This is a genomic window from Anaerolineae bacterium (assembly GCA_016931895.1).
Taxonomy (GTDB): domain Bacteria; phylum Chloroflexota; class Anaerolineae; order 4572-78; family J111; genus JAFGNV01.
Genome location: JAFGDY010000208.1, coordinates 1 through 57671 on the forward strand (window position 1 = coordinate 1; position 57671 = coordinate 57671).

41 protein-coding genes (1 of these 41 running past the window's edge) are annotated in these 57671 nt (G+C 54.3%); 21 read left to right on the forward strand and 20 right to left on the reverse strand.

Annotated features, from left to right (window positions below; genetic code table 11):
- On the reverse strand, nucleotides 1–1316 hold a 1316-nt coding region (locus tag JW953_15185), incomplete at its 3' end, for an extracellular solute-binding protein (GenBank protein ID MBN1994039.1).
- Between the two features lie 327 nt (nucleotides 1317–1643).
- On the opposite strand from JW953_15185, the gene JW953_15190 reads away from it, so the two are divergent.
- Nucleotides 1644–2888 (forward strand): response regulator, encoded by a 1245-nt coding sequence (locus JW953_15190; protein MBN1994040.1) that lies wholly within the window; start codon nucleotides 1644–1646, stop codon nucleotides 2886–2888.
- On the opposite strand, the gene JW953_15195 is transcribed toward JW953_15190, so the two are convergent.
- The 7 genes from JW953_15195 to JW953_15225 form a co-directional block, all read right to left on the reverse strand.
- Nucleotides 2806–5079, reverse strand: a complete 2274-nt coding sequence (locus JW953_15195) for a hybrid sensor histidine kinase/response regulator (protein ID MBN1994041.1) — start codon at nucleotides 5077–5079, stop codon at nucleotides 2806–2808. The genes JW953_15190 and JW953_15195 overlap by 83 nt on opposite strands.
- Before the next feature lie 63 nt (nucleotides 5080–5142).
- Nucleotides 5143–6384, reverse strand: a complete 1242-nt coding sequence (locus tag JW953_15200) for a DUF2088 domain-containing protein (protein MBN1994042.1) — start codon at nucleotides 6382–6384, stop codon at nucleotides 5143–5145.
- Nucleotides 6385–7527, reverse strand: coding sequence for an AmmeMemoRadiSam system radical SAM enzyme (gene amrS / locus JW953_15205; protein ID MBN1994043.1), 1143 nt, complete (start codon nucleotides 7525–7527; stop codon nucleotides 6385–6387). It abuts the gene before it with no gap.
- Between the two features lie 177 nt (nucleotides 7528–7704).
- Nucleotides 7705–8397: a metal-dependent hydrolase gene (locus JW953_15210; GenBank protein ID MBN1994044.1), complete on the reverse strand. Its 693-nt coding sequence runs from the start codon at nucleotides 8395–8397 to the stop codon at nucleotides 7705–7707.
- A gap of 105 nt (nucleotides 8398–8502) precedes the next feature.
- Entirely contained in the window at nucleotides 8503–11958 is a 3456-nt protein-coding gene (locus JW953_15215; protein MBN1994045.1) for a UvrD-helicase domain-containing protein, read from the reverse strand.
- Between the two features lie 3 nt (nucleotides 11959–11961).
- Nucleotides 11962–15192 carry a PD-(D/E)XK nuclease family protein gene (locus JW953_15220; GenBank protein MBN1994046.1) on the reverse strand — a complete coding sequence of 1077 codons (3231 nt, stop codon included), beginning with the start codon at nucleotides 15190–15192 and terminating at the stop codon, nucleotides 11962–11964.
- 181 nt (nucleotides 15193–15373) lie between these two features.
- A complete protein-coding gene (locus JW953_15225; protein ID MBN1994047.1) occupies nucleotides 15374–18226 on the reverse strand; it encodes a DEAD/DEAH box helicase family protein in 2853 nt (950 codons plus the stop codon).
- A 289-nt stretch (nucleotides 18227–18515) separates the two neighbouring features.
- Here JW953_15225 and JW953_15230 point away from each other — a divergent pair, with 289 nt between their 5' ends.
- From JW953_15230 to JW953_15240, 3 genes are all read left to right on the forward strand, one after another.
- A complete protein-coding gene (locus JW953_15230) occupies nucleotides 18516–19265 on the forward strand; it encodes a DUF364 domain-containing protein (protein ID MBN1994048.1) in 750 nt (249 codons plus the stop codon).
- Between the two features lie 332 nt (nucleotides 19266–19597).
- Nucleotides 19598–20161, forward strand: a complete 564-nt coding sequence (gene def, locus JW953_15235) for a peptide deformylase (GenBank protein MBN1994049.1) — start codon at nucleotides 19598–19600, stop codon at nucleotides 20159–20161.
- The gene (locus JW953_15240; protein ID MBN1994050.1) at nucleotides 20151–20717 is read left to right on the forward strand and encodes a class I SAM-dependent methyltransferase; all 567 of its coding nucleotides are present in this window, start codon (nucleotides 20151–20153) and stop codon (nucleotides 20715–20717) included. Before def ends, JW953_15240 begins: the two co-directional genes overlap by 11 nt.
- 9 nt (nucleotides 20718–20726) lie before the next feature.
- On the opposite strand, the gene JW953_15245 is transcribed toward JW953_15240, so the two are convergent.
- The 3 genes from JW953_15245 to JW953_15255 all read right to left on the reverse strand — a co-directional run bounded on the left by JW953_15245 (nucleotide 20727) and on the right by JW953_15255 (nucleotide 24908).
- Entirely contained in the window at nucleotides 20727–21644 is a 918-nt protein-coding gene (locus JW953_15245; protein MBN1994051.1) for an EamA family transporter, read from the reverse strand.
- Nucleotides 21645–21799: 155 nt separating this feature from the next.
- Nucleotides 21800–22279 (reverse strand): Lrp/AsnC family transcriptional regulator, encoded by a 480-nt coding sequence (locus JW953_15250; protein ID MBN1994052.1) that lies wholly within the window; start codon nucleotides 22277–22279, stop codon nucleotides 21800–21802.
- A gap of 325 nt (nucleotides 22280–22604) precedes the next feature.
- On the reverse strand, nucleotides 22605–24908 hold the full coding sequence (locus JW953_15255) for an N-acetylmuramoyl-L-alanine amidase (GenBank protein ID MBN1994053.1): 2304 nt from the start codon (nucleotides 24906–24908) through the stop codon (nucleotides 22605–22607).
- Nucleotides 24909–25097: 189 nt separating this feature from the next.
- Between JW953_15255 and JW953_15260 the strand changes: the two genes are divergently transcribed.
- Nucleotides 25098–25985 carry a pentapeptide repeat-containing protein gene (locus JW953_15260; GenBank protein MBN1994054.1) on the forward strand — a complete coding sequence of 296 codons (888 nt, stop codon included), beginning with the start codon at nucleotides 25098–25100 and terminating at the stop codon, nucleotides 25983–25985.
- A gap of 10 nt (nucleotides 25986–25995) precedes the next feature.
- Here JW953_15260 and JW953_15265 read toward each other — a convergent pair whose 3' ends face one another.
- On the reverse strand, nucleotides 25996–27309 hold the full coding sequence (locus tag JW953_15265; protein MBN1994055.1) for a PD40 domain-containing protein: 1314 nt from the start codon (nucleotides 27307–27309) through the stop codon (nucleotides 25996–25998).
- Nucleotides 27310–27323: 14 nt separating this feature from the next.
- Nucleotides 27324–27923 carry a hypothetical protein gene (locus JW953_15270; protein MBN1994056.1) on the reverse strand — a complete coding sequence of 200 codons (600 nt, stop codon included), beginning with the start codon at nucleotides 27921–27923 and terminating at the stop codon, nucleotides 27324–27326.
- 180 nt (nucleotides 27924–28103) lie between these two features.
- Here JW953_15270 and JW953_15275 point away from each other — a divergent pair, with 180 nt between their 5' ends.
- Both JW953_15275 and JW953_15280 read left to right on the forward strand, forming a co-directional pair.
- The gene (locus JW953_15275; protein ID MBN1994057.1) at nucleotides 28104–29165 is read left to right on the forward strand and encodes a galactose mutarotase; all 1062 of its coding nucleotides are present in this window, start codon (nucleotides 28104–28106) and stop codon (nucleotides 29163–29165) included.
- Nucleotides 29166–29264: 99 nt separating this feature from the next.
- Nucleotides 29265–32162 carry an ABC transporter permease gene (locus JW953_15280; GenBank protein ID MBN1994058.1) on the forward strand — a complete coding sequence of 966 codons (2898 nt, stop codon included), beginning with the start codon at nucleotides 29265–29267 and terminating at the stop codon, nucleotides 32160–32162.
- Here JW953_15280 and JW953_15285 read toward each other — a convergent pair.
- The 4 genes from JW953_15285 to JW953_15300 form a co-directional block, all read right to left on the reverse strand.
- Nucleotides 32149–32727, reverse strand: a complete 579-nt coding sequence (locus JW953_15285) for a metal-dependent hydrolase (GenBank protein ID MBN1994059.1) — start codon at nucleotides 32725–32727, stop codon at nucleotides 32149–32151. The two genes, JW953_15280 and JW953_15285, sit on opposite strands and share 14 nt — an antisense overlap.
- A gap of 40 nt (nucleotides 32728–32767) precedes the next feature.
- Complete coding sequence (otsB, locus tag JW953_15290) at nucleotides 32768–33553, reverse strand: trehalose-phosphatase (GenBank protein ID MBN1994060.1); 786 nt, start codon at nucleotides 33551–33553, stop codon at nucleotides 32768–32770.
- Entirely contained in the window at nucleotides 33543–34817 is a 1275-nt protein-coding gene (locus tag JW953_15295) for a glycosyltransferase family 4 protein (GenBank protein ID MBN1994061.1), read from the reverse strand. The genes otsB and JW953_15295 overlap by 11 nt, the downstream gene beginning before the upstream one ends.
- 1533 nt (nucleotides 34818–36350) lie before the next feature.
- Nucleotides 36351–38036, reverse strand: coding sequence for a glycogen debranching protein (locus tag JW953_15300; protein MBN1994062.1), 1686 nt, complete (start codon nucleotides 38034–38036; stop codon nucleotides 36351–36353).
- Between the two features lie 625 nt (nucleotides 38037–38661).
- Between JW953_15300 and sdhA the strand changes: the two genes are divergently transcribed.
- The 12 genes from sdhA to JW953_15360 all read left to right on the forward strand — a co-directional run bounded on the left by sdhA (nucleotide 38662) and on the right by JW953_15360 (nucleotide 52711).
- Complete coding sequence (gene sdhA / locus JW953_15305) at nucleotides 38662–40476, forward strand: succinate dehydrogenase flavoprotein subunit (protein MBN1994063.1); 1815 nt, start codon at nucleotides 38662–38664, stop codon at nucleotides 40474–40476.
- A 10-nt stretch (nucleotides 40477–40486) separates the two neighbouring features.
- Nucleotides 40487–41275, forward strand: coding sequence for a succinate dehydrogenase iron-sulfur subunit (locus tag JW953_15310; GenBank protein MBN1994064.1), 789 nt, complete (start codon nucleotides 40487–40489; stop codon nucleotides 41273–41275).
- A 66-nt stretch (nucleotides 41276–41341) separates the two neighbouring features.
- Nucleotides 41342–41689 carry a succinate dehydrogenase, cytochrome b556 subunit gene (gene sdhC, locus JW953_15315; protein MBN1994065.1) on the forward strand — a complete coding sequence of 116 codons (348 nt, stop codon included), beginning with the start codon at nucleotides 41342–41344 and terminating at the stop codon, nucleotides 41687–41689.
- A gap of 12 nt (nucleotides 41690–41701) precedes the next feature.
- Nucleotides 41702–42028 carry a hypothetical protein gene (locus JW953_15320; protein ID MBN1994066.1) on the forward strand — a complete coding sequence of 109 codons (327 nt, stop codon included), beginning with the start codon at nucleotides 41702–41704 and terminating at the stop codon, nucleotides 42026–42028.
- A gap of 737 nt (nucleotides 42029–42765) precedes the next feature.
- Complete coding sequence (locus JW953_15325) at nucleotides 42766–45069, forward strand: hypothetical protein (GenBank protein MBN1994067.1); 2304 nt, start codon at nucleotides 42766–42768, stop codon at nucleotides 45067–45069.
- 164 nt (nucleotides 45070–45233) lie between these two features.
- Complete coding sequence (locus tag JW953_15330; GenBank protein MBN1994068.1) at nucleotides 45234–47048, forward strand: protein kinase; 1815 nt, start codon at nucleotides 45234–45236, stop codon at nucleotides 47046–47048.
- Between the two features lie 50 nt (nucleotides 47049–47098).
- Nucleotides 47099–48235 carry a Stp1/IreP family PP2C-type Ser/Thr phosphatase gene (locus JW953_15335; protein MBN1994069.1) on the forward strand — a complete coding sequence of 379 codons (1137 nt, stop codon included), beginning with the start codon at nucleotides 47099–47101 and terminating at the stop codon, nucleotides 48233–48235.
- Between the two features lie 15 nt (nucleotides 48236–48250).
- Nucleotides 48251–48814, forward strand: coding sequence for a Uma2 family endonuclease (locus JW953_15340; GenBank protein MBN1994070.1), 564 nt, complete (start codon nucleotides 48251–48253; stop codon nucleotides 48812–48814).
- Nucleotides 48815–48821: 7 nt separating this feature from the next.
- A complete protein-coding gene (locus JW953_15345) occupies nucleotides 48822–50399 on the forward strand; it encodes a glycosyltransferase family 39 protein (GenBank protein MBN1994071.1) in 1578 nt (525 codons plus the stop codon).
- Nucleotides 50400–50485: 86 nt separating this feature from the next.
- Nucleotides 50486–51139: an NADPH-dependent F420 reductase gene (gene npdG / locus JW953_15350; GenBank protein MBN1994072.1), complete on the forward strand. Its 654-nt coding sequence runs from the start codon at nucleotides 50486–50488 to the stop codon at nucleotides 51137–51139.
- Nucleotides 51140–51148: 9 nt separating this feature from the next.
- Nucleotides 51149–51910, forward strand: a complete 762-nt coding sequence (gene cofE / locus JW953_15355) for a coenzyme F420-0:L-glutamate ligase (GenBank protein ID MBN1994073.1) — start codon at nucleotides 51149–51151, stop codon at nucleotides 51908–51910.
- A 9-nt stretch (nucleotides 51911–51919) separates the two neighbouring features.
- A complete protein-coding gene (locus JW953_15360) occupies nucleotides 51920–52711 on the forward strand; it encodes a methyltransferase domain-containing protein (GenBank protein MBN1994074.1) in 792 nt (263 codons plus the stop codon).
- 328 nt (nucleotides 52712–53039) lie between these two features.
- Here the strand turns inward: JW953_15360 and JW953_15365 are convergent, their stop codons facing one another.
- Nucleotides 53040–53537 (reverse strand): biotin transporter BioY, encoded by a 498-nt coding sequence (locus tag JW953_15365; protein MBN1994075.1) that lies wholly within the window; start codon nucleotides 53535–53537, stop codon nucleotides 53040–53042.
- Nucleotides 53538–53627: 90 nt separating this feature from the next.
- Nucleotides 53628–55835 (reverse strand): ATP-dependent Clp protease ATP-binding subunit, encoded by a 2208-nt coding sequence (locus tag JW953_15370; GenBank protein MBN1994076.1) that lies wholly within the window; start codon nucleotides 55833–55835, stop codon nucleotides 53628–53630.
- Nucleotides 55836–55994: 159 nt separating this feature from the next.
- Between JW953_15370 and JW953_15375 the strand changes: the two genes are divergently transcribed.
- Together JW953_15375 and JW953_15380 are read left to right on the forward strand one after the other, a co-directional pair.
- A complete protein-coding gene (locus JW953_15375; GenBank protein MBN1994077.1) occupies nucleotides 55995–56510 on the forward strand; it encodes a hypothetical protein in 516 nt (171 codons plus the stop codon).
- A 3-nt stretch (nucleotides 56511–56513) separates the two neighbouring features.
- Nucleotides 56514–57248 (forward strand): HAD family hydrolase, encoded by a 735-nt coding sequence (locus tag JW953_15380; GenBank protein ID MBN1994078.1) that lies wholly within the window; start codon nucleotides 56514–56516, stop codon nucleotides 57246–57248.
- A 41-nt stretch (nucleotides 57249–57289) separates the two neighbouring features.
- Here JW953_15380 and JW953_15385 read toward each other — a convergent pair whose 3' ends face one another.
- A protein-coding gene (locus JW953_15385) for a glycoside hydrolase family 43 protein (protein MBN1994079.1) crosses the window boundary here: on the reverse strand, nucleotides 57290–57671 show its 3' portion. 1214 nt of this gene lie beyond the right edge of the window; only the last 382 of its 1596 coding nucleotides appear in the window; its start codon lies beyond the right edge, outside the window; its stop codon occupies nucleotides 57290–57292.

Genomic DNA, 57671 nt, shown 5'->3' on the forward strand with positions numbered 1-57671 from the left:
CCGCCAATCCAGAGGGTCGCCTGCTCGCTCCAGGCATTGCCGACCAGATTAGTCTTCCAGTTCTCAGTGTAGCTGGGCAGAGCCTTGGCCGCGTCAATAAAGATCTTGCCGGCTTGCTGACCGCCAACGTAGGGCACTGCTTCTTCATAGATGGGATTTTCCCAGTTGCCAGGCACTGGAGGCAAGATGCCAGTATCCACAAAGCGTTGGGCCAGTTGGCCTTCGCCATCTTCAAAGTAGACATAGAGCAGAACTTCGATGGACTTGTCAATATTGTTGGATTGCTTGACCACCGAACCGGACGCGCCACCCCAACTCCCTGCTTTGGGCCCATCAGGCACAAATTTGAGCCGCATGGGCGAATCGGCCACAAAGGCAGCGTCATCGGCGGTACCCTGTTTATGAATACCATACAGCCAGTCCGGCACAAACTGGGAGAGGAATTGGCCATCTTTGAACATGGCTACCTGGTTGCCCCAATCAATGTCAACCCGGTAAGGATTCATGCGGATCCAGGTTTCGTAAGCAGCTTTAAAACCGGGAGCGGTGATCATGGGTTCCCCATCCTCGCCGGTATACCAAACGCCATTTTGCAGCCTGAGGGTGGCGGCGCCGGCCGAGTAGATGCTTTCCATAACGGCGTAGCGAGGCCGGCCATCGGCCATCGTCGTCCCTGCGCCCACCGCTTCGCAGGCAGCAATGTAATCGTCCCACGTCTTCACGGTTTCCAGGTCAACCCCGTATTCTTTCCAGCCCGCATCGTGGTAGAGCAACAAGACCGGGTGAACATCATGAGGCGCGCCATAAACATTGCCGTCTTTGGTGTAGCGGTCAAAGCGGCTCTGTAGAACTTTTCCATCGTAGGGGCTGGCGGCAATGGCATCATTCAACTTCACAAAAGGAATTTCAGCATCTGTGCCTTTCATGAACTTGTTGATGTCTTCATTATTCTGTTCGATGATGTCGGGGAAGCCGCTGCCGGCCATGAGGGTAGTGGGGAATTTTTTGGTCATGGCATCGCGGTCTAAGATTTCCCAGGTCAGACTAAGGCCAAACTTGTCTTCAAGTTCTGACGTGCGCCGGTCATACTCAGGTTTGTGGTTTTCAGCCTGATACCAATACAACAACGAAACAGCTTCTGCTGGGGGGGCTTCTTCTTGGGGCTGCTCTTCGGCGGGTTCAGCAGCAGCCGGCTGTTGCTCTGCCGGAGCGGGTGCCGCTGGTTGGGCGCCACCACAAGCGGTAGCCACCACCCCGGCGGTGGTCAAAGCGCTGATGCGCAAAAAATCACGACGACTCAATTTTTGCTTTTGCATTGTTGTTATCTCCTCTTCATTGATTTAATAGATTTAGGTTAGTTATTATTGATATTGAAAACCGGGTGACTTTATTTTATCTGCTATCTTCCTCCTTTCTTTTGCTATAAAAACGGATATATTAAAACGCCAAGGGGGGCGAGTGAGGCACACCAAAACGGTTTGACAATACTTAAAAAGACTGGCTTAGTCAGCGACATTGTTTTCAAAGTTTGGGGAAAATAAATAGTTGCCAGTGGTTAAGGTACAATATATAATACAATAAAATGTACCTATTGTCAGGTACTTTAGGACTGGATTAGGCCAAAAAGAGGCCAAAAAAAGGACATGCTCTCCAGAAAAGAATTTTTAAAACACTTAAGAGAAGCTTTAAATCATCTTTATGACCCCAAATTTTTACGGCAAAGCCCGTTAGCCGACCTATTTGGGCTGGCAGAACGGTTTGATACCTCTTCCCAATTACAAAGTATTTTGATCGAAGCCATCGAAACCCTGCAGACAGAGGCCGAGGCATCATCGCTCTCACCCAACCGGCGAATTTATGAACTTCTCTTGTATCGGTATGTAGAGCATTTTAGCCAGAAAGAAGTAGCCGATCAATTTGACGTCAGCGTCCGCCACTTGCGTCGCGAACAGGATGCCGCCCTGGAAGTACTGGCTTACCGCTTGTGGGAACAATTCCACCTGGAAACAGAAATTGGCAAAAAACCAAAATCGCAAACTGACCCTATCCAAACACCAACAGCCGATGCCGCCGTTAATGATGAGTTGGCCTGGTTAAAAAACGTTCCCCCCGAAAGTACAACAGACTTGCAACAAACCCTGCCAGTGGTCTTAGATCTAGTTCGACCGTTAGCTACTCAGCATGGGGTCCGCCTGGAAGTTTCTATTGCCAATGACCTTCCCGCTTTAGTTATCCATCTGGTTGCCTTACGCCAGATTTTGCTTAACTTACTCACCGTAGCTATAGACCGATCGCCGGGAGGTAAAATTATCATCTCGGCCCAATTTAATCGTTGGGAAGTTCAAATTCAATTGCAATGCAGTTCTTGTGCCTCTCCGGCCACTCCTTTCTCGGATCAACAAAAAACCAGCCTGGAGATGACCCAACAAATGGTCAGCCTCAGCGGTGGCCAATTGACCCTTTCCAAAGACAACGTTCCCTTCAAGACAACCCTTACTCTACCTGCGGTGGAGCAAACGCCAGTGCTGGCCATTGACGATAATGCAGACACATTACAACTGCTGCAACGTTACACCACAGGCAGCCGATACCGGCTGGTGAGTACGCAAGATCCGGAACAAGCGTTAAACCTGGTTGAACAGTTGCAGCCGCAAATCATTGTGTTAGATGTAATGATGCCTCAAATTGATGGCTGGGAACTGTTGGGACGGCTGCGACAACACCCGGCGGCAGAGCACACGCCCATCATCGTTTGCACCATCTTGGCTCAAGAAGAATTGGCCCTCTCTCTGGGAGCCGATGCGTTTATTCCCAAGCCGGTTCAGCGGCAGGCTTTTCTGGCTGCGCTTGAGCGCCAAATCGAAATGAAGGGGACAGAACCTCGCTGATAGCCTGAATACAGGCCAGTAATCTTCGCACCGACAGCCCGCCACTTCGGGTGATGGTCAGCCGGTCGCTCACAATGGCCTCGCCGGTGGGATCTCTGGAAGAAATCACTATCACCGGAATGTCATAAATGGTTGGATCTTGACTTTTCTCCTCTAACACCTCCAAACCGTCCATACCCGGCATAATCAAATCCAGGAGCATCACATCGGGCCGTCTTTTACGTAACAATTCAAGGGCCTGTTGTCCATCCGTGGCTCGCAAAACGCGGTAGCTATGGTCTGTTGCAGAAAACATCCGGGCAAAGAGCTGGAGCACCTCGCGGGAGTCATCTACCAGCAACACATCCTTGATCTCGTCACTCAGGTCTGCTAACGTTGAGAACAATATCTCGCGGGTGACTGGTTTAACCAGGTAGCGCACTACCCCCAATCGTTGCGCCACTTCATCTTCACCGGGTACCCAACAAGCCAGGATAGGGGTGCCAAAAGGAAGGTTATTCAACTGATCCAGGGGGATTGGTCCTTGCTTGAGCGAAGGCGTATTCACAATAAGTGCCTGCGCCGGGGAATGGGTTATCTCCTTAATGGCCTCTTCCAGATCTCTCACCGGACAAATTTCAACGTCATCCAGATATCGAGTAAACAAACGTTGCAGTGTATTCCCCGTATCCAAGAGCACAAACCGGGGAATTAACTTGGGTACAGGCACCTTGGGCCACCAGTCACGGGCTTCATATTGCTCGTAAGGATTGAACCAACGTTTTGCATCCGTGCTGGTCTGAAGGGGAGGACGCGCTTCCAGGGGAAGGCTGAAAGTGATAGTGGTGCCCCGACCCACTTCACTCTCTAACCACATCTTGCCCTTGTGCATTTCTACAAATCGTTTACTGATACTCAATCCCAAACCACTGCCGCCATGCCGGCGCCGAAGAGAGCCATCAAGCTGCTGAAAAGGTTCAAAAAGTTTTTGCTGGTCCTCGGGAGCAATGCCGGGGCCTGTATCAATTACACTCATCAAAATATCATTTGTCTCTCGCCAAACCTTTACCCGCACTCCGCCTTGATCGGTGAAACGCCCGGCATTGCTGAGCAAGTTGATGATGACCTGACGGACGCGGGTGCCATCGCAGAACATCGGGGGCAGGTCTGGCGGAATTTCCGTCTCCAGATAAAGTCTCTTGGATTTAAAAAGGGCGTGTACGGCCAACGTGGCCGCATCCACAATCTCAGAAATGTTGACCCATTCTTTGCTCAGGGCCATCCGCCCGGCCTCAACCTGGCTAAGATCAAGCACATCATCCACCAGTCTCACCAATTGCTGGCTGTTACGCTGGATGGCAGTGATGTCGGCCAGGAGCGCGGGCGGCAAACTGTCGCCGTAAACCTGGGGAGACTGGGTAATCATTTCGGCAAAACCAATAATCATGTGCAAGGGAGTACGCAGTTCGTGACTCACATTGGCCACAAACTCTTCTTTGGCCCGGCGGGCCTCCTGGGCAACCTGATTCAGAGCCTTGAGCCGGTCGGACAATCTGGCCAATTCCTGGTTGGCCAAGAGCAAATCATCCTGAGCCTGCTTGAGTTCCACCTGCCGTTCCCGAATCTCCTCCATTCTTTCCTGGGCCTGTCTAAAATTAAAAAGAGACCACTGAGTCACCGTCAGGAGGGTATGGGTGGTGGCCCAGCCCAGGAGGCCGGTAAAGGCTCCGCCAACAATCGTGGCCAGGCCATAACCGGGGCGCAGCAGGGGCACCTCCGGGCCATAAACAAACCATGCCACTAACCCTATCACCAAACCTTCCACAATCAACCCCGCCGGCCAACCCACAATAAGCACAGCCATCAAGGGCAGCAGCGCATATAAAAAAACAACCTCTGGCTGCCGAGAAGCATATATAGCCAGCATAATTGAAATGGCCAGGCCAACCAGCCAAACAGTCTCGGCCACCAAGAGTTGTTTTGGCAGTAACCAGAGAGAAAGAGCGCAGGTTAACAGAATCACAACGGTTATGGGGAAAAAAGCCCGGTAGAGTTCGATAGAAAAGTTCCCGCCAAAAACCATATAATACCAGGTCAGATAGACACCCCCCGTAATGAGAATAAGATTACGCAAGGTAGATTGTAACAATTCGGTTGTGCCGGCGGTAAAAGCCGCTCTGGTCTCCGAGGAAGTACGGGTTAAATGCCACATAAAAACCTCCTTATTTGATGCCAGCCCAGGAGGGGCTTGGTGTATCCCAAACGATGGCCCATCCTAAAAAGCAAGCATTTTCCCGTGGCTATCAAACATATCAACCGGCTCGCCGCTCACTTCAAGGTCAGGCCGGGAAATTATCTCGGCCAGAACAGCTTTTGATACATAAACTTGGTCCAGGTGCAGCGTATCCTGAATACGGATAACCCGCTCCTGCCCCTCCGGGATCAAACCACAACCCCGGCGCGCCCAGGCATAGGCCTGCCCATCATTTTGAGCAATCAAGGGGATTTTGCCCCTTTCCAGAAAGGAACTGGTAACGATATTCTCATAAGTGGCCGCCAAATCAATTTTATTGAACAGTCTTTGGGTGATCACATCGGCCAATCCTAGGCCCAAGGCGTTACCGTGCGTCTCTTCGGTCAGATCACTGACCATGATTGATTTGATTAGGGGCCGATCCGGCTCTGCTTCACCCCTTATTTTGATACGGCCGATGATGTTGGGATCAAGTCCCACGCCGCTGATATTCTTGCCCAGCCGGTCAACCATCAAAATATCAATTTTGTCAACCGGCAATTTAGGCATGTTGGCCCTGGCCGTTTCCAACAATTTGGGTTCTTCAACCATTATTTCGTCAGCTTTGAGAACGTTGATCACCATTGTTTTATCGTAAGCGTTTTCCACCAGGGCAATCCCGGCTATAATTTTGCCGGTGGCCAGAATCTGTTTGGCCGTTAATGGAATCAATTCCCGCAGACCATAAACGCCAAAACTGTGAATTTCCAGAGCCTGGGCATGTTTGCCCAGGCCAATCACGCACATTTTGGCCAGGCCGCTTTCATAAAGACCATGATAATCGGTGTGGGGTTTGATCCGATTGATGAGGATAACGCCATCTGCTTCATAGGCGTAACGGCCCATAAAAACACGATTAGGGCTATCGTTTTTGGTTAACTCTACGGTTTCCATTGACGAGCGGATAGGCGCATCCATCGCTGCCGTGGTGATACCATAACTGGCCAAAATCTCTATCTGTCCTTCAGCCGTAGCCCCCCCGTGACTGCCCATTGCCGGGATGATAAAGGGCAGACCGCCCCGACTTTTGATAAAATCAGCCGTTGTTCTGACAATTTCGGCGATACCGGCGATGCCCCGGCTACCCACGGCCAGGGCAATACTGGTATTCGGGTGAATCAAGGGTTCTATCCGGCTCAGCTCAGCGGTGAGAGTAGCCGGTATATCCGCAATAACCGGGCATTCAAAATGCTGTTGAATTTTGACCAGTTGTAATGGCTGCATCTAAATCCTCACTCTTATTGGCCGCCGTGAAAAAATAGCGGCGGGGGAACCGGTTTGAACCTTATGGGCAGACCGGGGCCAGATGCCGGGGATAGGGTGGTTACATTTTGGACACGCGCCCTCATCGGTCAGATGATAGCTCAAAACGACAAATCCATAACGCTCAACCAAGAGCGTTTGACATTTGGGGCAATAAGTATTTTCCCAATTGCCCACCTCGCCGGGCCGGTTGCCGGCGTAAACGTAGTGCAGGCCCGCCTCCACCCCAATTTCAACAGCACGAATAAGCATGGCCGAGGTGGTGTTATCCGGTTCGGTCATCTTGTAATTCTTATGGAAAGCGGTCACATGCCAGGGAATCTCCGGCGACACTCCCGCAATAAAACGGGCGGTTTCCCACAACTCCTCGGTGGAGTCGTTGAAACCCGGCACAAGCAGGGTCAGCACTTCCAGCCAAAAATCGCGCCGGTAGAGTTCTTCAATCGTCCACAGCACGTGTTTGAGCTGCCCGCCCAACTCGCGGTAGTTTTCCTGGCGCATAGACTTGAGATCAACTTTGTAACAATCGGTGTAGGGTTTGAGGTAAGTCAACACCTCCGGGGTGCCGTGACCGTTGGAGACAAAGCCGGTTACCAGGCCAACGGCTTTGGCCTGCTTAAAAACCTCCACCGCCCATTCCGCGGTAATGAGCGGTTCATTGTAACTGCTCACTACCAGCCGCGCCTCTGTGCGTTGGGCGGATTGCACCAGGCTTTCAGCCGTAACCTGAGTTGGCGCGACTCCGGCGGCTTTATCGCGCAGGGCCTGGCTGGTAACCCAGTTCTGGCAGTAGCCGCACTGCAAATCGCAGCCGAGCATGCCAAAGGTTAAGGCATTACTGCTGGGCATGGCGTGGAAGAAGGGTTTCTTTTCCACGGGGTCGCTTTGCACGCCGGCGGCATAACCAAAGGGCACGCGCAGTACGCCACCTTCATTGTAGCGCACCTGGCAAATACCCCGGCGGCCCGGAAAGATCACGCAGCGATGTCCACAGGCAAAACAACGGACTTTATCGTCTGCCAGCTTTTCGTAGAGTTCGCCCTCAACCGTGGCGGTATCAAGAACCTCTTGCAGCGTGGCTTGCTGCGATGAAGAGAATGTCATTATAAAATCACCCCTTTCTGTTAGGATATTGTACTCTCGGCAGAAAGGGGTGTCAATGAATAACAAATAAGGGGGTCTGTCTCAATTTTTTGGTCTGCAGAGACAGGATAATGTCCTGTCTCTACAAATAGCCAAAAATCTGGGATACCCCTCAAACAAGGGATAAATTTTTGTTGGCTACAAGTTCAGCGAACCGCCGGGCGACAACACGAACACTTTGGTATCAGTCTCGGCTTCAACCCGCTTGGCCCAGGCCTCGGCGTCTTGCTCAATCACGGGCCAGCTATTGTAATGGGTAGGCACAGCCATTTTGGGCTTAACCAATTTGACGGCCTTCAACGCATCATCCGGGCCCATTGTAAAATTATCGCCAATAGGCAGCACAAACAGGTCAACGCCTTCCTGGCCGTAAAGCTGCATGTCGCCAAAAAGGCCGGTGTCGCAGGCCAGGTAAATCTTTTTGCCTTCCGCCGTAATCAGGAAACCGGCCGGGTTGCCGCCGTAGCTGCCATCCGGCAGGCCGGAGCCGTGATGGGCAATGGTCAATTTAACGTAGCCAAATTCGTGTTGATACCCCCCGCCAATATGCTGCCCATGCACCTGGCCGGCGGGCAGGCCCTGTTTACCCTTCAGCCAACCGGCAATCTCGGCATTGGCAATCACTTTGGCCCCGGTGCGTTTGGCAATAGGGACCAAATCAGCCACATGGTCGCCATGGCCGTGGGACGCCAAAATGTAATCCGCCTTTACCGTGCCGGGAGATACATCGGTTGTTGGGTTATCGGTGAAAAAAGGATCAATCAGAATTTGTTTGCCACCAATTTCCAAATTATGAGTTCCGTGTCCAATCCAGGTGTATTTTATGGTCATTTTTTTGCCTCCTCAAAAAATCGTGAATGACTTTTATCTGTAACAATAGGCCGGTGTTTTTGACGCTTAAGGTGAGTATAGCCCACAAATCAGGACTGTCAACGTTTAGGGCAACAACAATGTTTGGACCGATTGTTCCACATTCAAAAAAACCAATAAAACCTGGGGTTCGCTGCCCAGTTGTTGGGCAACAGCCTGGCGATAAGCCTGGACCTGCCGGTCGTAACCCTTTTCAGCAATGTATGTTTGCAGATTGACCTTTGGGGGCAGCCGGTCTGTTTTGAATTCAACAATCGTCCAGGGAGTATCGGGCGCGGTGCGGAACAACAGGTCTATGATGCCGCTGTGTAATTGCCCCTCCAGCATCAGGTTGTAGGGCACTTCGTGATGACGTTCGGCCACGGCTAATTGTTGGTAGAGTGGATGCGCTTGAAAACGGGCCAACAATCTGGCGGTCCGTTTTAAGGCTGTCTCAATGCTGACCGGATCGGTCAGCCCGGCATCCAGGGCAAAGGGACGCAAGAAATCGGGAAAATCCTCTGCATCGGGAAAATGCCAGTAACGCAGGGCAATATGGGTAAGGCTGCCGACCACCCAGGCCGGCACATCGTATTCACTGTCCGGCACCACCCGCCAAACCCGGGGAGGAGGGTCACTCTCCCATTCCTGAAGTTTTTCATCCAACTCGGCAGAAGGGGGTAAAGTTAAGGGCGCCAAGAGATCAAGGGACAGCGGCCGGGAGACAGGAACCGGAGAACGGTCTTCAGACAAAACCAGGCCGATGTTTTTGGGAGGAGGATAAACGGTACAACCCACCGCGCCGTTTTGCCAGGCCAGGGAGATAGTTTGGGCGGCGGCGGGCGGTTCGGCCAACTGTATTTCATTCAGGCCAACGACCCCGGCCAGGTCGGCCAGCCAGCCGCTGCCTTGAAGTTGAACGGCAGTTTGTTTGGCCGTACTCAATTTTACATTGCCGGAAACAATAATCTTTTCCTGGGCCCGCGTGACAGCCACGTAGAGCAACCGCCGTTCCTCGGCTGCCTTTTGTTCCGCCTCGCGGTAACTGGCCAGGCGAAAGATAGCCGGTTGGGTTTCGGCATTGGCCAGGTTTAGGGCCAGCCCCAATTCCTGATCCAGGTAAAAGGGTATGGCGTGAAAACCGCCGGTATAGCCGGCATCGGCCAACACCACCACCGGGAACTCCAGACCTTTGGCTTTGTGAATGGTCATCAATTGCACAGCACCACCCGCTTCGGTAGGAGCCTCGCTCTCCCGCGCGCCAACGTCGCTTAGCGCCTCAAGATATTCCAAAAATTCGGAAATATTGACCACTTCGCTGCGGTGGGCGTCGGCCAGCAGTTTGTCAACATTTCGGCGCAACCGCTCTCCGCCGGGAACCAGCCGCAGAATGGCCCGGTAATGCGTTTCATCCAAAAAACGTTTGAGCACCTGGGCCACCGAGACCCGTCCCACCTGGGCGTGCAAGGCGCCAATCATCCGGCAGGCAAAAGCAGCTCGCTGTTGTTCATCTTTAGCCAACGCGGCCAGCGCCTGGCCATTGTGTAAAGCCGGCCAAAAAGAACGGCGGGTATTGTCTTCGGCCCAACGCAATTGATAAAGGGCCGCATCGCTAAGGCCAATGGCGGGCGAACGAAGCAACCCGGCCAGGGCCAGGTCGTCGGTGGGATCGGCGATTGCGGCCAGGGCATTGAGTAAATCGCGTACTTCCGGCCGGTTGTAAAAACCGCGCCCGGCAATGGTCACAAAAGGAATGCCCACCTGCTCCAGGGCGTCTTCATACACGCCAAAGGCCGTACTGGCCCGGAAGAGCAGAGCCACGTCCTGCCAGTAGATTTGGCCGGCAGCATGCAGTTTATGCAAATGATCCGCCAGGCCAACAGCGGCGGCCCGCCGACCTTCATTTTTGTCCGCACCCAGGCCAAGTTGAAATTCAAGATAAGGGGATTTTATACCCTGGCGCGGCTCCTGGCGAAAGGCGACCAGCGGGGCAAAGGGCACCTCAAAGGGGCGGACGGGGTCATCTTCGGCGAGCATCAGGGGCGACAAAAGCACGTTGGTCAGGCCAACCAGGGCGCTGTGCGCCCGGAAGGTCAGGTCAAAATTAATAAGAGCGCCCCCTGCCGCCTGAATATCCGTTTGCACCTGACGAAAAACGGCCACGTCCGCACCGCGAAACCTATAGATGGATTGTTTGGCGTCGCCAACCACGAACAGGGAAGACTGGGAGATAGGAGAGTTGGGAGATAGTACTTGTCTATTCCTTTTTTTCGCCCCCTCCCCATTTTGAGCAGGCACTGCGGTTTCAGCCGGCTCAAAACCGGCCAGGGCGTACACAATCTCCCGCTGGCGTTGGTTGGTATCCTGGAATTCGTCCACCAGCAGCACGGCCTGAATCTCCTGTTGCCAGCGAGCGCGGACAGATTCATGGCCGACTAATAAGCGAACGGTCATCTGCTCCAGGTCGTCAAAATCAAGGGCCTGGGCATTGTTTTTGTAGCCCCGGTAAACGGCGCATGTGTACTCAAACAAACGCCGCACCAGGGGCAGCAGGGCGGCGGCCTGCATGTCAAGCGCCCAGCTCGGCGGTTTTTTGGGGTCAACCAGGCGACCGATCACCTGGTCAAAATGGTCGCGCAGGGCGCGCATAGCTTCTCGCGCCGCCTCAAGATCGGCTGCCGCCCAGTTGCCTTTTTGCCCGCCGGTGGAAACGGCACCTCGCAGGGCCACCAACGCCTCAAATACAACCGGCCAGTCCCGATTGGCCTGGGCTTGAGCGGCCCGGTCCCAACAGGCCAGCACCGCCCGACGGGCGACCTCCAGTTTGTCATCCTCATTTTGGGACTGTAAGGCAGCCAGCGTTCGTAGGGATTCTGACCAGGCGGGCCAGGCCAGGCGGATGGCCAACCAATGGTTCAATACGGCGGACCACTCTGCCAGAAGTTGATCATCCGGTTTTGCGGCCAGGGTGGATTCGGCATCCAGACGACGCGCCAGCAATTCCGCCAACAAATCACGCAGTTGCCCTTCCTGGAAAAAACTGAACAACTGCGCCACTTCCGGCTGAGTGGTCACCCAGGCCAACCCCTCTTCCACCGCGTGCGCCTGCCAGAGGGCGCTTTGACCCTCGTCCAGCACGACAAAGCCTGGGTCAAGACCGGCCTCAACGGGGTGGGTGCGCAGAATGACGGCGCATAGGCCGTGAATAGTGCTAATGCGGGCCGAGTCCAGGGCGCTGAATACTTCTTGCCACAACTGCCGGTCAGGGGTCGCTTCTGCCTGCGCCAACCACTGCGCGGTGAGGCCGCGCACCCGGTTACGCATTTCGCGGGCAGCTTTGTCGGTGAAGGTGATGGCCACCAGAGAGCGCAGCGGAAATTTCGACTCCAACAGAGAAAGATAGCGTCCCACCAGGGCCCGCGTTTTGCCCGACCCCGCCCCGGCAGTAACGGAGATAGCTGTGTCGCGGGCCGTGGTTGCGGCCAGTTGGTCGTTGGTGAGTTGAAAGAGGGAGAGAATGGAAGAATTATCTTTCGTCGCCATTATCTACCAGCCTTTGGCCTGATACTGCCAACAAAATTTAACTCCCGGACAGTGGCCGGGACAACCGGCGGGCGGCGGCAAGGGCGCAAACCAACCGGCCCGCACTCCGGCGATATGCTTAAAAGCATGATTGATGGCTGTGTTGAGCGCCCCGGCCACGCCGCCCTCAAATTTTTCAAGCTTGAGGCTGCTGGCTTTGGCCGAGCCGATGTGCCAGTAAAAACCATCGGCAATGTCGCCCAGGTGCAGCGCCTGGCGAGCAGCTAGGGCATAAAAGGCAATTTGTAAACGACGCCCCTCCACCAGGTCACGGGCAACGATGGGGGTAGCGCCTGATTTGTAATCAATGATACACAAACGGCCATCGGCGGTTTGGTCTATCCGGTCAATGAAACCGCGCACTCTAAACTCATCTCCGTCACGTTGAACCACCAAAGGCGGTTCATCTTTCAGGCCAAAGGTCTGCTCCTGGGCCAACGGCGTATTGAGGGCGGTCACTTCGGCCAAAGCGGCCAGGGTTTTGGCCATGATTTGTTCCAATTCGCGCCGCTGCACGGCCCACAAAGCTGTGGGCCGGAAACCGTATACAGCCGGAGCTTTATCAAAAATTTCTTGGGCCACCGCAGGCAACAGGTCCAGTAAATGTTCACTATCCGCCGGAGTATCGGCGACCCGGCGGTAGACCTCTTCCAAAATCTCGTGGTACATACTGCCCAGGATGAACACGTCGAAGCCCTCGGCCGGCGCCCGGCGCAATTCCAGGCCCAAATCTAACCATAGCCAAAAATGGTGCGGGCAAAGGCCATAGGCCTCCAAACGGGTAGCGCTCCACACGTGTTCAGGGCCGTAAACAGCCGTGAGCCGGTTGGACAAAGCAGACAAATCCCCCTCAAAAGGACCTTGCGGTGCAACGGCCAGGCGGGTTTGCAGCACAGCCACCCCCTGAACGGTTCGGGCGGCGGCGGCGGCTAATTTCTGCTCACCCTGGTCAAACTCGGCCGGTTCAAGTTGGGCCACCAAACCGCCCTGCACAAACTCTTGCGGCGAGGCCGACTCGCTTAAACCCGGCGGGGCTTCCGGCCGGATGTGTTCCGGCGGCGGTTGGTCAAACAAGCCGTACACTTGCGACCAATAGGGCGACGGCTCCCACGGTTGGCCGTCGTCGGCCAGGTAGGGGCGGCAGAGGAACAGCTTTTCCCGGGCGCGGGTCACGGCCTGGTAAAAAAGGGTGATCTCATCGCCTCGCAGGCGATTTTCCAGCGCAGACAGGCCGGCCAGGCGCAGGGCGCGGCGATCTTCTTCGCGCAGCAAAATGTCTTCCCGTTCGGGCCGGGGAAATTCGCCTTCGGCCAGGCCAAGCAACGCCACGGCCTTGAACGATAATCCCCGCGCGTCCAACGCCGACAGCACCGGCAGGGCCGCCTCCGGGGGGTCGGGCGGGGGCAGGGCGTAGGTAGCGCCCTGAACCGCGCCTTGCAGTTCCTGGTAAAATTGATCATATGTGATCTCAGGCGGGCTGGGAGAGGATGAACTCTGGCGCAACGACGCTTCGGCCAGCACCAAGCCGCGCAGCGCATCTTTGAAAGCGCGCAGAGCCGCAATATCACGGAAGGCTGTGGCTGATACGGCCCTGGCGCGGTTGACGAGACCAAGACTTTTTGCTTCTCCTTTTGAGGGAGAGAGGGTATCAATTTCCAATTTTGGGTCATCGCCGATGAGGTTTTCCACAAAAGCGGCGTACCGGCGCAGGGTGGTTTGGGGGGGCGGCGTGAGACGGCCCACAAAGGCCTCAAAAGCCTGTTGCAAAGCCAGGGCTTGGGTGTGGAGAAGCTGACCGGCGGAAAGGGCATCTTCGTCGTCTCGCGCTTCAAGGTTTGAGTGTTTAGACACTTGCGCTTGCAAAGCTTCCCGCCATTGATCAAGGCCTCGGATCACCAATCCCCGCCGGGCGACAACGTCGAGATGGTCGGCATGGGGAGTTCCCACGCCGGGGGCCAGGTTTTCAAAATAGGGGCTGCGCCAGGCGTCAACCATCCGACGACGAGGCCAATTACCGTCAAGACTATCACTTTGGGCAGGCAGCGCCAACAACGAGAGCAGCGCCGCCACTGCGGGATTGGCGGCCAGGTTCAAACGCTCCCGGAGACGCAGGGTCAAACCAAATTCAGCCGCTACCTCCTCAATAAAGGGAGAGTAAGGGGTCAAATCACGGGCAATCAGGGCCACATCGGCGGGGGCCAGCCGGTCTCTGACCAGGCGGGCCTTCAGCCAACGCAGGGCGGCGCGGGTTTCTTCGGCTCGATTTTGGGCTTCGACAAAGGTGACGCTTGTCTGGGCAAGTTCTGCTTTTAAGGGGGCGGCGTGAGGATTAAAAAGGTTCGCTTCCAGGTGGGTCAGCGCAGCCGGAGACGGTGAAACAGATTCTTGGGGCAGCGGTTCCGGCTCAAGTTTTAAGGCTTCGCTGACGGCTTGCAAGGCCCGGGTAAAACGGCGCAAAGCCGGGCGGGCAGCGGTTCCGGCGGAGGCGAAAGCTGTGGCCGGGTCGCCGGTTAAGGTGATGATGGTTTCGGCGGCGCGTTGGGCCAAAGATTTGAGCACGTCTAACTGGGTGGGATTAAATTCGTCAAAGCCGTCAACAATGAGCAAGCGCAGGTGGCGTCCTAAATCGGGCTGGCGTTCCAGGGCCAGGGCGGCCAGCCAGCCCCGGCCTTCCGTGTCGGCCCAGCGGTAATCGAGCAGCCAATCCTGGTAGATGGCGTATATGTCGGCCAATTCGGTGAGGCGGGGTTGCTGATGGGGCAGCGATTGGATGGCCTGGCGGAACGCCTCCCGCCGGATGCCGGCCCGTTTGAGTTCTTCCACCAACGAGCGCAGGGTCACTACAAAACCCGGTTTATCGCGTAGGGGGGCATAATAAGACAAACGGCCTTCATCGGTAAGCCGGGTGACGATGCTGCGCAACAGGTGATATTGCACGGGTTCGGGCAGGCATGGCTCCAGTTTACCGGCCCAGGCCAATATTTCGGCGTAGAGGCCGTAAAAGGTTTGTAACTGCACGCCCAGGGCACCCCCAGCGGCGCTCAAGCGGTAGCGGAAGGCGTTTACCTGGGCCTGGTTGGGGAGGATAACCTCAATAGAGGTCAGGGGGTCAGCAACGCGAACCTGGCGGATACGCTCCAGGGTATAGGCGGTTTTGCCGCGTCCGGCCGGGGCCAGGTAAAGGTGGATCGTCATCAGTAATCAATCTTTAAAGTAACTACTCACCGCTCAAGCCAAATGACGCCATAAACAGACGACCAATGACCAACGACGAACGATCATTCTGACGAACGAACAATGACCAATTTTTACCGTTCGTCGTTGGTCGTTTGTCATTGGTCGGAAGGGGTCCTGGCCAAAGCAATAAACTCTCAAATCACAATCCCGCCTCCGCCACCAACTCGTAACCTTTGTTGACCAAATCCTGTACCGTCTCAATCAGGTTTTCGGCGGTTTCAATTGAAGGCGGCGGAGCTTCTTCCTCGTCGCCGGGCGGCGCGGTCAATTCGCGGACATGGGCCAGGCGGGCAGCCAGGCTTTCGTCAATCCGTTTGCTTTCCACCAATTCAGCTTGCACCAGGCGCGGCGAAGGCAGCTCGGGGCCGGGTTCGCGGTCTTTAACCAGGGTCAAATGAGCGGTCAAAGCCCAACCCAGGGCCTGGTGGATGGGGCGCATCACTTCTTCTGGAAAACCGCCTTGCAACACCACCCGGGCCAGTTGCAGGCGTTTGCCGGCGGTATCCAGACCTTCGCGGGCTTTTTGCAGGCGGCGGGTATCGGCTTCGCGGACGGCAGCCGGGGCGGGCATAGAGGGGGCGCGGTAGAGATCGCCTTCGGCCTGGGGGCCGGGCTGTTCGATGGCTCCGCCGGTAAGGGCCAACAAGGCGCGATAACCTTCTTGTTCCATCAGGTGCAGGCCGGGGATTGTGGTCGACTCGTCTGCGCTGAAATGTTGGGTTAACAGTTTCTCAATCTGGGGCCGCAAATCGGCAGGGGTTTTGTCAACCACCACCAAAATGTTGCCGTTGGCTTGAGCGCCGGGGAGGTGAGGCGCGCGGCGCACCAGCATAATCCGGCCAGGGAAATGGCCCACCAGTAAATCGGCAAAGGCGCGCAGGGTTGGCGTGGCTGCCGGCTCCGGCGCGGCCTTGGGCGCCAGGTCCACCTTCACTTCCACCGGCGGCGCGCCCAACATTTCATCCAGCTTTTGCATCAAACTCTGGCCGGTATCGTGGAAGGTGATGGAATCGGGCGCTTCTTCGCTGCCAAAAACTCCGGCAAAAACGTCACGTTTGGCGGCCAGGGTATCGAGCATGCGCTCCTCGATGGTGCCTTTGGCCACCAAGTTGATGACGTTGACCGTATGCGGCTGGCCGTGGCGATGGGCGCGGGCAATGCGCTGGTCGAGCACCGCCGGATTCCAGGGCAAATCAAGATTGACGACCAGGCTGGCCGCCTGCAAATTCAGGCCCACACCGCCGGCATCAGTTGAGAGGAATACTTTGCACTGGTCGTCGTTAAAAAAACGTTCAATCAGCGCGCCGCGTTTGGGCGTGGGCACGTCACCGCTGAGGGTCACGTGGCCCAGATTGAGCCGGTTCAGCACGGGATAGGTCAGGTGGAGCATGGTGGTCCACTGGCTGAAGAGGATGGCCTTGTGACCGTTATTGGCCACTTCGTCGTCGAGGATTTCTGCCAATTCTTGCAGCTTGGGCGAGGTTTTTTCGCGCTCTTTTTCCGGCAGGTGAGGATCATGCAGGGCCAGGGCGTTGCAGATGAGGCGCATTTTGACCAGCGCGCCAAGCAGGATTTGGTGCTCTTTGGGCGTTAAGGGCCGGCGGCGGGCGGTGGCAATGAGTTTGGCCACGGTGTTACGGTATTCGTCGTAGGCTTTCCACTGGGGGTCGGTCATGGGCACAAAAAAGTTGCTGTCAATCCGTTCCGGCAGGTCTTTCAACACTTCATCCCGCACCCGGCGCAGCACATAGGGCGAGATTTCATGGCGCAGTTCTTCCAAATTTTTGTAGCCCAGCACTTTGTAGGAACCGGAGGAGCGACGCTCTACCTGGAAAAAACGTTGATTGAACCGCCACAACGGGCCAAGGATGTTGGGGTCAATAAATTGGAAAATACTGTAGAGTTCGTCCAGCCGGTTTTCCAACGGCGTGCCGGTCAACACAAAAGCGTAGGGGCTGCGCAAACGTTTGACGGCGTCGGCAGTTTTGGTGCGCCAGTTTTTAATGCGCTGGGCTTCGTCAAGGATGATGAGATCGGGCCGCAGGCTGCGCAGGTCTTCCTCGTCGCGCAGCACCAATTCGTAATTGATGATGTTAAAGAAAGCCGGGTTGTGGTAGGAGTTGCGGCGGGTGGTCAGGTCGCCTTCGATGACCTCCGCGGGAAAAGAGGTGAATCGTTTGATCTCGCGCGCCCACTGGTGTTTGAGCGAGGCAGGACAAACAACCAACACTCGCTGGATGTCGCGCAATTGGTTGAGCAGGCTGCTGGCGGCGATGGCCTGCACGGTTTTACCCAAGCCCATATCGTCGGCCAGCATGGCCCGGCGGCCAAAAGCCAGGTGCATAGCGCCCTGCTCCTGGTAAGGATAAAGGGGCGTGGAAAGCAGATTGAGGGAACGCTGGCCACGCTCGATTTGCTCTGTGAACCATTCTTTCTGGCGTTGAATGGCCTCAATGTCTTGCAGGCGCTCTAAATAACTGTATACTTCGGGCGTGATTTGAATAGAGTCGCGTTGCGCGGCGGACAGAGCCTCGATGTCTTGCAGCAGGGCGGGTAGGGTTTTGGTGACCGAGCCGGTGAGCAGACCGTCGGCGTCAAAATAACGATGCAGGGTTTCGCGCAAGGCTGATTTTTCCGGCAGGGGGAGGGTGATCCGCACGGTGGTTTCTTCGGCGTGGTGCAGAAAAATTTGGGATACAGGCGGCCGTTGGGCGGCTACTGCGTCCCACTGATCGCCCAGATTCTCTTTGAGGTGGAGCAGGACCGCTTCGATATGCTTACAAGTGCCCAACAAGTTGGTTTTATAATCGGCGCAGGAGCAACTATTGAGCAAATCCGTTAAAGAGCGAATCTGAACCCGGTAGGTTTGTTTGGATTGTGAGGTCACGTCAAAAAGGCTATAAACGGGCTGGCTGCCTTTGTTTTCAATAGCGGCAATATCTTCAGTAGCGCGTTTGCGGCGGCGCTCGATCTGTTCTTGGACGTCAACCATGGTGTGCTCCTTTTTCATAAAAACCGGCAAAGATAACGACCCATTGTGCGTAATTCTGCCGGGTGTTTTTTAAGACGTGTTGCGTAGACGGAAGACAGTGTACGCAGCATTTATTCAAACTGAACGAGGCAGGCTAATTACAACCAACCGGCTGAGATATTTTAACACGCTTGTTTATTTGGAGCTAAATTGGGGAGAACGTATCAACAATATTTGACACAGACACCGTTGAAGTTTATCATTCAAAGTCAACAACAGTGAATTTTAGAGGAATGGCGGGCAGTTAGACATGGGGCTTATAGAAGATTTGATTAACACCCTGCCGGATGGCAAGATTCAGGAAATATGCGTTGGCGCCTTCTGGACGGCGGTAGTGGTTGATAGCGCCGGGAAGTTGGGCTGTGGGTTGGCGTCAACAATGCGTGATCAAAACCATCATCACCGAGAGGGGCCGGACGTGTCCCATGCCGGCCGGTTAACGGAATATAGCGCTCGAGAGTTGGCCGAATGGGCTTGCTCTCAAAAATCCATGGAAGCGGCCATTGGCCTGGCCACTCTCAACGCCCTGTTGCCCCGGCAACCGGAGCTTTGGGTAGACCGCAATGCCGCAGAAGTGATTGCCCAACACGGTGCAGGGAAACGAGTGGCCCTGGTGGGGCATTTCCCCTTTATCCCCCAATTACAGAAGCAGGTAGACACCTTATGGGTTTTAGAACAGGTTCCCCAGGGCGCGGACCTGCCGGCCAGTGCCGCCTCAGAAGTGATCCCCCAGGCCGACGTGGTGGCTATCACGGGCACAACTTTGATCAATCACACCTTTGCCAAATTAATCACCCTCTGTCGCCCGGAAGCTCTGGTGTTAGTGCTAGGCCCCACCACCCCTCTTTCGCCTATTTTGTTTGATTATAAGGTTGACCTTTTATCCGGCTCGGTGGTTGAAAATATACCGGCCGTACTCAGGGCGGTCAGTCAAGGAGCGAATTTCCGGCAAGTGCACCGGCAGGGCGTGCGCCTGGTGACAATGCAAGCCACCCAATAGGCTCACCTTTGCCCGCAAACCAGGGATAATAACCATGTGGATAAAGCCAACCATTCTGTGGATAAATTAAATATTATTGTGGACAACCGGGCTTGCCCTGTGGATAAATCATCCCCCGCCAATGGCGTCATTACCTTCAATTTCTATTCATACCCGGAGCGTGATACAATATCTGGGATATTTGTTTATTCAGGCCAGGTCACATTTTGACCTAAAAGAGCGACGAATGACGAACAAGTAAAGTTGGTCATTGGTCGTTCGTCGTTGGTCGTATTACTGAGCCGTTAAGCTTAACTGTAGAGGGGCCTGACTCGTGATAGGGAGAGCAATAAATGGCTGTTAGAGACATTGTATTATACGCTAAAAATGAAACCGCCCTGCGCAAAAAAAGCGAGCCAGTGCGGGTGGTCAACCGGCGGATAAAAAAATTGATCAGGGATTTAAAGGACACCCTGGCGGTGCATCCCGAAGGCATTGGTTTGGCTGCCCCGCAGATCAACGTTCACCAACGCATCGTGGTGGTGCGCCTGGGCAGTCGTAATGAAAACGGCCAGGAACCGGACCCGCCGATAGCCTTGGTTAATCCCGAAATCATCGAGGCCAGCGACCCCCAAAAAGACTTTGACGGTTGTCTCAGTTTTCCCGGCCTGTTTGCCGAAACCACCCGCCCCCATTATTTACGGGTTAAGGGTTTGAATGAATATGGCAAACCCTTTGACCGCATTTTTGAGGATTTTGATGCCGTGTTGGTGCATCACGAAATAGACCACCTGGAGGGCATCCTCTTTATTGACCGGCTGGACAGCATAGATGATTTGTACCGGGTGGAGGAGGACGAAGAAGGCCAGTTAGTGCGGGTCCCGGTGGCGGCCAGAGAGAGGAACTATGGACTTTGACCATTTTTCTCTGCTGGCCCCGGTTTACGACCGTGTTTTTAACCACAAAGACCTGACCCGATTAAAAACACTCCTGGCTTTGCCCACCGCAGGCCGCCTGTTAGATGCCGGCGGTGGCACCGGCCGGGTGGCCCAGGAGTTGGTCGGATTGGCCGGCCAAATTGTGGTAACCGATATATCCAGTGGGATGTTGGGGAAGGCTGTTCAAAAAAAGGGGCTTGCGCCCCTGCAAGCCCACGCCGAGCTATTTCCCTTTGCCGAGGCCAGTTTTGCCCGCATTTTGGTAGTGGACGCTTTTCACCACTTTTGTAATCAGCGCGAAGCGGCGGCTGAACTCTGGCGGGTGTTAGCTCCCGGCGGGCGGCTGGTCATTGAAGAACCCAACATCGAAACCTGGCCGGTCAAACTGATTGCCCTGGCCGAAAAATTGGCCCTGATGCGCAGCCACTTTTATGCGCCCCACGAGATCAAAACGATGTTCCAGCCTCTCAACGCCTCCGTTGAAATCCACACCGACCGGCCATACACAGCCTGGGTGGTGATCCAGAAACAATAGCGATAGCTTTTACGGCCTCACCGCCACATTGCCGGGCCGGCGCCAGCCTATACTCTTGAAGATTTCATTGACCACCATCACCCCCACTAAAATCAATACGCAGCCAGCATAAGCGCTCCACCCCAATTGTTCGTTCAGGATAACGACCCCCAAGACCACCCCAATGGAGGGCGCCAGATAGGTGACCATAGACACGTAGGTGGCGCTGGTTCTTTCTAAAAGGCGGTAATAAATAATAAAGGCTATGGCCGTGCCTAAAACGGACAGGCCCAGCAACGATCCCACCGCCGGCCACGAGGGCAGGGGGTGACGGAAAGGTTTTTCAATAAGCAGCGACAGCGGCAGCAGGTAAATAGTGGCCACGGCCAATTGGGCCGTGGGTGCAACCAGGGGCGGCAAACCCCGCAAATGGCGGCGCACATAAACCAGGCCAATGCCATAACTGGCTGCCGCCATAGTGATGGCTAACAAGCCCCAGGTGGTGGCATGCACGCCGCCCCACAGCGACGGCGAAATCAGCAGCGACAGACCGGCAAAACCCACCAGAGTGCCCATCACTTTTACCGGCGTCATACGGTCATCGGCAGTAAAAAAGTGGGCCAGGATGATGGTAAAGAGAGGCGTAGTGCCGTTAAGGATAGCAGCCAGGGCGCTATCAATGTATTGTTCGCCCCAACTAAAAAGAACAAAGGGCAGGGCATTGGAGAAAAAACCAACCACGGCAAAATGTTTCCAAATCCGGCCCGGACCGGGTAAATTTTTCCCCTGCCCACGCAAAACGGCATAGAGCAGCAACGTGGCTATCCCCACCCGGCTCATGGCCAGAGTAATGGGCGGAATATCGCCCACGGCTACTTTAATAAACAAAAAAGAAGGCCCCCACAAACAGGCCAAAAATATCAACCACAGAAAATTTCTAAACCCCATTTTTGACTCCCCAAAAAATAGTGAAGGGTGAAATATTAATTGTGAATTCTTTACGGCGGCGGTTCAGTGTTGGCTAAATCGCTAACGCGCCGGATCGCAACTTGCTGAATGGCTGAAGCGCCGGTGTATTTTTGCCCCCCTGCTTTCACCGTTGATCAGGAATCGGGCGGCAAGCCGGGCGTTATCTTTGTAGTTTCTTTAAACGTGGAAAGCACAATGCTGGTGGTTGTTCTGGAAACCTGCGCATTGCAGCGGATACGCTCGATCAGCTTTTCCAAATCTCGCGGGCTGGCCGCCCGCACCTTTAAAATGTAACAATCTTCACCGGCCACGCCATGACACTCCAATACGTCCGGCTCGGCCCGGCAGATATGCCTCACGCTATTTTTTGATTCAAGATAATCCGCCGAGACAGCACTTAAAGTCAGACGGATAAAGGCCATAATGGGCTTGCCTAAAGCTTCGGGCCGGACCACGGCCATGTAACCTTTGATGATCCCCTTCTTTTCCAATTTTTTGACCCGCTCGTAAACCGTGGAGGCAGGTAATCCTACTTTTTCGGCCAGGGCTGCGTTGGAAAGACGGCCATCCTCTTGCAACAAGGAGACGATTTGGCGATCAATTTCGTCTAACATTCGGAAAATCATCCATAGTTTCGTATATTTTTTGAAAAATGACGACAATGCCGAAGATTATACGGCAAGAAACTCCCTTTGTCAACGGGCCAATCAGGGGAATTTTGATGAGGCCAATTTGCGTGAGGCGAGAGGGGATGACCAACGACCAAAGACGAACGACAAACGACGGGCGCATATAATCGTCAGGGAGGGAATTCACCTGTACGGGATTCCCGGCTCATGTCATTTCGAGTGGAGCGTAGGAAGCCTGGCGGCTGTAGCGGAATCAGAAATCTCCTTGTATTAAGGCCGGCCGGCAACCGGCAGCCCAAAAGCTGTGAGTTTACTGCAAGGTTTTAAACCGCTTGCCCTGCGCTGCCAACTCCTCCAACAGGCGGCGCGTGTCCGTTTCGGTGGGGCCGGCCAGCCGCTCAACCTGGCAGCCGGCGGCCAGGAGGGTCTGTTCGGCGTCGGCGGGCACGCCGCCCGTGCCGCCAACAATGGTGACATACCGGGCCAATTTGGCCTCTTCCAGAGAAAAGCCAATGGTGGGGGCAAATTTTTCAATGTAATCCATGGCTCCGCGCAAATCCCACTCGGCCCAATTGCCCGGCCCGCGATGCCACAAGAGCAGGTAATGTTCAATCGGTTTGGCGGTAGGGGTTGGCGTGGGGGTGGGGGTGGGCGTAATCACCGGCCCGCCGCCGGCCATGAGATTGCTCACTTGTTGCAGGAGCGGCCCCTTCCAGGTAGGCCAGGTGGCACCGGGACTGCCGGTTTTGACCAAATCGCTATAGCCAACAATTTGGTCAACCGTAATGCCAAACTCCGTTACCAGTTGGGCCAGCAGGGCTGCGGCTGCGTCCAGTTGTTGTTGGGGAGGGGTGGTATCGGTAAAGTTGCCAATCAGGCACACGCCAATGCTGTCGTTGCTAAAATTACCGGCATGTGAAGAAACTACTTCCAGCGGTTGGGTCTGGTAAATCTGGCCCTGGTCGGTAACGCAGTAATGATAGGTGATACCGGGCAACCCCCGATTGTTGACCTGGTACTCGGCAATGCGCTGCACCGATACATTGGGCGGCGTGGCCGTATGGTGCAGAATAATGCGGCGAATGGCCGTCCGCGCCCGCCGCGGGTATTGCGAGGCCGGAAAGCCGGCCAATTGGGCGCTAACATCCTGGATTTGCGCCGAAACCGTCGGCCCAATTTGCACCCCCGGGCTGACCGTGACCGGACTGACCAATAAGCCGGCATCGCCCTGGCTGGTGAACCAGGAAACTTGCTCATGCAGCATATCCCAGCGCAGGTGATACGTACCCGGCGTATCGGGCGTGCGCAGCCGGGCCAGCAGGGTGACGGTTTCGCCGGGGGGCGTGTCGGCCGGCAGGGGGTTGTGAAAATCAAATTCAGGTGAAAAAGCGACCATCTGGCCGGCGGTGTTATACCACTGAAAACCCAGGCGAAAGGGATTGCTGCCGCCGCTGGTCCAGGTCAGTCGGCCTACGTTTTGCACCGTAATGTTTACGCTCAAGGTCTGGGCCGGCGGCACGCTGGTGGGGGTATTGTGATTGAAAAAACGAGTCCGGTAATCGTACTGCGTGGTGGCCATGCCTGCTGCTACAGAAGGATCCCATTGATAATCCATTTTGATTGCCTCGCTAAAATCTTTTTGTACGCCAAGTTTGCCCTCAATATACCACTCATCATCGCGCGACCAGCGATACAGGACCATACAACGGATTTGCTGGTTGCCCGCCTGATTCCAATCATTGATTTCCCGATAAGCGTTTTGAACCCAGCCGCTATTCACATCGGGCCATCTCACCCCGCCAGGGTCCTGATCGCCATTGGCTTCGGTGAGATAAACGGGGAGATGTTTGAACAGATAGGGAATGGCGTTCATCTGATCGCGGTAGGTGCGGAAGTTGTAAAAATATTTACTAAATTCCGGCGGGGTGGTCATTTTTTCATTGTTAAAAACCAGTTGGGGCTGATAGCCATGGGAATAGGCATGAATGGCTACGCCGTCGCAGTTTTCAGCCCCAATGGCTAACAGGATGTCCCGCAAGTATTTAATAAAATCTCCCCAAAACGCCTGGGGGCCATTGGGGATCTTGTTGGCCGAATACTTGCCTTGGGGGTCAGCGTCATAATAGGTTTCAGCGTTCCAGGGGCCAATGGCGCCCACTATCACCTGATCATTTTGATGACCCGGCAGCCGGTGGATGGCCTCCCGGCAAAGCCTGTAACAGTCGGCATACTGACGGGGTGTAATCGGTTCGGGCTGGCCAGTGCCGGGACGGCGGGGCTGCTCTCGTTCCAAATTCATCTCATTGCCAATAATCCAGATGTGCGCGCCGGACGAGTGGCGCACAAAGTTGGCCACCCGTTGGGCAAAATCCTGATATTTGCCGGGATGGGGAATGGTGCCGTCGGAGCCGTAAGCGTGGTTGAGCCGCACCAGCACGCCAAAGCCCTGATCGGTCAAATCCTGGTAGTAACCGCCGCCTTGGTCGTTGGGATTGGCCCCCAATTTTTCGGTAACCAGCACCCAGCCCCTGGCCTGGCCGTTAGCCAGCATCAAGCGTTCGCCACCCCGGTCGTGCAGGCCATAGATGTAGGCAGATTCACCCGGAACAGCCATAGAATCCTCAGTAACGGAGTTTGACAGTTGAATTATAACCGAAAATAACGGATGGGGGAAGTTTGGATATTTTTTTTGACATAATACCAAGACTTTTAGGGCCTGGGGAGAATGTGACCAATGGCCCGGTTGAAAGTCGGCCTTGATTGTTGTACAATCGAAGGGCAGGTCATAAAATAGGAGCAGCCTATGGATGCCCAAGCACTGATCGCTCTTTACAAAAATGGCGAAAGATTTTTTCAAGGGGTCTACCTCAACCGGGCCGATCTGGACGGGGTTGATTTGAGCGGGGCCAATCTGCAAGGGGCGACCCTGAGTGGCGCCCGCTTACAGGGGGCCAACTTGGCCGGAGCCAACCTGAGCAAAACTGATTTGAGTTGGGCTTATTTGAGCGGGGCCAACCTCAACCGGGCCAATCTCAGCGGGGCCAATTTGCACGATGCGTTTTGCATGGGCACTGATTTGAGGGGCACTGATCTTGGCCAGGCCGACCTGCGCGGAACCTATTTACAGCAGGCCGAGATTGATGAGACCACGCAGCTTGATCCCAAATGGCGTTTGGTCTGGCAAATCGCCAATCAAACGGTCAAGGGGCAAGATTTCAGCCAAGCCGACTTGAGCCAGGCCAATTTACAGGGCCTTGACCTGACCAAAATCAGCCTGGTTGGGGCCAATCTTCAGGGCGCCAATTTGGTAACGTCTCACCTGGCGGGGGCCAATCTGGATGGGGCCAATCTCAAGGAAGCCAATTTAAGTGGGGCCAATCTGCGCGGCGCAGATTTGAGCAAGGCCACGTTGCACGGGGCTAAATTGCAGGGCGCAAATCTGAGCGGGGCTATTCTAAAGCAAACTGACCTCAAAGAAGCCAATCTCAGCGGAGCTAATTTAAGCGGCGCGGTTTTACAACAAGCCAATTTGAGCCAGGCAATTCTGGTAAAAGTGAACTTAAGCGGGGCGGTGGTCAGTCAAAGTGATTTGAGCCAGGCCAGCCTGGAAGGCATAAATTTAAGCGAGGCCAACGTGGAAAGGGTCAACCTGGCCGGAGCCATTATGCCCGACGGCACCCTGCACGCCTGAGCCGGTTTGCTTACGGCCCCCAGCTGAGCCGGTCAAAGGTCCAATGGCGGTCGCCCTGGCCCCACAGCATGGGGCTGGTATTGATGGCGCTGTAATCCACAATTTTGGCCGGCTCGCCGCCGCTGCGCGGCACAATCCAGATGCCCCATTTGCCGTCCCGGTCAGACAAAAAGGCCACCCAGTTGCCGTCGGGGGAAACCGTGGGCAGCCCATCCTGGGCGGTGGGGTTGTTGGAAATATTAACCAGGTTACCGCCGTCCAGGTCAATGGCGTAAGCCTCCCAATTCTGGTCAATGCTGCCCGCCGAGAAAAACACCTGGAACCCATCCGTATCGTTGGGGCGGCCATTGCCTTTAACCAATAATTGGGGCAAACCAACTCCGCCGGATTGCCACAACGACGAGGCCCCGTTCACCACGTAAATCCCATCATCTCCCGTGAAACTAAAAAACGCGATCCGGTCGTCATCCGTCCAAACCGGATATTCACCAACGGCTACTTTGCCAAAGGTATTGAGATCGCGGCATTTTTCCGCTTCTTCCCAGATAGGGCGCAGCGAGCAGGGGATGAACACGTGAGGCAGGGGATCGCGGGTCAGCGGGTCCGTCAATCGCCGGGGATTGGAAAAAACGTAGCGGCTGCCGTCGGGATTCCAAAAGGGAAAGGCGTCATCCGGCGAGTCGGTCACTTCACCCAACCAGGCATAGTTGGTATCCAGGATGCCAATGTGATTGCCAAAGCCGCTGTTTTCAAGATTGACCAGCAGCCGGCCGTCATCAGAAAAATTAGGCTGCCGCGCCCCCTGGATTATCTGGAACGGTTTTTTATCCGGGAATGACACGGCCCATATATCAAAACTGCCGCCGCCGTCATCAATGGAAAAAGCGATACGTCCCGCCGGCGGGGGCGCGGTAGGCACAGGTGTTTCGGTGGGGGTAGGTGGAGGAGGGGGAGGGCTAGGCGTAGCCGTAGGGGTGGCGGAGGGCGTTTCGGGCGGCGATTCTGTTTGACCAACTGCTTCAGAAGTGGATGTTGCCGTTTCCGGCAAGTTTGCCGCCTCTGGCAAGTTTGCCGCCTCCGGCGAACCGCTGGCCAGGGTGGGCGTTATCGCCGAGGGGGTATTTGCGGTCGGGACGGTGGGGGGGTCGGCGAGCAGGTCGCCGGAAACAGGCGTTGGCGTTGGGGTGGTAAACCGGGCCATTTCAAAGGTGGGCGTTACCGTAGGCGTGGTGAACGCCGCAATCAAATCGTCTGAGCGGCAGGCCAACAGGCTGATGAATAAAACCACAACCGCCAGGCTAACCATCTGTTTTTGATTCAACATAAGTAGAGCGCGTCCTATTCCGGCAAATTACTGATAAAGAAAAACATCAATACCCCCCACACCGCAAATATGCCAATCAGCAGCAGAAAGGTAACAACGGCGTTTGCAAAAACAGCCCACGAAGCCCAGGCCGCCGGCCCGCCGGCCCCAACAGCGACCAGCGTGGTGGGCACGGCCCGCACCAAAAACCAGTTCATCGCCGAAATCTCACCCAACCCCGGCATTTGGCCGACAAAATAGTAGATCAAACCGCCCCATGCCCCAAAAGTTACAATAAGCAAAATTGCGGCCCAGAGCTGGCTATCCAGAAGCGACCACAAAGCCCACGCTCCGGCAATGCCGCCGCCCAACAGGAGCAGGGCGGCGGGCACAGCCCGCACCAAAAACCAGGTCATTACCGAACCCTCGGTCACTTTGCCGCTGCCCCAACAGGTTTTGCACAATTGCTTTTCAATCTCAAACTCGCCGGTGCCAATTTCGCCCCATTTATTACAGCGCTCACATTCGGCGCCGTCGGGCAGCACTTTACTGCCATCGCAATCAGGGCAACGGGTGGTTATTTCTTTTTTTACTTCTCTTTGGCCGGTACCGTGGCAATCTCGACAAACAGGCATTTCTTACTTCTCCGTAAAATCAGATATGATTCATAAAAACCTGCCCAAAGTGTAGCACAAATTGGCAAGAGGGTAAAATCACAAATTCATTCCGCTGATTTTGCTATTTATTTTAGCTACGTTTAAACTATACAGGTTGCAGACTGGCCAACAAAAAACAAATGTCAACGGAGATAAAACATGAACATCAGCAAACAAGCTTTTGGAAAAACGGCAGACGGCATGGCCGTAGACCTCTGTACCTTGACCAACGCTAACGGCTTAGAAGCAAAAATCGCTACTTATGGCGGGATCATTGTTTCTTTGACCGCGCCGGACCGGGACGGCAAATTGGAAGACGTTGTGTTGGGGCTGGATACTCTGGAGCAATATCTCGCCCAAAGCCCCTACTTTGGCTGCATCACCGGGCGATACGCCAACCGGATTGATCATGGGAAATTCACCTTAAACGGAATTGAATATACTCTGACCAAAAATGAAGGCAGGCGGCACCATCTGCATGGCGGCAATATTGGCTTTGATAAAAAAGTTTGGGCTGCCGCAGAGGTCAGAAGCAACGAGGGGGTGGGCCTAAAATTGAGCTACCTCAGTCCCGACGGTGAGGAAAACTACCCCGGCAACTTATCGGTAACAGTCACCTACACTCTTACCAACGACAACGCCCTGAAAATAGATTATACCGCCACCACCGACCAAGATACAGTGCTCAACCTCACCAATCACTCCTACTTTAATCTGGCCGCGGGCCGGGCCGGGGATTGCCTGGGGCACGAATTGATGCTCAACGCCGCTCAATTCACCCCCATTGACGAAACCCTCATCCCTACCGGCCAACTGCGCAGCGTTAAAGGCACGCCCCTGGACTTCACCACGCCCACTGTTATTGGCGACCGGATTGAAGAAGATTACGACCAGCTTCGTTTTGGCGGCGGCTACGATCACAACTTTGTGCTTGATAATTTGGACGGCAGCCTGATTTTGGCGGCCAAAGTGCGGGAACCCATCACCGGCCGGGTAATGGAAGTTTACACCACCGAGCCGGCCGTTCAATTTTACAGCAGCAACTTTTTGGATGGCAGTATCACGGGCAAAGGCGGCGTTGTTTACAAAAAACGCTACGCCTTTTGCCTGGAAACGCAGCACTATCCCGATTCGCCCAACAAACCCAATTTTCCCTCAACCGTGCTCAAACCGGGCCAAACATATCAGACCACAACCATTTATAAGTTCGCTGCTGAATGATTTATTTTTTTGAGTGAGAACAAGGCTCACTCTCCAACCCGTACTGCGTATTGCCCTTAAAACGCAATACGCCATACGAAACACCCAATAGAGCTAACCGTGACTCTTAAATACGTTCTCAAAAGTCTCAATCGCCACAAAATCCGCACCATTTTGATGCTCCTGGCCCTGCTGGTGGGCGTGAGTGCCCTGGTTGCCCTCAACGCCACGGTAGACACCTACGAGCGCTTTTACCTGGCCACCATCAGCAACAGCGCCGGCGACTATGATTTGGTTATCACCAAAAAGCAGATTGAGCCAAATTTGTTGATTGACGTGCCGCGGATCATCCCGGCCGTTCAAAGCAGCGACCCCCAAATAACGCGGATTGTGCCGCGCATTCAGGGAGTGGCAGATGTAGACGTATCCCCTTCTGTTCCACCCGGCGGGGAGGAAGAAGGAACGAGCGAAACTGTTCATGGCAGTGCCCAATTTATCGCCCTGAATCGAGAGATTGACGATATGGGCACGTTTGAGGTAGTCAGTGGCACGCTCAATTTTGGCCCCGGCTATGCCGTGGTTTTGCAGGAAACCGCCGACACTTTTGGCCTTGGCCCCGGCGATACCTTTGACCTCAGCTACGCCTTGCCCCTGCCGCGCCAAAAAGGCGTGGAAAGCGCGTCGGATACCAGCACCCGGCGGGTCAGAACCACGCTCACCGTAAGCGCCATTGCCCTGCAACGGGGCGTCACCGGCCTGGACGACAACGATGGTGTACTGGTTGACCTGGCCTACGTGCAGAATTGGTTGGGCGTGCCAAACCAGGCCGAACGGATTGTGGTTGCTTTTGATAAAAGCCTCTACAGCAATAACGACCCCCAGGCGGCGGCGTTTCGGGCGCGCGCGCTGGCCGAAAGAATCCAGGATATATTGGGCGAAACCTACGATTACACCCTGCCCCGCGCCACCATTTTTACCAACACTTTTGAGTTTTTTATCTTTTTTCAGGCGTTGACATCTGTTTACGGCATTTTGTCGTTGAGCGTGGTGGGCCTGTTGGTGCGCACTATGGTAATGACCAACGTCCGCGAACAAACCCGCGACCTGGCCCTATTTCGCATTATCGGAGCGCCGCGCCATTACCTGTTTAGCCTGGTGGCGGTTGAAGTAGCCACGCTGGGCCTGATTGGGATTGGGCTGGGCGCGGTCAGCGGGCAATTATTGAACAATACCCTGATTGTGTCGTTCATTTCTCAGCAGGCCAATGTGCCCATTACCGATATTCCCCCTGTCTCCATGAGAGCGTTGGTGGTATCCATCGCCACCGCCGCAATTGTGCTGGTTGTCAGCGCCTACACCCCGGCTCAACGCGCCGCCGGCACCAAGATCATGTACGCCATCAATCCCGGCATCGCCGAGGGCCTGGGCCTGGACGACCTGGCCAAACTGCGGGAGCGGCGGGTTGACTTGCGCATTTTCCGCAGCGGCGCGGTTGTTCTTTTTTTCCCGGTTTTGATCTTTTTTGTCTTTCCCCTGGCCTTTACGTTTGGCGTGCTCTGGGTGCAGGCGGTTTTGATTTTTGGTTCGCTGCTGTTGCTCATTGTGGGCACAGCCTTACTCTTTTTCCCGGTCACGCTGCCTATACAGCGGCTATTGATCGGCCTGATCAAAATGGCGGCCGGTAAAGTGGGCTATTTTGCCCAACGCAATATTCTGCGCGCCCAAAATCGCAACACCTTGATCAGCCTGATGATTGTGATCAGCGCCACCCTGCCCACCTTTTTTGCCACCACCCTGGCCATAGAAACCGCCAACACCGCCACCGACACCCGCCTGAACAACGGCGCGCCCCTCATCATCCGCAAATGGGGCGCGGTTCAGGTAGAGGAAGAAATCGGCGGGCCAGGCCCTGTTCAGGCTGCGCCGACAGAAGTTAAAAATCGCTTCAACCGCGAACTGTTAGCCGAACTCAGGGCCGAGGGCACGCTTGGCCCCAATGTAGCCGTTACTTATCGGTTCAACACCAATATTTGGGACGACGTTGGCCTGCGAAATGTGGGCGTGCGCGTGTATGGCCTGGACGGCAACCTAGCCGAAATCACTTACGCCGAAGGGATTGAGTGGCTTGCCGGCAGCACCGCCAGCTTTGACGAAGTTATGGCCGACCCCAACGCCGTCATTGTCAGCCAAGGGCTATCCGAATATTTTGAGCGGGGGGTGGGCGACACGCTGCGCTTAAAGGGGGAAGGGCTGGACCATACCCGCATTGTGCGCATTGTGGGCGTGTTGGGACGTTTCTCCGGATTCAACGGCTTCACGTCTAAACGCACCACGGCCCAAGAGGGTCGCACAGACCTTTTTATCAATGCCACAGCCTTCCGCGAGTTGACGCGCGACCCGCTGGACGGCCCCTATGATCCCACCTATCCTATTTTTGAGCGGCTGATGGCTGCTCCCAACCTGCGGCCCGGCCTGCTGGGCCTGCCCGAAGAGGTAGGCGATGAAGCCATCCGGCAAGTTGCCGCCAAACTGCGCAAAGAATTTGGCCTCACCGAAAATGTGAGCGTCAATTCAACCCCCGAACGCATCGAGTCAATCCAGGCCGACGCGCAGCAGGGGCAGGTGGTCATTTTGGTTTTGACCAGCATCAGCTTCATTTTGGCCATTTTTGGCGTTTTTGTGGTCACCTATATCGCCGTCTATACCCGCCGGGCGGAGATAGCCATGCTCAAGGCCATGGGGTCGTCGAATCGACACCTGTTTGGCATGTTTTTGAGCGAAGCCCTGGTGATGACCCTGAGCGCCACCCTCACCGGCATTGTGGCCGGCATTATTTTGGGCTACGTGTTCCGCTACTCCAACTCATTTAGCGCCGAAACCCCCACCGTGCCCGCCTTTGACACCCTGGTTACGCCCTATATGCTCGCCTTGATGATCGTGGCCGCCCTGGTAAGCACCCTGCTGGCTACCTGGGGGTATCTCCGCCGCAAAGCCATAGAGATCTTTAGGGCCATTTAGAGCCGGACGCTTCGGGCCGGGTGTTCTGCTTGCCCCACTTTATTTGCCCGGTGACCAGAAAATGCTTTAAGTTGGGCCATTGGTAAAGACGGCGCGAAAAAACAAACCAGCCGAGCGCAAACATCGCCAGAGTCTCAATCACCCATACCTGGGGATAACGGATAAAGAGGTCCAAATAAACCGACACCATTGTTTCCGGAGTGTTCATCGGCTTGAATGCCCAAAACACGTTCCAGCCGTAAACGGGCCACCAGAAGGTTTGCCCATGATGCCACATCCGGTCGGCCAGCAGGTGCAGGGTAACGGCCAGAACATAGGGAACAGACCGCTTCCAAAAAAGGAGGGCGAGCACAATCAACACCAGGTTAAAGATGAGGCTATGGGCAATGAACTGGCTGGTCTCGGCCCGGGTAAAGACCAACATGGCTAACGGCTTATCTATAATATCCGGCAGCAGGGCGCACGCCGCCAGAAGCCGGTAATCCAATTGCGCCAGTTGCGGATTATTTTTTTGGAGAAGACCGGTTATACCCCAAGTAACGGCCACATGACCGGGTGGCATCATCAGGATGTACCTTAAATCAATTTAGGAATAGGGCCGGCGATTATGAAGACCAAACTCCAGGCAGGGCTTTGAGCCACGACCGAACAGCCCGCGGCGATTCTAAACGACAATCGGCTTTGGCGGGGCGGGGGTGTTGGGCCACCAGAATTGTTAGCCCGCCCCGGGCTTTAATCACCTCAAAGGCCTCCTCATCCTTGTCGTCATCCCCCAGGTAAAGGGACAAGCTGCCGGGCCAGGGATATTTTTCTAAAAGATATTCAACGGCCCGCCCTTTATGGGCCAGTTTGGGACCAACCTCCAAAAAACGATGCCCCCCCAACAAACGGAACATTTCCCCGGAGGCGGCCTCAAGGGCCAGAGAATGGGCGGCGCGGAGAACTTTGCCTGCGGCAAGCTCATTGGCAAAACGAGCGTGCAACGCCAGAGACCAACCTTTGTCTTCTAAAAAGAAACCTTCCTGCCCTGCTAACAAAGCCTGCCAGCGTGGTTTGAGGCTTTCCAACACGGGACGAATACGGTCATACGACAAACGCTCAATCCGTTGACCAGATGGAGTTTGTAATTCCAGGCCGTAGGTTCCGGCCAGCAGAAGGCCCGGCACGGGCAACAAAGCCTGCACGTGCCTTAGCCTGCGGCCACTAACAACGGCAATCCGCAGTTCAGGTCGGTGAGAGAGTGTGGTGAGGATATCCACCACCTCGGGGTGCGGTTCAACATATTCCGGCGTTGGCGCAAAGTCGGCCAGCGTGCCATCGTAATCCAAAAACAGCCACAAGCGCCCTGCTTGAGCAATGCGGCGGTTCAGTTTGTTACAGTTATCCGGCATCGGGGGCGTCTCCGGGTTGGGCCAGCAGGGGTTCGATATGCCGCTTAAAGATGGCCGGCCAGGTGTAATTCTGTCGCACTCGCCGGCGCAGTTGGTGTACCGGGTTATGGTTGGCCCAGGCCAAAATCTCTGCGGCTACATCGGCCGGGTTGGCCGTGGGTTCAAACGTAATTATATCGGGGGCGCCAATTTCCCGGGCGGCCGGAATAGTGGCGCTACAGAACACCGGCAGGCCCACCTGACCCGCTTCTAAAATGGGCATGCCAAATCCTTCACGATGGCTTGGCATGAACATAATGTCGCTGAGCCGAAATAAATCGGCCACAACCGGGGGGTCAATATAAAAAGCCTCGCCGGGGTCAGGCCCCGACTCAAACACAAAACGCATTTCCTGCTCAACATCCAAGTTTTTCCGCAAATCCTGAAGCGAACGAAAATAGGCCATACTTTGAGCGTCGTGAGGGTCCGGGGGGCCGGTGAGAATTAACTTTGGCCGCGAGCCGCGTTCTTTTAATGCCGCTACTACGTGTAAGGCAAACTCAATATTTTTGGCCTGCGTCACCCGGACCGGCATCAATAACATCAAATCGCTTGCTAAAAGATCCAAGCGTTTTATTAAATCGTTCCCTTCGGCAGACAGACCCAGCAAAGACTGAGGGTCTACCCCATTATAAACCACGTGAATTTGCTCCGGCGGACAGTTAAATAGGGCTGCCAGGGCCTGCTGCCGTTGTTGCGAAACAACAACGTAAGTAAGGGCGGGGTGGGACGTACGCAACAAATCCCACGGATAACCGGGATGAACTTGTGAACGCGAATTCGGGCTGGTCCAGGTGAAATCGTGGCACCAGGCCAGGCAAAGCGGGAGTTTACCTTCATTTAGCAAGGTGTGCAAGGCCGCGGTCAACGGTAAATTGAAGTGTTTGGTGAAAATGTTATGGACGATGAGGTGATCAAATTGATTCAAAATTGGGGTTAGCAATTTTATGGTTTGCGTAACAAAACCGTCGAATTCGGGCGGAACTTCACCTTTTTCCAATTTTTCGTTCATGTCCAAGAGCGACGGATGCTGAGAATCCACTTCCGGCAGCCGGACAAAATCAGTTCCTTCTGGCAAAGCGTCCGGCTCACCTCGCCCGGCGATGACGGTAAGGGGATACCGGTTCTGGAGGAATAATTGGCTGTGGGCCTGGATGACGATCTCTACCCCACCCACTACGGGTGGTGCGGTGTAATGCAGAATGGCTACCTTGGGCTGCGGCATGAGGTGTTTCCTCCTTCATCAAGTTTAGTTGGATAATCGTTTCTAACTGGCGGCACAACCAATCGGCAATGTCCTGTCGTTCGATGATCCAACGCAGGCGGTTGGCTCGCTCAGCGCGTTCGGCCATAGACATAGTGAGGGCTTGATGTATGGCTTCGGCCGTGGCGTAGATATCGCAGGGCGAAATGATAATGGCTCCCGGCTTCAACTGCTGTTGGGCACCGGCTCTTTCGGAAAGAATGAGCGCCCCATTGCGCTGGTTAACTACCGGCCCTTCTTTAGCCACAAGATTCATGCCGTCGTCAATGGCATTAACCAGCAACACGTCATATACTTGCAGAGCAGCCACCGCGCGTGAATAATCCTCGCCTACCAGCAGCCGCACCGGCTCCCAATCACTACGGCCGTAGTTGGCATTGACCCGTCCCGCTGCAGCCATCAACTCGTCCAGATAATTTTGGTATTCGTTAACGTCCAATCGCGACGGCACCAGAATGGCCAGAAATTTGACCTGGCCCCGATGTTCGGGATAAAGCTCCAGCAACTCCTCAAAAGCCTGAAACCCACGGATGATGTTTTTACTTGGCTCAATCCGATCAACCCGCAGAATCAATTGCTGATTGCCCACAATGTTTTGCAGTTTAGGTTGATGGAGGGCCACGTCCGGCGATGCCGCAAATTGTTGTAATAATTCCACGTCAATAGAAATAGGGAAGTCGCGGATATGGGTGGCATGGTTGCGATACCACACCCGGCCTCGCTTGAAGTTAACGTAGGCCCTGGGCAGCAGAGATTCGCAGGTGCGAATAAAATTTAAGCCATCGTCGTGGGTCTGGAAACCCAAAACATCTACCGCACACAAACCGTCCAGAATGGTTTGACGCATTGTTGGCGGTAAAATCTGCCAATATTCCGGACCGGGCCATGGGATGTGGACAAAGTGCAATAGCGTCGGTCGTTCGCGAGGACGTAACTGGTCTTGCAAAAGACGCGGGGCCAAATAGAGATGATAATCTTGCAGCATAACCAAAGTAGGCTGCAAATTTGCCCGGACCTGGGAGGCTATCGCATCGGCGAACATACGGTTGACTGTGATATATCCCTCCTCCCAGGCTTGCCATGTAGCGCGGTTAATGACAGGCACCCGGGATACATCCCACATAGAATGTTGTAGAAACCATAACAGCGGATTGGCAATAACGTTGTAGTAACCCTCGTAAGTTGAGGCTTCTGGAGAAATAAACTGAACCTGAATGGTTTTTTCGTCCGGCCAAATCGACACGTTTCCTTGCTGCCAGTTTGTATCGGCCTCGGTTTGGGCGCAGGCCAGCCAGGTGGCATTGGTATGCCGGCACAAGCCTAACAGGGCCTTTACCAGGCCTCCTTCGCCGGGCCGAGATTCCAACTCTCCATTTTCGGCTACCCCAAAAGTTACCGGACCTCGATTGGAGGCAATAATCAAAGCTCGGTTGGCAAAAAAACTAGCCTCCAATGATTTACACTGTTGACGATCATCTTCTACAATTCCATCAGTCATTTTCCCTCCTCCGCCTCATTTTCTTGACTGGCCCGAATAGCCAGATCAATGAATACCGCCGCCGTCCAACCAAAAACATCGGCCGCCGTGGTTGGCGGTTGGCCTGTTTGGGCGTTATAGTATTCATAGATACTGGAGTGGCTCATAATTAAATCCAATGTTTTTTCCATTATCATGTTGGCTAAATTGACTTCGTCAATCTGGCGCAACGCTTCGATGAAGAAATAATTGATATTGGCCCACACCGGCCCCCGCCACATGGTGTCGGGATCAAAACGCGGATCGTTGCGAGCTACCGTGGGAATAACATACTCTCCCCAAAATTCAGCGGAATTAGTGAGATGCGCCAGCAACCGGCTGCGGATATGGTCCGGCAACTGGCCGGTCCATAAAGGATATAGATTAAAGGGTGTGACCACAGGAATTGGCTGTTCATTGTGCAAAGCCTGAAATAATCCGGCCTCTTCGTCCCAAAAGTCATTAATCATCCGGCGCACAATGGCTGCGGCCCGCCGGCGCCACATCGCGCCTTCGTCGTTCATTCCCAAAGCCTCGGCCATCATGGCCAGTGAGCCCATTTGGACACACAGATAGGTATTCAGATCAGGGGACTCGACCGGCATGCCTTGATCCCACAAGGGGCTGTTGTCCAGGCCCGACGAATAGGGGTGGTTGTATTGGGCTAACCCGTCAACGTCGTCATCGTTCATGCTAAACCACCAGGCATTCCACCGCACCAGGGGAATGTATATTTCCTTAAGGAAATCCAGGTCGGGGTCGGTTTCATGCAGCTTGAGCGCGGCCCAGGCCAAGATTGGGGGTTTGGTTACTTCGGCGCTGATGGGGTGGTCAATGGTAGCTATCACCCCTTCGTCGTAAATTGCGTCGGGCAGCATCCCGTCGGGTAACTGATAGGCCAACATGGCCCGGATTTGATTGCGGGCCAGTTCGGGATCAACATGGCGGTAGGCCAGGGCGTGCATGGCACTGTCCCACAGCCACAATCCCACATAACTCAACTTGGAAGGGGTCATCGCCTCGTAAACCACACTACCCCGGGGACTGATAAGATTATTGGCCATAATCCACCAAGCATAGGCATAAGTCTGCCGGTAAGGCTCCTTGACCGGTGGAATACGTTGAAACCAATCTTGCCAGCGAGTCTCGGCGGCAGCACACGAGGCGGAAAATGGCGACACTTCATGCACGGCATCGGTCAAATCACCAATGGTAATGTTAATAGCATCATCATCTCCCGTTTGGATGACGAATTCAACATTGTAACCCGCTCTATCAGGCATAATTTGATTACGAACGACTTCCCCCTTGCTGGTGTAAGCCAAATTTCGGATTGATTTGAATACACCGCCCGCTGCCGTTTCTTGCCAATATTGGGGAGAAACGTGAAACCGTAACCCAGCAATTACCTGGGCCGGTAGACCAAAGGTAAGCGTTTGATTGTTCTGGAAAGTCAGGCCAAACTGGCCCAATTGAGTTTTGAAATAAACGATGTGAGGGAAAGTCTGTACCTCAAAGGTCAAGGGTGTGCCTGACTCATCCACAAAACAGAGGTCCCGGATGAGGGGCGGGCGTTTCAGGTAAGCTTCGATATCCGGTTGGAGTTGGGTCAGCCGTTCGGCTAACTTAATCAGCAAACAGTTTTGGCCAGGCTTTTGCAGCACTAAAAGTCGGGAACCCCTATCGCTAAAAGGCACACGGGTTATGTCAATATGATTTTTGAGTAGATTGAGGTATGGTGAGGGTGTAGTCATCTTTTACAAATCCTATACCAAAAGCATCCTGATTTTTCCACAGGCGATTTCTGAGCCCTTTTGCCGGAATTCTGTTTTTTTCCCTGGATTTATCGTATCATTTCCCTTCCTATTTGCCCACACTAACCTGAGTGGTTATTATAATAAAAAGGGGATATTTTTCAATAGCCCGCATCGCTTCTATATAATTGATCTTGTCACCCAACTGGGTGAGCCGCTGAACCCAAAGGTTGAAAAAGATAGCCTTGGGGGATCATTCACACGTAGCTATGTTACCCGAATCAGTCAGGTAATGTTTGGCGGCATAAATAGACCAACCCTTGCCCCCTGCCCCCAAAAAAGTATAATGCTTTTATCTTTGTTAACAATGGAAGATGTTCCAGACCTTGGGCCTAGACAACAAGGCTTACCCCGACTCAAGCCAGGGTCTGGCGCGGCTTCTGGCTCTGCCGGATGAATGGTGATATAATTCAGACGATGCTGATGGGCATAAAAATTAAAATTTGATGTAGATAGTCGTAATAGAGGAAGGGCAATGACGTCAAACTCAAACACAGACCCAAACACAATCAGCCACGATGTAATTGTTGTTGGCGCGGGCCTGGCCGGGACGTGGGCGGCGCTGGCTGCCGGTCAACAAGGAGTCAAAGATATTGGGGTGATTTCTAAAATTCACCCCTTACGCTCGCACAGCGGCGCAGCCCAGGGAGGCATTGCCGCTGCCTTAAACAACGTGCGCCCGGTAGCAGGTACCGGGCCGCGCGGCCCCCTGGAAGCAGTCCCCTCTGGCGCAGACCCCCCCGATAGTTGGGAACTTCACATGTTCGATACCATCAAAGGCTCAGATTGGCTGGGCGACCAGGATGCCATTGAGATACTGGTCAAAGACGCCATTGACATTATCTACGAGTACGAACACATGGGCTGCGTATTCAGCCGGTTGGCCGATGGCCGGATTGCCCAGCGCCGGTTTGGCGGCCACAGCGTTCCCCGGGCCAACTACGCCGCCGACTTCACCGGCCATGTGCTGCTGCACACCATCCATGAGCAGGCCTTACGGCATGGCGCAAAATTTTACAGCGAATGGTATTGCCTTGATTTAATCATTGAGGATAACGTTTGCCGGGGGGTGGTGGCCATGGATATTCTGACCGGCAAACTCTATACCATGCGGGCCAAAGCGGTGGTGTTTGGCGCCGGCGGCTACGGCCGGGCTTTCAAAATCACCTCCAACGCTTACGCCAATACCGGCGACGGCGTGGCTATTGCTTACAAGGCCGGGCTGCCCCTGATGGATATGGAATTTGTCCAGTTCCATCCCACCGGCCTGTACAAGCACGGCATTTTAATGAGCGAAGCCTGCCGGGGTGAAGGGGGCTACCTGATCAATAAGAATGGCGAACGGTTTATGGAAAAATACGCTCCCGAAAAAATGGAATTGGCCCCCCGCGACCTGGTGAGCCGCTCCGAGCAAACCGAAATTGACCAGGGCCGGGGGATTGGCCCCGACGGCCAGGGCATTTATTTGGACCTGCGCCATCTGGGCCGGGAAAAAATTCTGGCCCGTCTCCCCCAGGTACGGGAATTAGCCATTGACTTTGTGAACGTTGACCCTATTGACGCCCCCGTGCCAATCCAGCCAACCGCCCATTACAGCATGGGCGGCATTCCCACCGACGCCAACGGCCAGGTGATAGCCGACGCCGAAGGAACGCCGGTGCTTGGCTTTTACGCTGCCGGCGAATGTGCCTGTGTTAGCGTTCATGGCGCTAACCGGCTGGGGACCAATAGCTTGCTGGAGGCGTCTGTTTTTGGCCGCCGGGCCGGTTATGCGGTGGCTGATTTTATCAAAAATGGGGCTAAACTGGAGCCCGTGAACGGCGATCCCGTTGGCCGCAACCGGCAGCGTTTGCAAAATTTGCTCGACAATCCCGGCGCCGAGTCTGTAGAACAAATTGCCCAGGCCCTAAAAACAACCATGACCGACAATTGCGGCATTTTCCGTGACGAAGGACGGCTGCAAACAGCAATGCACGACGTTAAACAATTGCAAGAGCGTTTCAAACAGGCTCGCGTGATGGATAAGGGCCGCCGTTTCAACACCGACCTGTTGGTGACTCTGGAAACGGAACACTTATTGACCTTCAGCGAAATCATCGTGGCTGGGGCCTTGGCCCGGACGGAAAGCCGGGGCGCGCACAGCCGCACCGATTTTCCCCGGCGAGATGACCAGAACTGGCTCAAACACACCCTGGCCTTCCCCGCTGAGCCGGGCCAACCGCCAACCTTAAACTACAAATCCGTCAACATTGATTGGGAAAAATACCCGCCCCAAGAACGGAAATACTAGGAAGGAATTGATGATGGCTAACAACGGTTCCACCCAAATGGTTACAGTGCGCGTGCAGCGCTTTAATCCTGAAGTTGATCAAAAACCATATCTGCAAGAGTTTTCCGTGCCTATGACGTCTGACACCACCATCCTGGATGCCTTGCATTACATCAAAGCAGAGTTGGACGGCAGTTTGACCTTTCGGCGTTCTTGCCGGCACGCTATCTGCGGCAGTTGCGCCATGAACATTAATGGCAGCAATCTGCTGGCCTGCAAAACGCCGCTCAGAAGCAAACTGGATCGCCAGGGCCGGGTCACTATCCGCCCCCTGCCCTATTTGCCCATCATTAAAGACATGGTGGTAGATCGGGCCAGCTTCTGGGAACAGTACCAGCGCGTCAAACCCTGGCTGGTTCCTCCGGCTGACATCCCGGAAAAAGAGTTCCGGGTCAGCCCGGCAGAAGTGGAAGCCCTGCACAATGCCGAAACCTGCATTATGTGTGGGGCGTGTTATTCTGCCTGCCAGGTTGTGGCCCTGAATAAGCAATATATTGGCCCGCACGCCTTGCTCAAGAGCTTTTTGCGGGTGCTGGACCCACGAGACAGCATCCCCGGCGAGCGACTGCAGGATGTGTCCGGTTTTGACGGCGTTTATCGTTGCCATACCATTTTTAATTGCATTGACGCCTGCCCCAAAAATCTAAACCCAACTCAAGCCATCGAAACCCTGCGCAAATTGGTTCAAAAACGCCTGGCCTTTGAACAAGCCCGCCGGGAACGGCAAAAAACGCTCAATGACCCTATTGAGATGCGTTAGAAACGGGTTTAAAACATCTGGCCGTGAACGTGTTGTTTAAGTTTAAGTAAGAGTAGGAGTCAAACTATGTATAAAAGCACCGGCTTTATCAGCTTTTTTCTGCGCCGTCTTACCGGATTGGCGCTGGTATTTTACCTGTTTGTGCACATGTGGGTCATCGGTTCAATCAATAGTGGGCCGGAAGCCTTTAATGCCCGGCTGGCCGCTGTCCAGACCCCCTTCTTCAAATTGGCCGAGATTGCCTTGCTGGCTGCCGTAGTTTATCACGCCTTTGACGGGATCCGGCTATTGATTGTCCATTATTTTGAAGTGACGGAATATCGCAAAAGCCTTTTTTACGCCGCCTTTGCGGTTTCAGCCTTGTTGACGATAGCCGGCGGCATCCCCATTTTGCTGTTCATGCTGGCAGGATAGGAGGACAACATTATGCGAATTTTCCAAATGCAACGCCTGAGCGCCATTGCCCTGGTAATTTTTTTAACCATTCACATGATTGTGCTTCATTACCCCCCCTTCCATATTGATTTTAACCGCATTATTGAGCGGATGGCCGACCCCATGTGGAAGGCCATTGACATTGCCTTTCTCTTTTTTGTGTTGATGCACGCCATCACCGGAACCTACATGGTCATTACCGATTTGGAACGCATGTCTCATTACCGGCGTGTTTTAATTGGTCTCTCGATTGTGGTGGGCGTGGCGGCCTTCATCTATGGCACACAAACCATCATCGCTTTTCAGCCGCCGGCATAATTTCTGGTTGGATTGGAAAAAGCAGGGTTACTGAAGCATTGAGTATAATACAGCCTATTTTTGACAATTTACCTTAATAAAGAACGCTGGAGTGACAAACACTCCAGCGTTTCTCATTCCAGCCAGGGCCGGTATATTGAATTTAACCCAAACTTAAGGCAACCAGCGATCACCATTGCCAATATAAACGGCCAACCGGCTCACGCCGATAAGGCCAACCAAAAGAACCAAGATAACCAACAACAACAAAATCTCAGATACGCCCATCACATTAACCTCCTCACTATTATTTATATGGTACTATGGTCATAGTCTAACCTATTTTGGTCACAATTTTTCGTACTTCCGGCTACGAATTTTCGTAATTCACTCTGTTTTAATCTCTTCGTATTTGTTGAGTATTGCCAGGGGATGGTTCCGGTTATTGGTCATAGTTGAACAGTTATTTTGCTGTTTCCCCCCGTGTTCATTTAGAATAAGACTCAGTAGGTCCAAAGTTGAAAAGCCAGCGCGGCGCTTCACTCCGCTAAAATTGGATCTACTGAGACTACGATTTTTCGTAGTTTGACTACGATTTTTTGGTAAGATTAGCTGGTAAAATATAACTACCGGGTAGATATACTATGGGTGTTCAGAAAAAGAATTTGGATTTCCAGCCGGTAGGGACAGGACAATGTTCTGCCCCTACCAAAAACATTAACTGAACAACTATATTTTTGAACAGGGGGAACATCCCTATGGAAAGCGCAGAATTCAAACAATTGCTCAAAGAGGGTATTGACAGCGTGGCTAACCGGCAAAACAAAACCGTGCGAAAGGTAGAGCAAGAAATTGGCGAGGCGTTGCATATCTCGCCCCACACGGTTCAACGCTGGAAACGAGGCTTTGTGCCAACCGATATGCAACGGGTGGAATTTATGATCTCGTATTGTCACCAGAACGGGCGGGTGGATAGAGCATGGGCGCAACGATTTCTGGTTCAGGTTGGCCATCCTACCCCGGCTGTTGTTGTTGAGCGCTTCTTTCCCAAAGTGCCGGCGCAAGACGACCAGCCGGCATTGCCGCGCCTTTATCACAATTTACCGCCTCGCTTTGGAGAGTTTATTGGCCGCGAGACCGAAGTAGCCCGCGTTTTGGAATGGGTGCAAGATTCGCGCTGGCCCCTGGCCGCCATTGAGGGGATAGGGGGCATTGGCAAAACCAGTTTGGCCCTTGAAGTGGCCCATCGCTGCCTGCCCGGCGCGCAACTGGAGATTGACAATCCCTTTGAGGCCGTCGTCTGGACCTCGGCCCGCGACCAGGCCGATTTTAACCTGGGCCTGGAACAGGTACTCGATGCCATTGCCCAGGTTCTTGACTATCCCTACCTCATGCAACTGGAACCTGAATCCAAAGCTACGGCCATGGATAAATTACTGCGCAGTCGCCGCACGCTGGTAATTGTGGATAACTTTGAAACCATTACCGATCTGGCCCTGGTCAAATTCCTGGAAAAAACACCGGAGCCAAGCCTGGCCCTCATTACCTCCCGGTACAAACAACTGCGCCGGGTATGGGACATTCCCCTGTATGGCCTGACCAATGAAGAAACCCTCACCCTTATTCGCCGCCATAGCCACCGGATTGGTTTGAACATGGTGGCCGGGGCTGATGATGAAATTCTGGGTCGGCTGGCGGCGGCTACGGGCAATAATCCCAAGGCCGTTATTCTATCATTGGGTCTCATCAAACAAAAAGGCTTGCCCTTCAACACGGTGGTAGACGAATTATACCAGGCCAGCCAAATTGTGGAAGAGGTGTTTGATTACATTTTTGCCGAGGCCTGGAAATTGATAGACGTGAACACCCGCCAGGTGCTATTGGCTATGCCTCTCTTTGTAACCACGGCCAGCCGCGAAGCCTTGTCTGCCGTATCGGGAATAGACGGCTTTGATTACCATAAAGCCATTGAGCAATTGGTAGGTATGTCGCTGCTTGAGGCCAGCGAGGCCCTGGATGTGAGCCAGCAGCGTTACCAGATGCATCTGCTTACCCAGGCTTTTGCCCGAAAGGAACTGGGCGTTGATATTACCCTCACTCCCATCGGGGAGACTTCATCCGCAAAAATTTCTGAGCTAAAAACAAACTTCTATACCTACTTTGCCCAATTGGGCCAACATAAAATTGGCGGGCAATTTTGGGATTTTGTTTTAAGTAGCACCGAAAAATGTGAAGAAATATACCGGGAGTTGCCTAATTTGCTCATCGCCCTAGAATGGGCTGATGAAGCCAAAAATTGGGAGACCGTTCTATCACTGACCAAAACAATTGTCCATCCCATTTACTATCAGGGCAAGCTAGATAAACGCATCCGGTGCAGCCAATATGGTTTGGCCGCCGCCAATAAACTGGGCACAATGGAAGATGAGGTATGGTTCACCATTCAGGGGTTGGGATCGGTATATCTGTTACGCGGGGATTATGAAAACGCCAAAAAATATCTAACGCAGGGTCTTGAACTGGCCCAAAAGCATAACCTGGCCAATGGGATCGCCCTGGGTGAAACCTATCTGGTGTACATGGCCCTGCAAGCGGATGATTTAATGACGGCCCAAAAACATGTTGACCTGGCCCTAAACTATGCGCAAGGCCCTTTATTCAAATATCGCGCGCATCAGGTGGCCGGCCACGTGGCCCGGTATCTACGCAATTACGAACAAGCCAAAGAATATTATCTGGAAAGCACTAGATTTTTGGAAGGGACAGGTTACCTGGATACGTCAGACGTTTGGTTAGGTTTTGCCCAACTGGGCATGAAAGAGTATGAAAAGGCAGAAGACCATTTTCGGCACTACCTGGATACCTATGGCAAATACGGCAACCAGCGGGTGGTTGGCATGGCCAAGCTTGGCCTGGCTATGTATTATGAAGTGCAAGAATTGTGGTCAGAAGCAGCCGAGTTTGCGCATGAGGCCCACCAACTGCTCTCGCAAATGAACGCCCAATGGGAATTGAAACAGGTTAAAGACTTAATGGAACGTTTGGAAAAAGTTGATCACTGAAATACACCCCATTATTGCAAAGCCTTCCAGCCTGTGATAAACTAATATTTAGATTAAGATCGAGTTTGTGGGCAAACGTCATTCGACTCCCACTTTTACGCCAACGGCCACATGACCACACCGCCCAAATTTTAGGTATCCTGCCACTTTAATGGGGATGTATTATGTTAACCAAAGATACTATTTTGGAAGACCGGTATCGGATCGAAACTGTGCTGGGTCAGGGGGGGATGGGCACGGTGTACCGGGGTTTTGATACCAATTTGCAAACAGCGGTGGCCATTAAGGAGAATTTTTTTCAAACCAGCCACGCGATAACCCAGTTCAAACGAGAAGCCCTGATCCTGGCCAAATTACGCCATCCCTCGTTGCCGCGCGTTACGCACCATTTTAGTGTGGGCCATCAACAATACCTGGTGATGGATTTTATTGAGGGAGCCGACTTGTGGCAGCTTATCCAGAGTCAGGGCCATCCCCTTGATGAACGCCTGGCCCTCATCTATATCTCGCAGATATGCGATGCGTTAGCCTACCTGCATAGTCAAAGCCCACCCATTATTCACCGGGATGTCAAACCCCAAAATATCAAAATTACCCCCGACGGACGGGCAGTGTTGGTTGATTTTGGGATTGCCAAAGAGCAGGTTTCCGGCGAAAAAACCATGACCGGCGCCAAAGGCGTAACGCCAGGTTTCTCGCCGCCGGAGCAATACAGTGGCGCCGGCACCGGCCCGGTTTCGGATATTTACTCGCTGGGAGCCACCCTTTACGCCCTGCTCACCAGCCAAAAACCGCCCGACAGCATCAGCGTGCTGGTCAAAAGTCAAAAATTCATCCCGGTCAGTCAGATAAACCCAATGATCACTCCCGCAGTTTCCCAGGCGATTAGCTGGGCCATGGAACTGGAAACCACCCAACGCCCCCCCACCATGCAAACCTGGCAGAACAGGCTGCAAGAGATTGAAACCAGGGTCAGCCCGGCTACTCAGATTGCCTCCGGCGAACAGAGCAAACCGACCATGGCCGGAGCCAAACGGGTTTGGCTGGTAGATGACCAGGGTAATAAGTATCCCTTCAGTACTGAACAATGCCTGACCATAGGCCGGCTGGCAATCAATACCATCAAATTGAATTCCCCGCAGGTTTCGCGGCGACATGCCTCGGTGGCGCTGGTTGGGCAGCGCTGTATGGCCTACGATGAAGGCAGCGCCAACGGCACTTTTATCAATGGCCGGCCGGTAGGACGAACAGGGATGGAATTGCGGCCTGGCGACATCCTGGCCGTTGGCCCCGTTCAATTCCGGCTGGAGAGGCTACCTGCCGCTCAGCCACCTTCCGCCTCAAAACCTGTTCAGCCCGTGTCCCCGCCACCGGTTCAAGCTGCCCCCGGCATTGGCCCACGTGATGATGAGCTAACCGGCCTGGCCGGAATGACCCAAATGCTCACCCTCAACATCGCCCACAAAGTAGAGGCGATGAGCAATATTCAGGTGGCCGTGCTGGCCCTTGTTTTGATTGGGGGGCTGGTGCTGGCCACCTATTTTGTCGGCGACTTTATTCAGGACAATATCCCCTGGCTCTGGCAACTTTTTCCCTTTTACTATATTGCCGGGCCGTTGGCTTATGTTTTGTCCCGCCGCAAAGGAACGGCGTTTTTGGTGCATGCGCCCACACACGTTTTGGTTTTGTCAATCGCCTGGTCTACGCCCCAATATTTCAGCTTTATTCTGTCGGGTCTGGTGGGAGGAGCCGTGATGGAAGGCATTTTTGGCCTTCCCAAATTACCGGATTGGCTACGCTATCCCCTGGGCCTGATGCTCACCTACGCCGCCAGCCTGCTCGTCCTCATTCTATCTACCACTATAACTTATGATTATACAGAACTTATTGGCGCGGCCTTGATTGGATTTTTGATTTATCTCATCAGCGAAATTCAAAAAGGCGTCCAACAGGCGCGCTCAACATTGCGCCGAAAGTAAAACGCCAGCAGCGCAAATTCAACTTCTCCCTGGAAAACAGGAGGTTAAACATGAAACATCAACTCAATCAAATTGACGATAACCTGGTCCTGACCCTGGGGTTATGGCCCGGCTTGGGCCTATCTTATCAAGGCCCTGGCGTTTTGCCTATTGCTTTTTCGGTTACAGCAGGCGTAACCATAGGACTGATTGTGATTATTGTGGCCGCCCTCATCCTGTTACTCTGGCTTAGAAAAAAGAAGCGAGTACCACCTGTTTTTCCCGCCGTCCCTCAACCCGACGACGACATTACCGTCCCGGTAGTTTCCCAAGATTTGGAAGACACCAAACCCAGCCTGCCTGTGGTGGAAGAAGCAAAGACAGATGAGACGGCGCGCGTTATCACTGTAGGCGAACCTGAAACCACGCCTATCTCGGGCCTGCGCCCGGAGGGAATTGGCTGGCAAATTGCCGGTTTAACCGACGTAGGGTTGAAACGCGAATTGAATGAAGATAGTATGTTGATGATAGAAGCGGAAATGCCCAACCTTGGCCCCTATGGCATCTATGCCGTGGCCGATGGGATGGGCGGGCACGAAAAAGGTGAAGTAGCCAGCCAACTGACCCTCAATGCCATTCAAGCTCAATTCACCCAACACCCGCTCAACGCGTCCCCAGAATCTTTTGACGATTGGCTCAAGGCTGCCGCCACGGCCGCCAACGAGATCGTATTGGCGCGCCAAGGCCAGCCCAATGGTCAGGAAAGAAAAATGGGGTCTACCCTGGTGATGGCCCTGATCACAACCGGAGAGGCGCGTATTGCCAATGTTGGCGACAGCCGCGCCTATCACCTCACCGGCGCCGGCATTGAACAAATCACGGAAGACCACTCCCTGGTGGAACGCCTGGTGCAGATTGGCCAGATTACGCGCGAAGAGGCTCGCGTGCACCGGCAACGCAACGTTATTTATAACACTATTGGCGACAAGCCAAATCTGGAAGTCAGCCTCTACCAGCTCACCCTGCAACCGGGCGACAGGCTTTTGCTGTGTTCCGATGGCCTCAGTAATATGGTGACCGACGAGGAGCTATTGGACATCAGCCGCAACCATAGTTCAGCCGCCGCAGCCTGCAAGGTTATGGTTGAAGCGGCCAAATCCGCCGGCGGTAATGATAACATTACCGCCCTCATTGTGCAGATAGCCTAAAGAAAGGAGCAAAAAATGGTAGCCCTTGCCAAAGCGGAATATCCCCAAGACTTAGTCACCGCCGAAGAGTTGTGGCAGCTATCCGGTGATAAAAATTACGAGCTAGTTAGAGGAGAACTTGTTGAAATGACCCCACCAGGAGGAAAACACGGCAATATTGCTCTGGAAATTGGTTGGCTCTTGCGTAACTTTGTCCAAACCCAGCAACTGGGCAAAGTAATGGTAGAAACCGGCTTTCGTTTGACCACCAACCCCGACACCGTCCGCGCCCCGGATGTCTCCTTTTTGTCCGCGGCAAAAATCCCGCCCGGCGGCCTGCCCGAAGGTTATCTTACCGGCCCGCCTGATCTGGCCGTGGAAATTGTGTCGCCCCACGATACAGCTTCAGAAATTCAAGATAAAGTTCAGGATTACCTGGCCTATGGCGCCCAATTGGTGTGGGTTATTTATCCCCAACAGCAAATTGTTATTGCCCATCACCCCGATGGAATGGCCCGCATCTTGCGAGAAGCAGACACCCTATCCGGCGAAGCCATTCTCCCCGGCTTTTCGTGCCAGGTAAAAGATATTTTTAGCTAAAATCAACTTGACCCTCAAACTCACCGCGCTCAAAAACTTTGTTTCAAACAACCTGTCCGTTCAATTGGCCCTCATCGCCGGAGCGAGCGGCCTGGTTTATGCCCTTGTCTTTACCTGTCGTTTTCCCCTGATCAATCTTTACGCCACCATTCCCCCGGTTGACTACACCAAACTAACTGACTATTCCGCCGGTGGCTTGACGGCCTACCTGCTTGGCATTGGCGCCTTATTTTGGCTTTACCTCCGGGCCGTGCAACTGGTAGCGCCTGCCAATGGCCGGTCGCCAGCAGTCGGCAGTCGTTTTGTGCTTTTAAGCAGCGCGGTTCTGGTTTTTATCTCCATTTTTTCCTATCCCTTAACCGCCATTGACCTTTTTATCTACGCTCTACACACCCGCGGATGGGCCTTATACAATTTACTGCCCCAGACCACCCCACCCCAGGCCCTTCCCCCCTCTGAACCCTGGCTGGCTTTGGCCGCCGAATGGGGCGATAATCCCTCGCCCTACGGGCCGATGTGGGAGTTACTCTCGTTGGGCGCGTTTTACCTGAGTGGAGGCGATTTTTTGGGCCATTTGATTGCCCTAAAAATTGTGGCGGCGCTGGCCTACCTGGGCTGTGTTTGGCTGGTTTACCAAACGCTCCGGCAACTTCAACCAAAGTGGGCTGTCACCGGAGCCATTGCTTTTGGCTGGAGTCCGCTGGTTTTGCTGGAAAGCGGGCAAAACGGGCACAACGATATTGTGATGGTCTTCTTTCTGCTGGCCGCCCTCTGGACTTGGGCCAAATGGGCCACCAATCGCTCCAGGGAAGACCAATTCATCCTCAATTCATACCTGCTATTGACCTGTCTATTCTTCGCCCTTTCTATTTTGGTTAAATTTGTCACCATCATCATTGGGCCTTTTCTACTGATAGGCATCGCTACAACTTATGCCAAGTGGCGGCAACGCTGGTCGGCCCTGGTTGTTTTCGCCACGCTCACTGGCGGTCTTGTGATCCTGGCTATGGTTCCGTTCTGGCCCGGTCTGGATAACTGGGCTGTCCTCAAAACCGGCAGCGGGGCCGGACGTTCACTTTTGGCTTTACTTGTGCTGAGTCTCAGAGGTTGGCTGGGCACCAACACCGCCTTTGACCTTACTCATAATATCATCCTGGTCGTTTTTGCCCTGCTTTATCTTTACTACCTGGCCAAAATAATTTACCTGCTTCTCCATAACCCGCAAATGACCCCATCCCACCGCCTCCCCGGTTCAACCCATGTTTATATTCCTGTCGCTGCTTCTTTTTCTGTTTTGTTCTGGTACGTTCTTTTAGTGGCGCCGGTTTTTCATGCCTGGTATTTGCTGTGGTTTATGCCATTAGCGATTCTGTTGCTGCCCTATCGCTGTCCCTTTGTGGCCAGCACCGTTTTTTCCATTACCGCTTTACTGGTGATCCCTTATTTTGAAACCATCCGGGTGTGGTATCCAATCTTATTGGAAAATCATCTGTGGGGACATCTTATCGGCGTTCCTTTTCTCATCGTTCCCCCCGCCATTGCCATCTTCTGGCCAATTAGCCCGTCAGAAAATTCTGAGGTATGATTAGGAAAGGGATTGGTAGAAGGAGGACAGGTTTTATTCTCTAAAGTTCACCTTCAACTAAAAACGCTATGGGGATAATTCAAAAAATGGACAAAACTATCGCCATCCTGGGCGGAACCGGGAACGAAGGGCCGGGCCTGGCTTTACGCTGGGCCAGGTCGGGGTACAAAGTCATCATTGGCTCGCGTCAGGCGGAAAAAGCTGAGGCTGTAGCCGCTGCACTCAATCAAAAGTTGGGCCAGAATTCAATTCAGGGTTTGTCCAACTTGCAAGCCGCCCAAACCGCCGAATTGTGTGTGTTGACCGTGCCTTACCAGGTTCAGGAAACTATACTAACCTCGCTACGCGAAACCTTGCAGGGCAAAATCCTGGTGAACGTGACCGTGCCGTTGCGGCCCCCTAAAGTCAGCCACGTTAACCTGCCGCCGGGTCGTTCTGCCGGGGAAGAAGCCCAGGCCACCTTGGGCCAGGGCGTGCGCGTGGTGACAGCCTTTCAGAACGTAGGTGCCGGCCACCTGGCCAAAGAGGAAGGCCCCATTGATTGCGACGTTCTGGTTTGCGGGGACGATAAAGAAGCCAAAGCCGCCGCCATTGCCCTGGCCGAGGCTGCCGGGATGCGTGGTTTTGATGCGGGTCCCCTGCAAAACTCGGTGGCGGTGGAAGCCCTGACCGCCGTGCTCATCGGCATCAATATTCGGCATAAGGTTAAAGCAACGGGGATTAAACTGACCGGAATTTGATGAGTGGATATGAATGGTCTACATCTCATCCCTTTACTTGATATTCCCTTGATCCAGCCCGGCGACGATGTGGCCGGCTTGATCTTTACGTCTGTTCAAAAAGCGGGGCTGTTCTTAACTGACCACGACATCGTGGTTATTGCCCAAAAGATTGTGTCCAAAGCCGAGGAAAGGTTTGTACGGCTGGCTGACGTCAACCCTTCGGCCCAGGCGCAAGAGCTGGCCCAAATCACGGGCAAACCCGCCGCGCAGGTGGAAGTGATCCTGTGGGACACCGCCCGGATTATCCGGGCCAAAAAAGGGATATTGATTGTAGAACATAAGTTGGGCTTTATCAGCGCCAATGCCGGGGTAGACCACTCAAACGTGAGCGATAAAGAGGACGTGCTGCTCCGCCTGCCCCAAGACCCCGATGACTCGGCCCGCGCCATTCGCCAACGCCTGGCCGCGTTGAGCAGGGCACGCCCGCCGGTGTTGATCATTGACAGCCACGGGCGGCCCTGGCGCTTGGGCGCGGTTGGCGTTACCATCGGCTTGAGCGGGCTGGCCCCGGTGCAAAATTTACGCGGCACGCCTGACTTGTTCGGCCACCCCTTGCAAGTCACCGAGGTGGGGTTTGCCGACCAGATTGCCGCCGCCGCCAGCCTGTTGATGGGCCAGGCGGCAGAAGGTTGCCCGGTGGTGATTGTGCGGGGGCTTTCCTTTACACCAGATGAACAGGCCAGGGCGGCCGATGTTCTCCGCCCCAAGGAAAATGATCTGTTTCGATAGAGGTTGCTGATGTCACCATCCAGCCGAGTCAACTACGACGCCATTGCCCCCACCTACGACGAGCGCACCCGGGGCGGCTACCTGAAAGGCGTTACCCAGGCGTTGCAAAATCTGGCCCGGCAAGTTGAGGCGCGGCGGGTGCTGGACCTGGGCTGCGGCACAGGGCGCTCGTTGCGGGGCCTGGCCGAGAGTCGGCAGCCCGCCCCCCTCTGCTACGGCCTAGACTTCTCAGCCGGAATGTTGGCCCAGGCCCGCCAATTTGAGGCGCGCTACCGGCTGGCGCGCGCTTCCGCGCCGTTACCGCCCTTTGCCCCAAAAAGTTTCGACCTGGTCTTTTGCGTGCATGCCTTTCATCACTTTCCTAACAAGGCGCAAGTAGTACGGGCGGCGTACCGGATGCTGCGGCCGGGAGGGATTTTTGCCATTGTCAATTTTGACCCGTATGAAAGCCGCCGGAGCTGGTATGTTTACGATTATTTTGAGGGAGTCTACGAAACCGACCTAAAACGTTTTCCCCGGCGGGCAGAACAGAATGAAATGCTCAACCAGGCCGGGTTTCAACAGATTGACACTCTGTTGGTAGAGCATATTGAAGAAACCATTGTGGGAGAGGCTGTGTTTGATAACTACTTTTTGCAGAAAAACTCCAACTCGCAATTGATCCTGTTATCGGATGAAGCCTATCAAGCCGGCCTGGCCCGGATGTGGGCCAGGATTGCCGCAGCAAAGGCTAAGGGCGAGCAGGCGGTGTTTCAAACAGAGATCAAAAATTGGCTGTGCTTTGGCTTAAAACCACCCTGAAAGTGAGCGCGATAGTTTAGTATTGGTGATTACTCACAGTTGCTCCGAGGAGTGACACGATGGGGAATCTCCGCTCTTGAAGGATACCTCTAAGAGCGTGTTTCTTAACTGTCATTTCAAGGTCGTCAGGCCGAGAAATCTCCTTATAACGTCCGCCTGAAGTAGATTTCTCGTCGCTACGCTTCTCGAAATGACATGCCGTCACTTATGGGTAATCACCAACTTAGTACCCAGGCGCGCGTGCGTATGCTGGCAACAAAAACCCCCCCCCAGCAACCGGGGTTTTGAATTATAACAACACGTTTTATCGGTTTACACAACTCTGTACTTATCGCCTAAAAAACAACCTTCCACTTTCAGCCACGCCTGCGGCTACCGCCGCCTTGACCAAATCAAACATGATGAAAGGAGCGACACCCCCCAACAGAGCCTTTTGTCCACTGCCCAACATAAAGGCCAGCCAGCTCATGCCGGCCAGGTAAACAACTCCCACGCCAACCAGCGCCGCGGCAAAGTTGCCCCACCAACTCCGCCCGGCCAACCGTTCCGCCAGCCAACCGGCGGTAAACGCCGCCGGGATAAAACCAAGGAGATAACCGGCGGTTGGGCCAAAAAAGGCTGCCGGCCCCGCGCCTTGGGCGTCAACGGGCAAACCCAGCGCCAGCAAGCCCAGGTAGCCAAATTGAGCGAACGCCCCACCCCGCGCTCCCAGCACTAACCCGGACAACACCACCGCCAGCGTTTGCAGGGTGATGGGCACCGGGGTAAACGGTAAAAAAATGGTGATCCGCGCGGCCAGGGCCGTTATAACCGTAAAAACAATGATGGCTGCCGCACGGCGCCATAAGGTTTCATTAAAGTAGAGGGTTAAAGAATTTGCGCGCACTATTTTTCTCCTGAAATGCAATTTGGCATTTTACCCGGTTTTAAAAACCAGTTTTTTGCCCCTTACTTGAATTTTAACGGTTGTGCCTGCCTGGGGGTCTTCTTTTAACAAAAAGTCGGCCATCGGTTCGCGGATGTTCTTTTCAATGATCCGGCGCAGGGGCCGGGCGCCCCATTCGGGATGGTCGTTTTGAGCCAGCAGCCAGGGTTTGACCTTATCCGCCAGCTCTAATTTAAGGTTACGAGTAGCCATTAACTGCTCTTCTTTGCGCAGCAACAGGTCCAGGATGTCGCCCAGGTTTTCGTCGCTCAACAGGTGGAAGAAGATGATGTCGGTCAGCCGGTTCAAAAACTCCGGGCGAAAATGGGTCTTCAGGGCTTCTTCGGCCATTTCTCGGGCTTCCGCCTCGCTCAATTCGGGGTTGGCCAGAAAACGGCTGCCGATGTTGCTGGTCATTAAAATAACGCACTCGCTGAAGCTGACGGTTTCGCCTTTGCCGCTGGTCAACCGGCCCTCGTCCATCACCTGCAACAGAACGTCAAACACTTTTACGCTGGCTTTTTCCACTTCGTCAAACAGCACCACGCTGTACGGCTGTTTTTTGACCGCGTCAGTCAGTTGGCCGCCCGCTTCGTGGCCCACGTACCCCGGGGGCGAGCCAATGAGCCGGTTCACCGATGAATCATCCATGTATTCGCTCATGTCCTGGGTAATCAGGGCCGTTTCCGTGCCAAACATAAACTCGGCCAGGGCTTTGGCCAGCTCGGTTTTGCCCACGCCCGTTGGCCCCAAAAAGAGGAAAGAGCCAATCGGCCGGCGGGGGTCTTTTAAACCCACGCGGGCCATTTTCACCGCCCGGCTCAAGGCTACTACCGCTTCGTCCTGGCCAATGATGCGCTGATGCAGGTGCTCGACCATGTTGGCGTAACGGTTCCGCTCATCGGCGCCCATATTTGTTACCGGGATGCCGGTCAGCAGGCTGGCGGCCACCATTACGTCATCCGGGTCAACCTGATTGTCTTTTTTAACGGCCGGATCGCCCCCGTCCCCCAAACTCATTTTAACCATAGCGCAGGTGCGATGCAGCAGGTGAACGGCTGCGCCGGGCAGCGGCTCCACCGTATAGTAACGCCCGGCCAGGCGGGCGGTTTCTTCCAGGCTTTTGTCAACAATGGTCAAATCGTAATCGGCCTGGAACGTGGTGCGCAGCACTTTGAGGATTTCCACCGTTTCCGGCACGGTGGCGGGCGGGATCTCCAGGCGCTGCACGTGGTCCATCACCGATGATTTGGCCAGGCGATCATTGTAACGGCCCTCGGTGGTAGTGCCCACAATCACCACGTCGTCGGCCAGGAGAGCCTTTTGCAATTCTTTGCCGGCCCGTTCCTGAAACTCGGCCCGGATGCCGCCAAAAAAACGGCTAATATCAGGCACAAACAGGATGCCGCCTTGGGCCAGGCGCAGCCCGGCTTGCAGGGCGGTGAGGGTGTTATCCAGCAGGGCCGGTTCGTTGATCTGCACCACGGCCTTTAGCCCTACCGGGCCTTTGCCCTCGGCAATCAACTGGGCCAGGGCCAGGGCCAGCGATTGTTTGCCGATGCCCGTTGGCCCCACCAGGATCACGTGCCGGTCGCGGGCCATGGAGAGCAAGTTGACCAAATCGCGCAATACGTCATCCCGAAAATAAACCGGGGCCATTTGGCCGTTTTTGGCCAGGGCCACGTGGTCAATGGCGGTGGCCCCGCTGGCCAGGGAGGGCCGGCCCATGGCATCCAGAACGGCCCGTTGAGTAATGCCCAATTTATTGAGCAGGCGCGACGTGCCCACGCTGATCTCGGTCATCACGGCCAGGGCGTGGGCCGTGTTGCACCAGGCTTCATCCCGCGATCTGGCTACGGTCAAGCCCTCGTCCAACACAATCAGCATTTCTTCGCTCAGGGGAATGCGCTTGCGATTGTCGGCCACAAAATCAAATTCCATGTCGCGGGCCGCGCGCTCAGCCGCCATGCGCTCAACGTCCTGCTCAAAGTCGGCCCAGTTAAAGCCGCGCTCCTTGCTAAAGTTGCGCAGCAGCCGATGGGCTTCTACATCGGGCATTTTTACAAAGGCCAGCAGCAAAATCTCCGCCGTCATCACCCGCTTCTTATTGCCGCTCATTAAAGAGACGGCCTGGTTGAGGGCATGGGCTAAAGTTTTGGAGGGTATTTTGCTGGATAACGTTCCTCGTTTGGGGGCCATTAATACTCCTGCGTTGTCACTGTGTCTGGCTGTACGTCAGCCTCATTATAGCACACAGACCCACTCGACCACAAACACGGCTCACCCGCTGACTTCTTTAATCGTCAAAAAAACGAATTCCTGATATAATGGGGGTCATTATAATGCGGGGAAATCAAAATGTCTGACGAAATACTACAAGTGATTTCAACCCTGGTCCCAACCGTGTTGCTGGTTGGGTTGGGCCTGTTTTGGTTATTCAGGTTTATCATCGCCCGTCGCTGGAACAAACACCGGGCGGCCACAGTGGGCCAGTGGGAGGCGGAAGGGATAGAATTTGTGCGCGGCCCGGCCGGGGGCCAGTTTGGGGGATTGGAGTCAATGGGCCTTAAGGGAGTGGCGCGCGGCATTGGCCTGGCGGTAATGACCGACAAAGATTTGCGCGTGACCCGGGCCAGCCCGCCCGGCGTGTGGTGTGTAACCTATAAACAAATCAAGGGCGTAACCGTTCAGCAATCCTTTATGGGCCACACGGCCCAAAAAACGCCCTTTATTGTGGTGCGGTTTGTGCAAGACGGCCGGCCGGATAAGTTGGGCTTTCAGGTAAATAACGTTGAAGAATGGGCCGGGGATTTAGCCAAAGCCGCCGGCGTTTCCGGCAAAGGTCTGAAAAAGAAAAACAGATCAAGGAGCTGACACTTGACCACCCTCACCGTTTTGCTTGATCTAGACAATACGCTGCTGGGCAACGATATGAACCATTTTTTGCCCCCTTACGCGGCGGCTTTGCAGAAACATCTGAAAAAATTCACCGATGAGCAAGATTTGTGGCCAATGCTTGTTGCTTCGGTGCAGGTGATGCAGGCCAACCAGGACCCCACCGTGACCAATCACGAGTCCTTTTACCGCGACTTTACTCGCCGCCTGGGGCTTTCTTACGAAGTTATCCAACCTTCTATTGACGTTTTTTACCACGAAGACTTTCCGCAACTGCAACCATACACCACCCGCCGACCCCAAGCGCAGGCTGTGGTGCGCCGTTTGCTGGCGGATGGTCACCAGGTGGTCATTGCCACCAGCCCGCTTTTTCCGGCCCAGGCCATTGAGCAGCGAATGGCCTGGGCCGGCGTGGACGGGTTTCCTTACGCGCTGGTCACCACCATGGAGAACAGCCACTACTCCAAACCAAACCCGGCCTACTACCGGGAAATATTAAGCAAAACCAACAGCTCGCCGGAGACCACCTGGATGGTGGGCGACGACGTGGAAAACGATATTATCCCGGCCCACGCCCTGGGTTTGAGCACCTGGTGGATCACCCCGGAGCGGGCTATTGACATCCAACCGCCCCCCGCCTGCGACCGGCAAGGAACCCTGGCCGATTTTTTGGCCTGGCTGGAAGCAGGCGGCTTATCCGGCCCCGGCGCTGTTTAACCATTTTCCGCAAATAAGTTTGTAGACAGGCTAACTCCGTTTTAAGCCCCCAAAGCCCTATACTCAAACCAATCAAAATCCGCGACATTTTGGCCGGGCTGCCCGTTGCTGCTGGCATACATTCCCAGGTACGCCCCCACAAAGCCGCCGGCCACCGGCGTGCTGAGAATACGCCCGTCTACGGCCTGGGCCACCACCTGCCATGCTTCGGCCGCGGTAGCAATATAAAAGCTATAACGTTGACCCACTGCCTCAACTTTGAAATAGACCCGCTTTGTCTCAATGGCTTTTTCGGCCAAAACCGTTTCCTCACCATGCTCGCGTTTAATGAGCCGGACCATGGAACCTTTGCCTTCAACTTGGGTAACCACAAAACGAAAATGAAAATTGCTGTTTTGCAGCAATACAATCCCCGCGCACTCG

Coding starts and splice junctions, on each gene's coding strand:
- JW953_15325 (MBN1994067.1), top strand. CDS start 42,766: ATGGAAAGCGCAGAATTCAAACAATTGCTCAAAGAGGGTATTGACAGC.
- JW953_15260 (MBN1994054.1), top strand. CDS start 25,098: ATGGATGCCCAAGCACTGATCGCTCTTTACAAAAATGGCGAAAGATTT.
- JW953_15245 (MBN1994051.1), bottom strand. CDS start 21,644: ATGGGGTTTAGAAATTTTCTGTGGTTGATATTTTTGGCCTGTTTGTGG.
- JW953_15255 (MBN1994053.1), bottom strand. CDS start 24,908: ATGGCTGTTCCGGGTGAATCTGCCTACATCTATGGCCTGCACGACCGG.
- JW953_15335 (MBN1994069.1), top strand. CDS start 47,099: ATGAAACATCAACTCAATCAAATTGACGATAACCTGGTCCTGACCCTG.
- JW953_15195 (MBN1994041.1), bottom strand. CDS start 5,079: ATGTGGCATTTAACCCGTACTTCCTCGGAGACCAGAGCGGCTTTTACC.
- JW953_15310 (MBN1994064.1), top strand. CDS start 40,487: ATGATGGCTAACAACGGTTCCACCCAAATGGTTACAGTGCGCGTGCAG.
- sdhC (MBN1994065.1), top strand. CDS start 41,342: ATGTATAAAAGCACCGGCTTTATCAGCTTTTTTCTGCGCCGTCTTACC.
- amrS (MBN1994043.1), bottom strand. CDS start 7,527: ATGACATTCTCTTCATCGCAGCAAGCCACGCTGCAAGAGGTTCTTGAT.
- JW953_15360 (MBN1994074.1), top strand. CDS start 51,920: ATGTCACCATCCAGCCGAGTCAACTACGACGCCATTGCCCCCACCTAC.
- cofE (MBN1994073.1), top strand. CDS start 51,149: ATGAATGGTCTACATCTCATCCCTTTACTTGATATTCCCTTGATCCAG.
- JW953_15225 (MBN1994047.1), bottom strand. CDS start 18,226: ATGGTTGACGTCCAAGAACAGATCGAGCGCCGCCGCAAACGCGCTACT.
- JW953_15250 (MBN1994052.1), bottom strand. CDS start 22,279: ATGTTAGACGAAATTGATCGCCAAATCGTCTCCTTGTTGCAAGAGGAT.
- JW953_15340 (MBN1994070.1), top strand. CDS start 48,251: ATGGTAGCCCTTGCCAAAGCGGAATATCCCCAAGACTTAGTCACCGCC.
- JW953_15275 (MBN1994057.1), top strand. CDS start 28,104: ATGAACATCAGCAAACAAGCTTTTGGAAAAACGGCAGACGGCATGGCC.
- JW953_15240 (MBN1994050.1), top strand. CDS start 20,151: ATGGACTTTGACCATTTTTCTCTGCTGGCCCCGGTTTACGACCGTGTT.
- npdG (MBN1994072.1), top strand. CDS start 50,486: ATGGACAAAACTATCGCCATCCTGGGCGGAACCGGGAACGAAGGGCCG.
- JW953_15295 (MBN1994061.1), bottom strand. CDS start 34,817: ATGCCGCAGCCCAAGGTAGCCATTCTGCATTACACCGCACCACCCGTA.
- JW953_15190 (MBN1994040.1), top strand. CDS start 1,644: ATGCTCTCCAGAAAAGAATTTTTAAAACACTTAAGAGAAGCTTTAAAT.
- JW953_15230 (MBN1994048.1), top strand. CDS start 18,516: ATGGGGCTTATAGAAGATTTGATTAACACCCTGCCGGATGGCAAGATT.
- def (MBN1994049.1), top strand. CDS start 19,598: ATGGCTGTTAGAGACATTGTATTATACGCTAAAAATGAAACCGCCCTG.
- JW953_15210 (MBN1994044.1), bottom strand. CDS start 8,397: ATGACCATAAAATACACCTGGATTGGACACGGAACTCATAATTTGGAA.
- JW953_15270 (MBN1994056.1), bottom strand. CDS start 27,923: ATGCCTGTTTGTCGAGATTGCCACGGTACCGGCCAAAGAGAAGTAAAA.
- JW953_15215 (MBN1994045.1), bottom strand. CDS start 11,958: ATGGCGACGAAAGATAATTCTTCCATTCTCTCCCTCTTTCAACTCACC.
- JW953_15220 (MBN1994046.1), bottom strand. CDS start 15,192: ATGACGATCCACCTTTACCTGGCCCCGGCCGGACGCGGCAAAACCGCC.
- JW953_15285 (MBN1994059.1), bottom strand. CDS start 32,727: ATGATGCCACCCGGTCATGTGGCCGTTACTTGGGGTATAACCGGTCTT.
- otsB (MBN1994060.1), bottom strand. CDS start 33,553: ATGCCGGATAACTGTAACAAACTGAACCGCCGCATTGCTCAAGCAGGG.
- JW953_15265 (MBN1994055.1), bottom strand. CDS start 27,309: ATGTTGAATCAAAAACAGATGGTTAGCCTGGCGGTTGTGGTTTTATTC.
- JW953_15320 (MBN1994066.1), top strand. CDS start 41,702: ATGCGAATTTTCCAAATGCAACGCCTGAGCGCCATTGCCCTGGTAATT.
- JW953_15375 (MBN1994077.1), top strand. CDS start 55,995: ATGTCTGACGAAATACTACAAGTGATTTCAACCCTGGTCCCAACCGTG.
- JW953_15330 (MBN1994068.1), top strand. CDS start 45,234: ATGTTAACCAAAGATACTATTTTGGAAGACCGGTATCGGATCGAAACT.
- sdhA (MBN1994063.1), top strand. CDS start 38,662: ATGACGTCAAACTCAAACACAGACCCAAACACAATCAGCCACGATGTA.
- JW953_15370 (MBN1994076.1), bottom strand. CDS start 55,835: ATGGCCCCCAAACGAGGAACGTTATCCAGCAAAATACCCTCCAAAACT.
- JW953_15200 (MBN1994042.1), bottom strand. CDS start 6,384: ATGCAGCCATTACAACTGGTCAAAATTCAACAGCATTTTGAATGCCCG.